Raw genomic sequence first — 57,446 nt, 5'->3', positions numbered from 1 at the left:
AGAATGCAGCAGATGGATTTATGTTGCAATTTCCATTATTACCTCGTGATTTAGAGGACTTTGTAGAAAAGGTTATCCCTATATTGCAGGAACGCGGCATCTATCGGAAAGATTATACAGGATCGACACTTCGTGAGCACTTAGGGCTGAAAAAGCCAGAAAATCGATTTGTGAAAAGTAAGGTGACACCGTAATGAGTGATGTATTTATTCGGAATAACCGTGAACAACAGCTTGTACAATATGCCCGTGACTTGGCAACGCAAATTGAAAAAACGGCAGCTAGTTATGATGAAAGTGGTGAATTTCCATTTGAGCATTTTAGGATTTTAGAAGACGCGGGCTATTTCCGCTTAACGGTGCCAAAAAAGTATGGAGGGGAGGAAATTTCGCTCTATGAAATGTTATTAGTGCAGGAGCAGTTAGCTAGAGGCGATGCTTCAACTGCCCTGTCTGTTGGGTGGCGTTTATTAACATTTTTAAATGTCCGTGAGGCTAGAACATGGCCCGAACCAGTATTTTCAGAACTGAGCCGGAAAGCTGTCGAGGAAGGATTACTATTGAATATTATCAATAGTGAACGAGGGAAGGGCAATATTTCACGTGGAAGTTTACCTGGGACGACTGCTAAAAAAGTGAATGGGGGCTATATGATTACAGGTGAAAAGGCCTTTGCTTCATTAGCGCCAATTTTAAAGCAATTTACGATTATCGCCTATTTAGAAGAAGAAAATTTATCTGCGGAGTTCCTCATTATGAAAAACGAACAAGTTGAAATTATTGATACGTGGGATGCGATGGGCATGCGTGCTACGGGTAGTCATGATATTATTTTCCATAACACTTTTGTGCCTGATGAAGCATTATTATACCGACATCGTCCAAATGAAGTGAATCGTTTTTTAGCAGATGGTCGGGTCTATTCACTAGAAATTCCAGCTGTTTATTTAGGCATTGCAGGGTCTGCAAGGGATTATGCAATTGACTTTGCAAAAAACACTTATTCATACAGTCTGGAAAATACGATTGCCCATGCAAGCCACGTGCAACAAAAAATTGGCGAAATTGAAGTGTTATATCAAACGGCCAGACGCACACTTTATAGCATTGCCTCTCAGGTAGAACAAAATCCAGCAATCAAGGAACGATTAGCGGACGATGTAAGTATTGCAAAGTATATGATTTGCAATAATGCTATTGAAATTGTGACAAAAGCCATGCAAATTGTTGGTGGGCGGAGCATTTCAAAATCAAATAAATTACAACGCCTATTTCGTGATGTACAGTGCAGCCGCTTCAATCCACCTGCTGACGATGTGGTCATTTCACAGCTTGCACAAGGCTTATTAGGGGAAGAAAAACAAGGCGCTTTTCAATTATAAAAAAATGAAATCTGCTGACAAAAGTGTTGGCAGATTTTTCTATATGTGCTAATTCTCCTGAATTGTCGATTTCTGTTTGTCGTAAAAGTTGATTTCTAGTATGATAATGGATAGTGATAGGGGGGAAACCCGTGGATAACGGTTCGAAAAAACAAGAAATGTTTTCAAAAATGCAGGAAAAAAAATCAGAGGTAAAAATTGTGAGAAAAATAGTAGCAATTATAGCAATCGTTTTTGTCCTAGTATTTGGGATTGTCGGTTTTATGAGCTATAACTACGTGAAGGGTGCACTAAAGCCAATGGATCCGGATGCGACAAAAACAATTGCCGTTGAGGTGCCGATTGGCTCAAGTTTAGGGTCTATTTCGGCTTTATTAGAAGACAAAGGCATTATTAAAGATGCACGCGTGTTTAAGTATTATGCCAAGTTTAAAAATGAATCACAATTCCAAGCTGGAAATTATGATTTAACAAAAGCGATGACATTGGACGAGCTTATCGAGAGTTTGAAAACTGGGAAAGTGTATCGTGTGCCAGTCTTTACAATGACAATTCCGGAAGGCTTAACACTTGAACAAATTGGTAATATTATTGAGAAGAAAACGCCGTATACACAAAAAGAATTTATGGATTTAGTGACAAGTGATACGTTTGTTCAGCAAATGATGGCCAACTATCCGGAACTTGTGACAGATGCAGTTCTAGCGGACAATATTCGCTATGATTTAGAGGGCTATTTATTCCCAGCGACGTATTCATACTTTGAAGAAAAACCTTCTTTAGAATCCATTGTAGAAGAAATGGTAGCGGCTATGAATAATGTTGTGAAAAATTACAGTGATGCTTTAGCTGAAAAACAAATGTCGGTGCATCAGCTCTTAACATTTGCCTCATTACTGGAGGAAGAAGCGACAGCGCAAACAGATCGTGAAACGATTGCGAGTGTATTCTTTAATCGTATTGATGAAGGAATGCCACTGCAAACAGACCCAACTGTTTTATATGCACTTGGTTCACATAAAGACCGTGTATTATTCGAGGATTTAGAAGTGGAAAATGCTTATAACACATACAAAAACAAAGGCTTACCACCTGGACCAATTGCTGGTGCTGGTAAAACATCGATTGAAGCTTCTTTAAATCCGAGCAAAACTGATTATTTCTATTTCTTAGCTGATAAAGAAGGTGTCAACCACTTCTCGAAAACTTATGATGAGCATTTACAAAAGGTAGAAAAATATTTGAAACAAGCTGAATAGCTACGTCTAACTAGAAAAAAGCATATTCAATAAGACGAATAGAAGGAAAGAAAAATAGCTTTCCTTCTATTTTCATGCTATTATAAATTGTGATTTTAACATTATTCAGCAAAATACCACCTTTAAAATTTGTGTGAAACAGCAGGTTTCGACTTGCATTATACAGGCGTATTATAAATGCCTGTTGAATAAAGTTAAAGCCTCCGGTGAATGTCATAGCTGTTTTTTACGTGAAAATGAAGCGTCAATAAAAGACTACTCTGCAAGTCTTGAATTGTGTGGACACAATTACGCTGAAGTGTAATTGATTCAATATATACGTGGTGGCAATTGTTTCGAACATATTCGAAAAAACAATTGCTCATTTTTGTATGGCAAAGTACCAAGACATCACGTTTGGTCTTTTTCTTTTTGTAGGTAAATGATGATGAATGAAGGATATGGTCAACGGGGCTCCCCTCGTTGTATGTAATTTATATCAGCAGGTCTTTTCATGTAACGAAAACATGCTTTAAGTGTGCAACAGCTACAGTATCCCTCTGCTTCCATAGGTAGGGGATGAATGCCAAAAAAATGTAATCGATTCAGTTGGGATTCAAGCCTCAGCTGAATCAAGTTAAAGCGCCCAGCGAAGGTCATTTAAGATGTTCGTTATAAATGCCAAGTCCTGTTCAGGTTACTGACATCGTCATCGACCTCGTGCATTGCTAAAGGCAATTCAAAATTGACGTATTGTTTATCTGCGAGAAAGCAGAGTAATAGTGAAGCGTCAGTGGCAATTTTGCTGTGGTGTGATTGATTGAGGTGTAAATAAAACAATGGAATTATCGGATGCGTATATACAATCATTTATTCAACCACGTAATGATTTGCTGTTAGAAATGGAGGCGTATGCGAAGGACAATCATGTACCGATTATGCAGCTTGCAGGCATAGACGCACTGAATCAGTTACTTCGTATTCAAAATCCGTCAAACATTCTAGAAATTGGTACGGCAATCGGTTATTCGGCGCTACGTATGGCAGAAGCTTTGCCAAATGTGCAAATCGTTACGATTGAGCGTGATGTAGACCGGGTTAAGAAAGCGAAGGATTATATTGCACGTTCCACTGATTCAAATCGTATTACTGTTATTGAGGGGGATGCCTTAGAAGTGGATGATAAGGCGATTCATACGACATTCGATGCAGTTTTTATTGATGCAGCAAAGGGACAATATCAACGTTTCTTTGAAAAATATGCCCCACTTGTGAAATCAGGTGGAGTCTTGTATATCGATAATATGTATATGCATGGTTTGTCAGATTTGGACTTAAAGGACGTGCCGCGTCGCAAGCGCACTATGATTCGAAATTTAAAAAACTTCACAGATTGGATTATGCACCATCCTGATTATACAAGTGCATTTTTACCAGTCGGTGATGGCTTATTATTATGTTTGAAGAGGTGACTACTATGAAAAAACCTGAATTGCTGGTAACACCGCAGACGGTGGACCATGTCAAAGCACTTATAGAAGCTGGAGCAGATGCTTTTATCATTGGTGAACAACAATTTGGCCTTCGTCTTGCTGGAGAATTTTCTGTCAGCGAAGTAGAAGAAGCAACAAAACTTATTCATGCAGCTGGTAAGAAAGTATATGTTGCAGTGAATGCGCTTTTCCATAATGAAAAACTAGATGCACTTGGCGACTATTTAAAAGAAATGCAGCGGATTGGTGTTGACCGATTAATTTACGGTGATCCTGCTGTTATCATCTTACGTCGTGAGCAAGGTGTAACAATTCCACTGCATTGGAGTCCAGAAACAACTGCGACAAACTGGTTTACGGCTAATTACTGGGGGAAACGTGGTGCAACTCGAGCAGTACTTGCACGTGAGCTTTCTTTAGATGAAGTAGTAGAAATTAAAGAAAATGTGGAGATGGAAATTGAAGTGCAAGTACATGGTATGACCTGTATGTTCCAATCGAAGCGTCCATTACTAGGTCATTATTTCTTATACCAAGAAAAAGTAATGGAAATTGAAAATCGCAAGGAAAATCGAAATATGTTCCTTCATGATGATGAGCGTAACAATAAATATCCGATTTATGAGGATGCAAATGGTACGCATATTTTCAGTCCAAATGATATGTGCATTATTGATGAACTCGGTGAATTATTCGAGGCCGGGATTGATGCACTAAAAATCGAAGGTGTACTGCAAACACCAGCATACGTTGAGACTGTAACGCAGGCTTACCGTAAAGCAATCGACACATATTTTGATGAATCAGAAGATGCCTATGAAGACATTAAAGATGATTTACTAGCAAAAATTGAAGACATTCAGCCAGCCATCAGACCTCTCGATACTGGGTTTATCTTCAAAGAAACAGTGTACTAGGAGGTGGCAAGAACATGGCATTAGCATTAGAACAAAATGACAAAATCCGTGGAATCGTGGATGGTAAGCGTGTCATTACAAAGAAACCTGAACTACTTGCCCCCGCAGGTAGCTTAGAAAAATTAAAAGTGGCAGTACATTACGGTGCAGATGCTGTATTTATTGGTGGTCGTGAATTCGGCCTTCGTTCAAATGCAGATAACTTTTCCATCGAGGAAATGCGTGAGGGTGTAGAATTCGCCAATAATTATGGTGCAAAGATCTATGTTACAACGAATATTTTTGCTCACAATGAAAATATGGATGGCTTAGAGCAGTATTTGCAGGATATCGAATCAGCAGGCGTAACAGGCATTATCGTAGCAGATCCGCTCATTATTGAAACATGCCGTACAGCTGCGCCAAAGCTTGAAATTCATCTTTCTACGCAACAATCTCTATCTAACTGGAAGGCAGTACAGTATTGGAAAGAAGAGGGCTTACACCGTGTAGTTTTAGCACGTGAAGTAGGTGGCGAAGAAATGAAGCTCATGAAGGAAAAAGTCGATATTGAAATCGAAGCGTTTGTTCATGGGGCAATGTGTATCGCTTATTCAGGTCGTTGTGTACTATCTAATCATATGACTGCACGTGACTCTAATCGTGGAGGATGCTGTCAATCTTGTCGCTGGGATTATGATTTGTATGAGGTAGAAGATGGTGCAGAAAAAGCATTATATGATGATAATCATGCATCGTTTGCCATGAGCCCAAAAGATTTAAAATTAATCGAAGCCATCCCTCATATGATTGAGCTTGGTATTGATTCATTAAAGGTTGAAGGCCGCATGAAATCAATACATTATGTTGCAACGGTTATTTCTGTTTATCGTAAAGTAATTGATGCTTATTGTGCAGACCCAGATAACTTCAACATTAAACGTGAATGGCTTGAAGAGCTAGATAAATGTGCAAATCGTGATACAGCAGAAGCATTCTTCCACGATGCGCCAGGCCACGAAGAGCAAATGTTTGGCGTACATGGTCGTAAAACGACATATGAATTTGCCGGATTAATTTTAGATCATGATTCAGACACAAAAATAGTGACAATGCAACAACGTAACTATTTTAAACCTGGAGATGAAGTAGAGTTCTTTGGTCCTGAAATCGAAAACTTCCGCTTCACAATGGGTGAAATTTGGGATGAGGATGGTAATAGCTTAGATGCGGCCCGTCATCCATTACAAATTGTTAAATTTAAATGTGATATGCCTTTAAAACCGCACAACATGATGCGAAAGGAGAATAAATAATGGCAACAAAGCGTCCAGTCGTCATCGGAATCGCTGGTGGATCGTGCTCGGGTAAAACGAGTGTGACACATGCTATTTATGATGTTTTCCGTGACCATTCGGTAGTTGTAATCGAACAAGATTATTACTATAAAGATCAGCGTCATTTAACATTTGAGGAGCGTTTACAGACAAACTATGACCATCCACTTGCGTTTGATAATGATCTGCTGATTGAGCATATTAACAAGCTCTTAATGCGTCAACCTATCGAAAAACCTGTATATGACTACGTGCAACATACAAGGGCGAAGGAAGTAATTCAAGTAGCTCCAGTAGATGTTATTATATTAGAAGGTATTTTAGTGTTAGAAGATGCTGGTTTACGTGATCTAATGGATATTAAATTATTTGTAGATACAGATTCTGATTTACGTATTATTCGTCGCATAATGCGTGATATTAAAGAGCGTGGACGTACAACGGATTCTGTGATTGACCAGTATCTATCTGCGGTTCGCCCAATGCATAATTTATTTATTGAACCGACAAAACGTTATGCTGATATTATTATTCCTGAAGGTGGGGATAATGAGGTGGCTATCGATTTGATGGTAACGAAAATTAAAACTATTCTTGAAACTGACCACGTATTGTAATAAGATAGAGTTGTATTGACAATATTTACATGCTTATCAATACATATTTTTGTAAAGCATGCATACTATTAGGTCAAAGAGCATTTTGAAATGGATTATAAATAAAAATTCGATTAAATGCATTCTTGCATGCATTTGGTCGAGTTTTATGTTTTTATATTGAAGAAATAAGGAGTGAAGAACTTTGTCAAATGAAAAACAGTACCCAATGACAGCTGAGGGTAAGAAAAAATTAGAAGAAGAATTAGTGAAATTAGAAACGGAAACACGTAAGGAAATCGTAGAACGTATAAAAATTGCACGTGACTTCGGGGATCTTTCTGAAAATGCTGAATATGATTCTGCTAAAGAAGAACAAGCCTTTTTAGAAGGACGAATCTCTACTTTAAAATCGATGATTCGTAACGCGGTTATTATCTCAGAAGATGTAACAGATAACAGTGTAGTTTCACTTGGGAAAACGGTTACATTTGTAGAGATTATTGATGGAAAACCATCAACAGATAAAGAATCATACACAATTGTTGGTTCAGCAGAAGCGGATCCAATGGAATTCAGAATCTCGAATGAATCACCAATTGCTAAAGGTCTACTAGGAAAAGCAGAAGGTGAAGAAGTAGCTGTACAAACACCTGCTGGCGAGATGAAAGTGAAAATTATTTCGATTAAATAATCGATGTGTACAAGCAGTTAGCTTTTCTTTCTTAAGAGGAGCTAGCTGTTTTTATTTTGCAAGTGGTGAGGAACTTGTTAAAATATTGGCTAGAGAGGGGGAGTTTTCGTGAGTGAACGACAAACGCGAAGCAGTCGTCATCTGCAGCCATCTCACAATAAAAAGTTAGATAAACTTTTAAATGTACTAATTGGCATTGTCTTTATACTAATTGTTATAACGGCAATATATGTGTTTAAATGGCAAGATGACTCAGAAGAAACAGTAAAAGAGGACCCAGTTCAGGAGCAAAAGAACGATGATGCGACGCAAGAGCATCCTAAAGAGGAAGACGTTGAAGCAGACGAGGAAGTATCTAAAGAAGAGCCTAAAGAGGAAGAGCCTAAAGAGGAATCAGGACAGTCTGAGCAGGACACAGTTGTTGAAACAACATCAGATGATCCAATCGTTGACCGTGCAGTGACAGATAATAGCTGGAAGCCTACACCTACAACACAAACAGGAGAGCATGTATCGTCCTATAATGTTAAATCTGTAGACTGGGCTGAAAAAATAGCGACCATTACAGCTGCCACAGGCATCGCCAATGACAATATGATAATTTGGCGTTTACAAAATAATGGTGGTGCTGATACAGCCATAGCTACGGTATCTACAAAAGACAAAGCAGAAATGTATCGAGTGAGCATGGAGTGGGTTAATAATGAAGGCTGGCTACCTGTTAAACTTGAGCAACTGAATACATTAGAAGGTGCCTATTGACGAAAGGTACTCTATTGATTATTTTTAATAGAGTTGGATAAAGAAGGGAAGTAACGTACACATGAAAATCGCAGTAATCGGTGCAATGGAAGAAGAAGTAGAACTATTACGTGCATCTTTAAAAAATGCAAATAGCACAACAATTGCAGGTAGTGAATATACAACTGGAACATATGAGGGCAATGAAGTTATTTTATTAAAGAGCGGAATTGGTAAAGTCAATGCAGCGATGTCAACAACAATTTTATTGCATGAATTTAAACCAGATGTAGTAATAAATACAGGTTCGGCTGGAGGCTATGACGAGGCATTAGAAGTAGGTGCAGTTGTGATTTCAGATGAAGTGCGCCATCATGACGTAGATGTGACGATTTTCGGTTATGAGATTGGTCAGATGGCTGGCATGCCTGCTGCATACAAGTCAGATGCCAAGCTTATGAAAGTCGCTGAAGAAGCTGTCAAGGCAGTGGGCGAACACCAATATGATATTGGTTTAATCTGTTCGGGTGATGCCTTTATGAATGACCCAGTTCGTGTGGAAGCGGTACGTCATCATTTCCCACAAATGAAAGCAGTCGAAATGGAAGCGGCAGCTGTTGCTCAAGTATGTTATCAATTTGGAACGCCTTTTGTTGTGATTCGTGCACTATCTGATATTGCAGGAAAAGAATCAAACATCAGCTTTGATGAATTCTTACCAATAGCAGCAAAGCATTCGACACAAGTGGTGTTAAAAGCGATTTCCTCGCTATAATCTACACAAAATGGTCAAAATGAGTGGCTGGTGAGTGAGAAAAATCACAGTTTTCTGTGCATACAAATGCTACACTGTCATTAATATAAAACTTTAATCGATGAAACTTTCGATGTACAGGACATGCTAAGCAAGCGATAATACAGAATATCCTGTCCTTAGTCTATCCAACGATTTTAGTTAGTCTCAAGCACGGGTCTCGCAACGTTGCTACAGAATGTAGTGAACTGAGTATGTGTTCATGAAACGTGTTCCTATTTGCCCTCTTAAATGTCTCTATTACTCTTCATTTGAAGTGGGCGTCTGAGCACCCATTAACATGGGATAAATTTCTCTTTACATTCGGATGGGAGGCATGAATGATGTTATTTTTGACAGTAGGTGTAGTCATTCTTACGACGTTAATTGGTTCACTTATTTCAGGTGAACTTTCTGAATCCACTCACTAATATTGTATAGAAAGCTCCTTTGAGGCTGCTAGAGCCACAAAGGAGCTTTTTCTTTCATGCCACACATGAACCTCACACTGAGAACTGCAGACGTTCTTTTCGAGAGCAGGCCACATCTATCCATGTAATTAGAAATATCGGACTTGTGTGATACCGTTTAAAAACAATACAAAATTCCACCACATTATTAAATGTTTAGCAGCGGGTGGTTTTTTGTCCGAAAGCGCACAAGTAGTACCGGAGAATTACGTTGAGATATATTCGATCTGTTGAATTTTTGTGCATAACAATTTACAATAAACTATTCAATAGACTTTTGATCCCGTTTGTAAAATTGATAGAGTTTAATGAGGGCTCGCTTTTCAATACGAGATACATAGCTACGAGAAATGTTCAAGCGGGCAGCAATTTCTTTTTGCGTGAGTGCATCTTGATGATTTAAGCCATAACGAAGTGTCACAATTTCAAGCTCTCGTTCATCAAGCATGTGTAAATAGCGATACAGCTGTGCAACGTGTTCCTTATGTTCGAGCTTTTCTGTTGCACTCTCTTCATCACATTGCAGGAGGTCACGAATCTGCAAAGCATTGCCATCTTTGTCTGTACCAATTGGTTCAAATAAGGATACATCCTTTTGAACTTTCTTTTGGGTACGCAAGTGCATTAAAATTTCATTTTCGATACAGCGTGCTGCGTACGTAGCTAACCGTGTTTTTTTGTCAGGGGTATAGCTTTCAACGGCCTTCATAAGACCAATCGTACCGATGGAAATATAGTCATCAAGCTGCTCATGCTTTGGATGGAATTTCTTTACGACATGTGCGACGAGCCTCATATTGCGTTCGATTAAATCTAGACGTGCTTGCTCATCACCACCTAAAAATCGTTCAATACAAGCAGCTTCCTCTTCCTTTGAAAAGGGCTTATGGAATGTTTGCCCCTTTAAGTAGCCTAATAATGCTGGAATTTCAAACCATAATTGAAGCATAGAAGTAAAAATTCCGCTCATTGAATGATTTCATCCTTTCCCCATTTTTCGACAGTATATGTTAAGAAACGGCGTTCAATGAAAAAAGTGCAACAGCAAGTTTGCTGTTACACTTTTTTTAACGTGAATGTACTAATCATTAATAACGCTAGTATTGGAAAAAGGAAAAGATAAAACGCAGGGTGGAACGTATATGATGCAAAATACGTTAATGTTAATAACGTACCTGCAGCTGTAATCGGTAACCCTGTGAAAAAGCCATTAGCTTCACTAATATTGAAGCGAGCTAATCGCATCGCACCGCAGACGATGTAAAGAACGGTCATCATCATACCGACAAAACCAAAGTCGACAAGGACAACTTCATACATTAATAATGCAGGTGCTACACCAAATGATATAATATCACTCATAGAATCTAATTGCTTACCTAACTCAGATTCTTGTCCGAGCGCGCGCGCTACTTTTCCATCGTAACGATCAAGAAGGGCTGCAATAAAGATAAACAGGACACTATAGCTATAATATTCATGTAAAGTGGCCATTATGGCCGCGCCACCAAAGGACATATTACTAATTGTAATGAAGTTTGCTGCGTGCGATTTCATTTTCTTAACCGTGGTATCCACCAACTTGTGATAAAAAAACAAGGGGGATCACTCCTTTGCACTTAAGATATTGTACCATTATACTTCGGATGCGAAAAAATTGACAGTCTAATTTAATCGATAGGAGTTTTGCTTTATGAAAGAAAAACTGTATCAACGCTTGATAGAATTAACAAACGGCAAACAGTCCTCCCATATTTTGCAAACTATTGCAAAAGCAAAGTGGAGTAGACGTATTATTCCAAGCTATATGAAATTATACGATATTAACCTTGAAGAAGTTTCAAAAAAACCACAACAATTTTCAAGTTTGCATGACTTTTTTACGAGGGAGCTTTTAGAAGAAGCACGACCAATCGTACAAAGTCCCGCAGTCTATGCAAGTCCAGTTGATGCGAAAGTGGAATCGTTTGGCCGTATCGAATGGGATATGACTTTTCTTGTGAAAGGTAAGCCCTATTCTTTACAGGATTTACTGGGAAATGTAGAGCGTGCAGCACAATATACAGACGGACATTACATCGTATTTTACTTAAGTCCAGCTGATTATCATCGTATACATAGCCCGATTGATGGCCATGTACTACGACAATACACACTAGGTCAAACATCTTACCCTGTCAATCAACTCGGTCTCACGTATGGTAAAAAACCGATTTCGCATAATTATCGCCTTGTAACGGAGTTGAAGATGGCGAATGACCAGCAAGTCGCATTCATTAAAGTAGGTGCTACCTTTGTAAACTCGATCGTGCTGACTAATACGACAGCGCATTGGCGTAAGGGCGAGGAAGTCGGCTATTTTTCATTTGGTTCAACAGTGGTTATGTTATTTGAAAAAGATGCAATTGCATTTACTGATAATGTAGTTCAGGGAAGCCCAATTCGAATGGGTGAAGCCTTCGCAAATATGCTATAATGTTCGAATAATACATTTAGATTAGGGGTCGCTATTTTGTATAATTTTTTATTACCAGATGAATTTGTGACGAGTATTTTTGAAGTTACGCCAGAAAAGCTACAAGAATTAGGCATTAAAGGTATTATTACGGATTTAGATAATACGCTTGTGGAATGGGACCGTGCAGATGCAACGGAAGAGCTCATTATTTGGCTACGTATTATGAAAGAGTCAGGCATCCGCGTGATCATCGCGTCGAATAACAACGAGGCACGTGTTAAGCATTTTGCTGAACCACTTGGGATTCCGTATATTCATAAAGCGAAAAAGCCATTCCGTAATGCCTTTTATAGTGCCATTATTCAACTTGGGTTACGTCCCAATGAAGTAGTAATGGTTGGAGATCAGCTATTAACAGACGTAATGGGGGCCAATCGGTTAGGTTTGCATACGGTTTTAGTAAAGCCAGTTGCACAATCTGATGGGCTCGTTACAAAATTTAATCGTTTCATTGAGCGCCGAGTGTTCAATGATTTAAAACGAAAAGGAATACTTACTTGGGAGGAAAAAGAATGAACGAAATGCCAAATTGTATTGGCTGTGGTACGACAATTCAAACAGAAGAGAAAACAGCAGTTGGGTATGCACCCCCATCATCATTAGAAAAAGACGTGGTCATATGCCAACGTTGCTTCCGTTTGAAAAATTACAATGAAATTCAACCAGTGTCATTAACAGATGACGACTTTTTACGTATTTTAAATGGTCTAGGAACACAGCAAGGCTTAATCGTAAAAATTGTTGATATTTTTGACTTCAATGGGAGCTGGCTGCCAGGGCTTCACCGCTTCGTTGGCAAGAATCCAGTGTTGTTAGTAGCAAATAAAGCCGATTTATTGCCTAAGTCTGTGAAGCCTAAAAAAGTGATTAATTGGTTAAAACGTGAAGCAAAGGCACTCGGTTTACAGCCAATTGATGTACTTTTAGTCAGTGCACATAAGGGCAAAGGGATGGCTGAAGCAATGGAGGCTATCGACGAATACCGGAATGGACAAAATGTTTATGTTGTAGGTTGTACAAATGTTGGGAAATCGACTTTCATTAATCGCATTATTAAACAAGCAACTGGTGAAGGAGAAGTAATTACAACATCTCATTTCCCGGGCACGACATTAGATATGATTGAAATTCCACTTGATGATGGTAGTGCATTATATGATACACCGGGAATTATTAATCACCATCAGATGGCACACCATATTGACGCAAGTGAATTGAAATATATTATGCCTAAAAAAGAAATAAAGCCAAAAGTATATCAGCAAAATGCGGGCCAAACTTTATTTATTGGGGCGCTTGCTCGCTTTGACTTTATCCAAGGGGATCGTTCAGCATTTACGGTACATGTGGCAAATGATTTGCCAATTCACCGAACGAAGCTCGACAAGGCGGATGCATTATATGCTGAGCATAAAGGGGAGTTACTTGCACCCCCAACTGCAGATTTTATAGACCAGTTACCAGAATTGGTACGTCACGAGTTTTCGATAAAAGAAGCGAAAACTGATGTTGTATTTTCTGGTCTTGGTTGGATTACGATACAGCATGCAAATGTTGTCGTTGCAGCACATGCGCCTAAAGGTGTACAAGTATCGATTCGTCCGTCACTCATTTAATTATCGGAAGAGAAGAGGCACTAGACAATGAAGAAATGGTTTGCAGTTATTGGTGATCCAATCGAGCATTCGAAATCACCAGCAATGCACAATGCCTGGTTTGAAGAGATGGCTATCGATGCGACTTATATACCAGTGCATGTGACATCACAAAATTTAGAGGCGGCAGTTAGTGGTTTTAAAACATTAGGTGCAAGTGGCTGGAACGTCACAATTCCACATAAAACTGCGATCATTCCTTATTTAGATGAGCTAGACCAGTTAGCCGAGAAAATGGGTGCAGTCAATACAGTTGTACGAACAAAAGAAGGCAAATTAAAAGGGTATAATACAGACGGAGATGGATTTGTTCGCTCACTTGAAGAAGCTGTTGGCAAATCGCATAAAAAAAAGCCAGTGCTTCTAATTGGAGCTGGTGGGGCAGCACGTGGGATTGCTTTTGCGATGCATCAGCAAGGTTATACTAATTTAACCATTGCAAATCGTACAGTAGCGAATGCACAGACTATTGTTGATGAAATGGGCACAGGTCGTGCCATTTCGTTGGTACAAGCAGAGAAAACATTGGCTGACTTCAGCATTTTAGTGCAAATGACGTCAGCTGGGCTTGCTACGGGCAATTTTTCAATGCCATTTTCACTAGATCGACTTGCAAAGGGCGCAATTGTGGCGGATATTGTGTATAATCCATTAATGACGCCTTTTTTACAAGTGGCTGAAGAAAAAGGGGCAACCGTCGTTACAGGTCTTGGGATGTTCGTGCATCAAGGAGCGATTGCTTTCAATTACTGGCTTGGCGAATACCCAAATACAAATTCAATGATTGCGCAATTGAAGGCGCGATTAGGAGGACAATAATTTTTATGTTAACAGGTAAACAAAAGCGTTTTTTACGTGCGGAAGCACATCATTTAACTCCAATTTTCCAAGTAGGAAAAGGCGGCGTTAATGACGAAATGACAAAGCAAATTCGAGAAGCATTAGAAGTACGTGAGCTTATTAAGGTACGTATTTTAGATAACTGTGAAGAAGACAAGCATGATGTGGCACAATCTCTTGCGAAAGGGGCACATGCGGAGCTTGTACAATTAATAGGTCTAACAGTTGTTTTATATAAAGAATCACGCAATAACAAAAAGATTGTATTACCAAAAGCAGCGAAATAAGGTGAGACAATGAAGAAAGTCGGTTTACTCGGAGGGACGTTTAATCCACCACATATCGGACATTTAATGATGGCAAATGAAGTACTTCATGCGTTAGAATTAGATGAAATTCGTTTTATGCCGAATGCATTACCACCGCATAAGCAGGCTTGTCATGATGCAAGTGATGCACATCGTCTTGAAATGGTAAAGCGTGCAATTCGTCCATATCCGCAATTTCGTGTGGAGTCGTATGAGGTAGTCAAAGGTGGCGTATCCTATTCGTATGAGACACTTGCTGCATTATGTGCGAGAGAGTCCGATGTACAGTTTTACTTTATCATTGGTGGAGATATGATTGATTCGCTTCATACGTGGTACTGTATCGACGAATTAGTAAAGCTTGTGCAATTTGTAGGTGTGAAACGTCCAAGTACGGAGGCACGAACAGAGTACCCTGTATTAATGGTGGAAGTGCCACAAATCGATTTATCGTCAACCTTGATTCGTGAACGCCTTGCTACTGGTGGAACGGTAACATTTTTACTGCCTGAAGCGGTAGAGACGTTCATACGAGAGGAAGGTCTATATGGAACGTGAACAGTATTTAGCGGCGATTAAGCCACGTATGCCTGAAAAGCGCTATATTCATACGATTGGTGTGATGGAAACAGCGATGGAGTTAGCGAAGGCGTATGGTGAGGACGAAAGAAAAGCTGAAACAGCGGCCATACTTCACGATATTGCGAAGTATGCAGATATCGATTGGATGGAGAAAATTGTTCACGACGAAAAACTAGATCAACGTCTTATTGGATGGGGTAGTGAATTACTACATGGACCCATTGGTGCGTATATTGCAGAACATGAATTTGGCATTGTTGATGAGGATGTATTAAATGCCATTCGGTTTCATACGACAGGGCGAGTAGGCATGAGCCATTTAGAGAAAATACTTTTTGTTGCAGATATGATTGAACCAAATCGCCATTTTGATGGTGTAGAACGTCTGCGCAAGAAGGCACAAAAGAATTTGGATAAGGCCGTGAGTGCTTGTGTGCGTCATACATTGGCGTTTTTAATCGATACGAAGCAAGCGATTTATCCACTATCAATAGAATGTTATAACGATTTGATGAAAAGAGAGGACAGTGAAGGATGACTTCAACTTTATTACAGGCAGCTTACAAAGCAATTGACGACAAACATGGTGAGGATATTGTCGTGTTAAATATGCAAGGTATTTCACTATTAGCAGATTACTTCATTATTGCTCATGGTAACTCAGACCGCCAAGTGCAAGCAATTGCACGTGAATTACAAGATGTGGCAGTGAAAGAGGGCCATGAGATTCGTCGGGTGGAAGGCTTCGATGGCGCACGTTGGATTCTTGTAGACCTTGGTGATGTTGTGGCACACGTATTCCACAAGGATGAGCGTGCTTATTATAATTTAGAGCGTCTTTGGGGCGATGCACCTCAACTAGACATTCCTGAAGCGTAAGTGAGTAGCTATGAGCGTTTTGCTCAGGTGTATGATGAGCTGCAAACTGACATTCCTTATAGTCACTATGTGGAATGGGTGATGCGGCATGCATCGAACAAACAATTTCCGAAACTTTTAGATATTGGCTGTGGCACAGGTGTACTTGGTCTAATGCTTGCAGATGCCGGCTACAAGGTAAGCGGTGTCGATTTATCTGAGGAGATGCTCGCTATTGCGGCGGAGCGTTTTGCAGATGTGGGCGTGCATGTACCACTTTACTGCATGTCAATGCATGAATTAGACGGATTTGCGGAACTTGATGTTGTCACAATTGCTATTGATTCACTCAATTATGTTGTTGAGGAAGAGGACGTATATGCAACATTAAAACATATTTTTGAGGCTTTACGAGATGGTGGGCAGCTCTTCTTTGATGTCCATTCATTATTTAAAATGGATGATATCTTTTTAGATGGTCCTTTTACGTATGATGACGGTGATATTAGTTATGTATGGCATACTGAGCCTGGTGACTTTGAGCATTCTGTTGTCCATCAAATGACGTTTTATGTGCGTGATGTGGCAAGTGACTTGTACGAGCGCTTCGACGAGGAGCATGTGCAACGTACATTCCCGATTGAACAATATATGACATGGCTTCGTACGATTGGTTTTACAGAGGTTGAGGTAACGGCTGATTTTACAGACGAAGCACCTGAATACGAAAGCGAACGCATTTTTATACGTGCGGTGAAATAATAGCTACAGCCCGGTTGAAGTTCTAAACTTTATCGGGCTGTTTTTTAAATTTAAAATGGTGATTGTTAGTTGTTTAGTCGTAGAAATGTGGCAAGAGTTGTGCAAGGTTATGTGCGAATCTAAAGATCATAACCGAAGATCAATAATAAATTGATAGAATACTTTTCAATTATAGGGGGATATTGTATGATAAAAGAAGCTCCATATGATGTGCCTTTTGCATAGAAAGGATGTTTTTAATGATCCAATCTTTATGGCAAAAGTATAGAAAAAGTGTGTTGCTCCCCGGCATGCTTGTTATCAGTGGACTTTGTTACTTCTATTTTTCGAGTTCTGACTCTTCACCTCCCCAAGAAGAGCTCATCGAAACAATCCAACTTACTGAACAAACTGCATCAATAGAGCCTGTCCAAGAAGCGGTCTCCCAACAGGTGATTGTTGATGTAAAAGGTGCTGTCTTACATCCAGGTGTTTATGAGCTTAAGCCAGAGCAGCGTATTATGGATGCAGTGCAGTTAGCCGGTGGCTATACACAGGATGCAGAAACGCAGTTTATTAATCATGCACAAAAAGTGTTAGATGAAATGATCATTTATATTCCTACGAAGGGTGAGCAACTAGATCAAGTAACTTCTAGTTTTATCGCTTTGCCTTCTTTTGAAACGTCTAAAGACAGTGAGGGCGTGAAAGACGGGAAGATTAATTTAAATAAGGCGGATGAGGCTACACTAACAACTTTATCAGGAATTGGAACGTCTAAGGCGCAAAGCATTATTGCCTATCGACAGGAAAACGGTAGCTTTCAATCGATAGAGGATTTAAAAAAGGTGACGGGCATTGGCGACAAGACGTTTGAAAAACTAAAAGATTCAATTACGGTAAAGTAAACTCTTCAATATTTTGTGATATTGACGTCTCTTTTCAAAAAGGGCTACACTATAGTAGAAAAGCGATCGTTGACAGTGAGTCGCGGTTGCCTAAAAACTTTTGGAGGTAGTCATATGGAGCGTATTACTTGGGATCAATTTTTCATGGCACAAAGCCATTTACTCGCTTTACGAAGCACTTGTACAAGACTAGCAGTAGGTGCAACGGTTGTACGTGATAAACGTATTATTGCTGGGGGTTATAACGGTTCGATTACTGGTGATGCACATTGTATCGAAGAAGGCTGCTATGTCGTTGATAATCATTGTGTCCGTACGATACATGCAGAAATGAATGCACTCCTACAATGTGCAAAGTACGGTACGCCGACAAAGGGTGCAGACCTTTACGTTACACATTTTCCCTGTCTGCCATGTACAAAATCAATAATCCAAGCTGGTATTGAGCGCGTGTATTATGCAACAGATTATAAAAATAACCCTTATGCACAGGAACTTTTTAAAAAAGCTGGAGTGGAAGTCTTACATGTCCCATTTGATGAACGTAAAATTGACTTCTTAAGCAATGAAAAATTAGCCTTGTACATAGACATGCTGCACGAGTTACGTGAGAGTGGCCTACCAGCGGAAAAATTACTCCCTTATGAACAGAAGGTGAGTGCATTATTTGGCAAAACACTGTAAAGCATAAATGGATTTATGTAGCACTGGCTGTACTTGTAGCATCATTAGCAGCACACAAGTCAACATGGCTACTAATCATTTTACTCCTATTAGCAATGTGGCTTATCTTTAAAGGAGAGTCACATGTGCATGCAGCGCTCGTTGTGGGCGCTGGACTTCTTTCATTTTTCTTCTTATCAATCGTTCAATTGACGGAGCCTTCCCCTTTACCGTCATCCTTTCAATTAACATGGACAAGTGAATATAAAATTAATGGTCAAAAACTACGTGGCTTTGCAAAAACAGAGACTGGTGAAAAATTATATGTTGTATATACCATGTCCTCAGAACACGAGAAAAATTTTTATGAAAATACATCGATTTCAGGCTATAGGTATCTTGTACATGGAGAGCTTGTAGCGCCGACGCCACCCGCCCATAAATACGCTTTCTCGATGCAAGATTATTTGGTGAGTAAAGGTGCAAATGGCATATTCGAAGTGACGAGCTGGAAATATGTATCCGCAGAGAAATCGATTCGAACACTTCTTGCGCAGCAAAGATTGCACTTAAAAAAGCATATTGAGGCTACGTTTCCACAGTCACTCGTTGCAGAGGCCCAGGCGCTTCTCATAGGCTTGCAGGATTATGTCGACGAGGAACTACAGCGGGCTTATCAAAAACTCGGCATTACCCATTTATTTGCGATTTCAGGTCTACACGTGGCACTTGTGTCATGGTTGTTTTACGAAGGCCTTTTGCGCGTAGGCGTACGTAAAGAAATGGCTAGGGTTGTTTTACTCATTATTTTACCTATCTACGGGATGTTGGCTGGCGGTGCCCCTTCGATATGGCGCGCAGTTTCCGTAGTTGAATTTGTCATGCTGATGCGTTATGTGAAGTGGCATGTACCCATTGATGATGCACTTGCCATTAGCTTTATTGGATTTGTTCTACTTGAACCTGGTGTCATTTTTCAGGTAGGTTTTCAATTGTCGTATTTAGCAACATTGAGCATTGTCTATTCAAGAGCAATTTTTAAACAATCAAAGGGTTGGTTGATGCAGTCATTTTTGATAACATTCGTTTGCCAACTTCTTGTGTATCCGCTATTGCTCCATCATTTTTATGAAGTTTCCATTTCCTCATTTTTAGCTAATATAATCTTCGTACCACTATTTTCATTTATCATTTTACCCGCTAATATTGTACTGCTTGTAATGACGTATACATCTATACCTGTGACAAAGTTAATGTTCTATGTATATGAGCCATTACGTGTTTGGCTGACGGAGGCAATACTTTATTTACAAGCATTACCGTATCAGCTTTGGACACCAGGTAAGCCTGTAATTTGGCTTGTTTGTATGGCATTTGTCAGTGTCTTAGCAGGTTTATATTTTTTAGAGGAAAGGCATTATGGTAAGTTCGTTTTTGTGCTCGTCGTTCCAGTTATTTGTATTCACGTTGCGCCAATGTTATATAACGACACAAAAATTTCGTTTTTAAATGTAGGACAGGGAGATTGCACGGTTATTGAATTGCCTTTTAGGCGAGCTGTGTATGTTGTTGATGCCGGTGGACTTCTTCGCTTTGAACAGGAGGCATGGAAGACGTCTAATAACCCATACGAGGTCGGTAAACAGGTTGTTGTGCCTTTTTTAAAGGGCAAGGGTATACGAGCAATAGATATTTTCTTAGTTACACATGCGGACGCTGACCATGTGGAGGGAGCAGAAGAAGTATTAGCGGAAATTCGCATGCTAGAAATTCATGTAACACCAGGCTCAATCGATAAACCTGTGATGCAAGATTTGTTAGTAGAAGCACAGCAACAAAAGGTGTCGGTTAAGGAAAAGATGCAAGGAACAGCATGGCGAGTGGGCGAGACAAGCTTTCACTATTTATGGCCCCGTGAGACGGATTATGAGGGTAATAATGATTCGATTGTGTTATATATGCAGCAAGGGGCGTTTAGAGCGCTGCTAACAGGTGATTTGGAGGAGGATGGGGAAAGATCGCTCATTAAGCTTTATGGCAACCAGATAGCGAATATGACGCTTTTAAAGGCAGGGCATCATGGCAGTAAAACGTCAAGTAGCGAGCCCTTTGTTGAGCTCTTACAGCCTGAAGTGACGATTTTTAGTGCAGGGCTTAATAATCGCTACAAACATCCACATGATATGGTTGTCGAGCGTTTTATAAAACGACAATTAATGACAAGGACCACCGCAGTAGATGGCTCAATTGAAATCCGCATTCAGGATCATAACTGGACGATGCATACAGAAAAAGACCTTGTCCAATAATGAACAAGGTCTTTTACACCTGTGTAAGAGGTAGGTTTACATTGCAGCATAGTCTACTATTATTGCGATGATGAACATAATAGCAAAGACTGCAAAAGATACGCCGAAACCAATGCCTGAGTCGATTGCATCGTTACGTCTGCATTGTATATTTTTACCTTCAAATGGATTCATTGTTATCCCTCCAATTCTGTTATTTATTATAAGACAACATTTTCATAAAAGCTATATCGAAAACGTGAATTAACCCGGTTGCAAGGAAACGACACAATTCAGTCAAAGTCACAAAAGGCTGTAAATCATGTATACTATTCGTATTGCTAGATGGAGGGGAAACAATGATTTCAAACGTTTGGAACAACATAAAAAAAGGTGAGCTTTCGCCGGTTTATTTGCTTATTGGGGAGGAAAGCTATTTTATAGATGAAACTGTAAAACGTTTAAAAGAAGCAATCGGCCCCGATGAAGAGATAGAAGTGAGTACATTTGATTTAGAAGAAATGCCCGTTGATGTAGTGATTGATGAAGCAGATACCATTCCTTTTTTCTCAGAACGTAAACTTATTATAGCCAAAAATGCTTCGTTTTTAAAAGCGACTGAAAAGGGCAAGGAAAAAATTGATCACGATGTGAAGCGGTTAGAAGCATGGCTTGCACACCCTTCAGATTTTTCTGTGACGGTTTTTATTGCACCATATGAAAAGCTTGATGAACGTAAAAAAGTAACGAAAATGATGAAAGAACATGCATTTTTAGTACAAGCGGAAACACCAAAAGAGCAAGACTTAGCTGTGTGGATGCAAGGGCTTGTGAAAGCAGAGGGAAATACGATTACACAAAATGCCATCGAGCAGCTTGTAACGATGGTTGGACCAAATATGCTTCAGTTACAAATGGAAATTGAAAAACTGGCATTATATTTAGGCGAGGGTGGGGAAATTACGACTGCTTTAGTGGAGGATTTAGTGGCAAAAACATTAGAGCAAGATGCCTTCAAAATGTTGAATGCATATTTTGCGAATGAGCCAGTTGCAGCGCTGTCTATTTACCACGATTTACTGCGCCAAAAGCAAGAACCAATCATGCTTGTAGGTCTTCTTGCGTCAAATGTACGCACAATGTCGAATGTTTTTTATTTATTGAAAAAGGGTTATCATCCGCAGCAAATTGCAAAAAATTTAAAAATCCATCCTTATCGCGTTAAGCTGATGGTCGAGCAGCGTAACCGTCCTTCTGAGGAAAGTTTATTAAAGGCTCTGTACCAGTTAGCTGATGTGGATCTACAGCTAAAAACCGCCGGTGGTAATCGTGAGCGTTACTTAGAACTGTTTTTACTACGACAACTGTAAAAATTTATTTTTTAGTTAGACATAAGTGGTTGTATACTGTCGTGGGGGGTTTTGAACATGCAAAAACGAATTCAGTATATGGACAGCTTACGAGCCCTAGCAATTTTAGGCGTGTTGTTATTACATGCTGCGACACCTTATGTCGTACTTTATGGCAAGATCAATGAAGTCGATTGGCAATTCGGCATAGTTTTTAACGCATTGTCTCGGTGGTGTGTACCAATTTTTTTAATGATTAGTGGAGCACTTTTACTTGGGCGAACGGAAGAATCACTAGGCGTCTTTTTCAAAAAACGTGCCAATAAAATATTACTGCCGTTTATTGCTTGGTCAGTTATCTATTATGCATGGGCAACGTATATGTGGAGCCCTGGCTATTCATGGAAAGAATTTTTTATAATGTTTTTCAATAATCAGATATATTACCATCTATGGTATTTTTATGCACTTATCGGTATTTATTTACTAGCACCGATGTTTAATGTTTTTATCAATCATGCATCTAGACAAATGATTGGCTATGTAATTGTTCTATGGATTTTATTTTATGGAGTCTTCCGCTATTATTCCTATATTGTGAGTAATGAATTTACACTGTTTTTCCCGCTGAGTGAATACATTGGTTTCTTTTTACTCGGCTATTATTTGGCGGCTTTTGAGTTAACGAGGAAATGGCGTATAGGAATATATGTCTTAGGGATGGTCGGTGCAATTGAAACGGTATTACGTACAAATGTTTTAACTGAGGAGCAGGGGCAATTTACAAGCTATGCTTTTTCGTACGCCAGTCCCAATGTTATTGTGATGAGTATTGCACTATTTGTCTTTGTGAAATATTGGGTTAATCGAAAGGTAGCACGTGGTACGTATGAGACAAGCGGAATTATCAAACTAATTGGGCAAACTAGTTTTGGTGTGTACTTAGTTCATGCAATGATTCTAGATAAAGTACGTCCTTACTTTTTTGAAGGCAACGAGCTCTTTTTTAAGCCGGTCATTGCAATTCCGTTGCAAGTATTCATTATTTTAGTGCTATCAACAATTATTGTGTGGATCATCCAAAAAATACCACTGTTAAAACGATTTGTCTAGATGTGGTATTTTATAAGAAATTAAAAAAGTTGTCCAAAATAAGTTTTGGGCAGCTTTTTTTGTTGAAGAATGAAAAAAGACCAGCTACTCCTGACAGAGTAATCTGATCCTTTATAAACATTTACGCTTTTTTAGCTAGGCGAGACTTTTTACGAGCCGCCGCGTTTTTGTGGATAAGTCCTTTTGAAGCTGCTTTATCTAAAGATTTGTAAGCTGCTTGTAAAAGTTCTTGTGCGTTTTCAGCGTTAACAGCAACAGCGCTTTCAGCTTTTTTCACTGTAGTACGCATTGCAGATTTAGCTTGAGAGTTAGCAGCGTTAGCTTTTGCGTTAACTTTTACGCGTTTAATCGCAGATTTAATGTTTGGCATATCTTTCACCTCCTAAAATAGGTACGAGATGATATCTTCTCATTGATTTCTTGTGTTAATACAACAAAAATCATTTTAACAAACACTAGGCTAAATTGCAATAGATAAATGCAAAGAATATTTACTTGACAGTTTGAACAAACTATCAATTGAGGTGAACTATATGCAAAATTTAAATTGGCAACGTACAGACTTAATTGATGAATCGGATGAGGTTGTTTTACATCAAACGAGGGAGCAGAAAGAAACACTAGAGCAGTCGAGTGGTGTTCAAGTGGAAGATCGAAATGCTGGCCGAGTGAAAATTACGGATGTGCAAGTCAATCCTGAAGGCGAAAAACAAATCGGTAAAAAGGAAGGGCAGTATATTACACTGTCTGTCCCAACCCTTACGTTAGAAGATAAGGATGGTTTTCAACAGCTTGAGGAGGCACTCCTTTCGAATTTTAAAAAATTACACGAGTCGATTTCCTGGAAAGATGATGACAAAATTTTAATCATAGGTTTAGGAAATCGCACAATTACACCTGATGCTATAGGACCTTACTTAATCGATCATTTGCATAGTCTTGAGCAAATCGATGACAAATTTGTGATGTACGCGCCAGGGGTAACAGGACAAACAGGCTATGAAACAGGTGAATTCGTCGCGGCATTGGCAGAACGTTTAAAACCAAAGTTAATTATCGTAGTAGATGCCCTCGCAACGAGAGCAAGTAGTCGTTTATGCAAAACAGTACAGCTTACAGATACGGGTATCCACCCTGGTTCTGGCGTAGGAAATCAACGCCAGGAAATTTCATTTGAAATGCTTGGTGTTCCTGTAACAGCAATTGGTGTCCCGACTGTGGTGGATGCACCCGTTTTAATCGCAGATGCAGTAGAGCAAATGTTACGCTCTATAGCGGCACGTGTCGCAGAACGTGGTAAACCTTCGTCCAAATTATCGCTATCTTCTTGGCAACCAGATATCAACAAAGAATTAGATATGTCACTGATAACACCAATTTTTGGGGAATGGGCTACATGGTCGAAGGAGGAGCGTCAGCAGTTGTTTGAAGAAACATTTGCGGCTTCTCATTCACAGCTAATGGTCACACCAAAAGAAGCTGATTATTGGATTGATAAGTATGCAACACTCATTTCATCTATGCTAATGAAGTGGGCAAGCGAACTATAATTTCATCGTTCTAAAAGACACATCCCCTCCATACGATAAGGGGAGGAGGGTGTGACTTTGCTAAAAAAACTACAATGGTCAACTGGTCTATTATTGTTCTTCTTCGTATTACCTGTCATTGCTGGGCAACTTCCGTTCAACAAGCAAGCATCGACTCCGTTAAAGCAACCAGAGGATAAACAAGTCGTGTTTGCCGCTACGAATTTAGCTGAACAAAGTGTGCTAGAGCAGACGAAAGATCCCTTTAAAGTTTTATTGTTATTTACCCATACACATGAAGCATATGAGCCAATGGTGCAAGCTGTCAGCGGAAAAGTAGCGACTTCTCATGAAACGACCAACATTTTTAGTTTGCAAGATATGATTGTCAATCATTTTAACGTAAATGGATTGCAAACAGAGGTTCTAGATGTAGATGTCATGAAAGAAATTAAACTAGAAGGCAGAGGTTATCATGAAGCTTACAATGTGATGAGACCACATTTGAGTAAAAATTTAGAAACAAATAAATATGATTTAATATTAGATTTACATCGAGATTCTTTAAAACACGATCGAACAACTTTAGCGTATAATGGTGAAAACTATGCGAAAATAGCCTTAGTTGTAGGAGCTGAGCATGCGAATTATCGATGGAACACTGCATATGCTGAAAGTTTATCGACAACATTAAATTCGATTGTTCCTAATATTTCTAAGGGCGTTATATCTAAAAGTGGCGATGGCGTCGATGGACGTTACAATCAAGATTTAGCAAAACAAATGATGATTGTAGAGGTTGGGGGAATTGGCAATAATGAAGATGAAATCAATCGAACAATTGCTGTTTTAGGGAAAGCTATTGCAAAAGCTTTTGCAACGGAAAAGAAATAACGTTTTTCGAATCGTTTTCGGCAAATCATTAAATTCATGCTAATCTTCGCAAACTAGCGTGAGCTTGCAATAATTTCCATTCGATGCGACTTAATAGCCCTTTATTTACCCAGGTCCTTTTACCAATTTCTGATACGGACACTTGTTATAGCATCAAAATACTTTTTAGCTTCATCCCAAAGGTTATTTAATGGAGATGAAGCTAAAAAGTTTTTTTGTTTTCCGAACCATTTCCCATTCAAAATATCTTTTCTAAACTTTTAAGGTATTTCAAGCGTCTTTTTTATAGAAAACTTGTGATTCGTTTCGAAGTGAAGGGGACGTTGTAAAGGATCATAAGAAGAATTATAAACATCTTAAAATATAATAAGAGGTTGTACAGATTATTGGAGGAATATTATGTTAGGCAAGACATTAAATCATCGTCATATCCCTGGATTAGATGGGATTAGAGCTATCGCAGTACTATCGGTTATTGCTTACCATTTTAACTTCAGTTGGGCCGGTGGAGGGTTCCTAGGGGTTGATATCTTTTTTGTACTATCGGGTTACTTAATTACCTCTACCATTTTACCGGTAAAAGGAACTGGGATAACGTTAAGTTTAGGCCAATTTTGGATTGCAAGGATTCGACGCCTACTTCCAGCTGCGTATGTAATGATTATTGTTACTTTTGTTTGGGTGATGTTATTTAACAAGGAACTGTTAAGTAATTTGCGCGGAGATACGGTTTCTTCTATTTTTTATACAAGTAATTGGTGGTTCATTTATCATGAACTCTCATACTTTGATAGTTTCGCAGCGCCCTCACCTTTGAAAAATTTATGGTCATTAGCCATTGAGGAACAATTTTATATTATTTGGCCCGTTTTATTGACTGTTGGGTTATTTATATTTAAAAAGCAAAGTAAATTATCGATATTCATCTTTATCAGTGCATTATGTTCAGCGATGTTAATGAGTATACTGTATCAGCCAGGAATGGATCCCAGTCGCGTTTATTATGGGACAGATACTCGTTCATTTGAATTACTTATTGGCTGTTGGCTAGCTCTAGTTTGGCCAATGAAAAGGCTTACGTCCAAAAAACTTTCTATTGAGCATGTCAATAAACTTAATATAACAAGTTTTATCGCTTTAGGTACCTTCATACTTTGTGTGATTTTTGTAGATGAATATCAAGGTTTTTTATACAGAGGAGGCATGTTTCTTGTTTGTATAAATGCAGCGATATTGATAGCTTGTGTTTGTCATCCAGTTAGTTTTTTGGGGAAATTACTTTCTTGGAAACCCCTTTGCTGGATAGGGTCAAGATCTTATGGGATTTATCTTTGGCATTACCCTATTATGGTGTTGGGTACTCCTGTTCATGAGATAGGGGACCCGGTATACTGGCGTGTCGGTTTGCAGATGGTCGTTATATTGAGTATTGCGGAACTATCCTATCGTTTTATTGAAACGCCAATTCGTAAACGTGGTTTCCGATCATATTATCGCCAATATCTTGTAATCGATTTGACAAAGTGGACAAGCGTTTCATTTGGTAGAAAAATAACAACGGTGCTTTTACCTCTAGTTCTTCTCGTGTTCTTTACAGGAATCACAGGGGTTGTTGGTGAAGAAAAGAAGGATTCAATGGAGTCCTATCCTACACACGTAAAAATAGATGGAGAACCACAGACTTCAAGTAGTAAAGACTTAGCTAACAATCTAGAAAGCACTACACTGGAGGAGAAATCACCGGATGATGGAGAAAGATCTGGAAATAGCGTCGTACAGAATAATGAAACGCCCCAAAAGGACAACAATAATCCAAGTGTAAAACCTTCTAGTGAAGCTTATAAAGGTATATTAGCCATTGGAGATTCAGTAATGATAGATATTGCTTCAAGCTTACATAAAATATACCCTACCATTACAATTGATGCGAAAATTGGGAGACAAGTTTCACAAGCTGTCAAATTGGTACCCAGTTACAGTAATTTCAATAATCAGGACAATGCAGTTATCATTCAACTAGGCACAAACGGTTATTTTACTAATGATCAAATAAATACGCTACTTGGCGCATTTTCAAACGCTCATCTTTATTTAATAAATGCCCGTGTACCACGTTCGTGGGAAAGTAAAGTGAATAATGCATTATCTAAAATAGCACAAGAACATGACAATATTACGTTGATTGATTGGCATTCTGTAGCTATTGACCATCCTGAATATTTTGCTGCTGACGGTGTTCATTTGGTACCAAAAGGAATTGAAACCTTAACAGACCTAATTAAGCAAACAATTATTAATAATACACATAAGTAGCAAATGTGATTTGCAGAAGTCTACACGGGTTTTTATTTTAGAGAAAGTCCATCTTCTACTATGATTAGAAGATGGACCTTAAACTGTTATAATTTGTCTTTGCGCATGCCTGAACACCTACGTTCCCCGTATTTTAAATGTCTTGAACCGTACTATCTTTAACTCCATTCAGTCCACATTAGGTACTTTCAAATGCACGGATTTGTAGAAAATAAGAACCATAAATAACAGTAACTATTGATTTAACAGCATTTATGCCGTTCTAATGTTGTGGTTTGTATGAAGTTCATAGTATAATTCATTATAGTTTAATTAGGAGTGGAAGATATGAACCGAGAAGCACGTTTAAAAAGACAAGAGAATATTCGAAATTTCTCTATTATCGCACATATTGACCACGGGAAATCTACGCTTGCTGACCGTATTTTAGAGCAAACGAAATCACTGACTTCCCGTGAAATGAAAGCACAGCTACTCGACTCAATGGATTTAGAGCGTGAGCGAGGCATTACCATTAAATTAAATGCAGTACAATTAAAATATGAAGCAAAAGACGGAGAAGTGTATACATTCCATTTAATCGATACACCTGGACACGTCGATTTCACATATGAAGTATCGCGTAGTTTAGCGGCTTGTGAAGGCGCTATTTTAGTCGTGGATGCAGCACAAGGTATCGAAGCGCAAACACTAGCGAACGTTTACTTAGCGCTTGATAATGACCTTGAAATTTTACCAGTCATCAATAAAATCGATTTACCAGCGGCAGACCCAGAGCGTGTACGTCAAGAGGTCGAGGATGTTATTGGTCTAGATGCTTCTGAAGCGGTTTTAGCTTCTGCTAAAGCAGGTATAGGTATTGAAGACATTTTAGAACAAATCGTAGAAAAAGTACCAGCGCCTACAGGTGATCCAGATGCGCCTTTACAAGCACTTATTTTCGACTCAGTGTATGATGCGTATAAAGGTGTTATCATCTCTATCCGTATCATGAATGGTACAGTAAAAGCTGGCGATAAAATCCGCATGATGGCCACTGGTGCAGAATTCGAAGTTATTGAAGTCGGTATTCATACACCGAAAATCACACCACAAGCAGAACTAACGGTTGGGGATGTTGGTTATTTAACAGCGTCAATTAAAAATGTAGGCGACACTCGCGTAGGGGATACAGTGACACTCGCGAAACGCCCAGCAACAGAAGCATTAGCTGGTTACCGTCGTTTAAATCCAATGGTATATTGCGGTTTATATCCTATAGACACAGCGAAATATAATGACTTACGTGATGCATTAGAAAAATTAGAGTTAAATGACTCTGCGCTTCAATATGAGCCTGAAACATCACAAGCACTTGGCTTCGGTTTCCGTTGTGGATTCTTAGGACTTTTACATATGGAAATCATTCAGGAACGTATCGAGCGTGAATTCAATATTGACCTAATTACAACGGCACCATCTGTAATTTACGATGTGCATATGACAGATGGCTCGTCAGTGAAGGTCGATAACCCGTCAATGATGCCAGATCCACAAAAAATTGACCGCGTAGAAGAACCATATGTCAAAGCGACGATTATGGTACCAAATGATTATGTTGGGGCTGTTATGGAGCTTTGCCAAATCAAACGCGGTAATTTCATGACGATGGATTACATCGATACTACACGTGTTTGCATCATTTATGAAATGCCATTATCAGAAATTGTCTATGATTTCTTCGATTACCTAAAATCGAACACAAAAGGTTATGCATCGTTTGACTATGAGTTAATTGGTTACAAACCATCGAAACTTGTAAAAATGGATATCCTCCTTAATAGTGAACAAGTCGATGCACTTAGCTTCATCGTTCACCGTGACTTTGCTTACGAGCGAGGTAAAGTGATCGTAGAAAAACTGAAAGAATTAATCCCACGTCAACAATTCGAAGTACCAATTCAAGCAGCAATTGGTCAAAAAATTGTAGCACGTTCAACAATTAAATCAATGGGTAAAAATGTACTTGCAAAATGTTACGGTGGTGACATTTCGCGTAAACGTAAATTACTTGAAAAACAAAAAGCGGGTAAGAAACGTATGAAACAAGTTGGTTCGGTCGAAGTTCCTCAAGAAGCCTTCATGGCGGTATTGAAGATGGATGATACGAAGTAACTGATATATCAATGGTTTGAGCGTATGGCAAAAAAGACCAATATTGAATTTGCCGACGCAATGAATTTTTCCTACTAAAAAAACTTGCCGACCAGCGACAACTGATCGGCAAGTTTTTATTTGATGTCATCCAATGCTCGTTCGAAAATATCGACTGATTCTTTTTGCATTTTTTCGGTAAGATGCGAATAAGTGTCTATGGTAATAGCAGATCGGCTATGACCTAATCGAGCTTGGATGTCTTTTATTTTAGCTCCATTTTCCATCAACATTGTTGCGTGTGTATGACGCAGCGAGTGAAAGTTGAATGGAATTTGGAGTTCTTTTTTTAATTTGTTAGTGTTATATTTCATGCTACTAGGGGTAATAGGTTCACCACTTTCTTTTACACAAACATGGTCACTATCTATATAGTGTGGTCCATAAAATAATTTATTTTTCTTAATCCAAAGGCGATGCTCTTTCAGCAATTTAATGATTGTTGGACCGAGCGGTATAGTTCGCTCACTGGATGCAGTCTTTGTTGAACTTAGTACCCATTCCCCTTTAGAATTTACCATTGCACGCTCGACCGAGAGTGTGCCTTCATCGAGATCAATATCTCGCCATAATAAGCCGCAAACCTCGCTCACACGTAATCCAGTATGTAAACCGATATGAAACGGCATATATAGTGGCATATCAGACTTTAAATATTCCATAATTCTAACGAGATCATCGCGCTTTATAATTTTAAAGTCTTCTTTAGATCCTTTTTTACGTTTGCTTTTTGGCATAGTTACATATTGCATAGGATTCTCCTTCAATAAACCCCACGGATAAACGGCATGTCGTAAAGCACTGTTAATGACGCAACGGAAAATTGACATAGATTTGTCGGAATATCCTTCGCGACGCTTATCGTTGATCCAAGTTTGCAATATCGTTGGTGTTAGATCGCGCAGCGCTATGTCACCTATTGGAGGGGCGCTATGTTTTTTAATAACCATGCGATAGTTTTCCTGTGTATTTTCTTTTAAATAGAATAATGTATATTCGGCAAACCAATACCACTTTAGGAAACCCATATTGCTTGCGTACCTCTTCGCGAGTCATTCCATGAACGAAACAGGTCGCTTTTTCGAATCTTCAAAACCGCCCCTGGAGGATTATATGCTGTCGTGTCTGTTGGAATCATGATCGTGAAACGTATTTAGATTCTACTGGACAGGATATTGGAGAATTTAAACCTATTCAGAAAGGGGAATAACAATGAAAAAATTTAAAGTATCGGTAAACGAAAGAAAAGCTAATATCGAAGGTGCGGATAAAGTGGTTGAATTTATTGATTCACATGTTCCTTTTGAAATTGAATGGGAATACACTTTGCAAGAAATTGAGGAAATGGAAAACAATACGACTTTACAAGTAGCAGAAGTAGCAACAGTAAAACGCATATTTTAGCTGCACAATCTGCTATTTCTTTTCATATTTTTTACTATCCCATGCCCAATTTAAAAAAACATAAACAAGTACTGCCCATAAAGAAAAGAAGAGATTATTAAGAAAATCCCAATTACCTTTTTTGAAATAATCCGAAACAGATAAAAGTAAAAAAAGTGTAACGAAGTAAACAATATTCAAGTATTTTCTGATAAATGTCATTAGAATCACCTTAATATGTATTTTGTGTAAATTATAACATAAAAAAGCCTTAGTGATTTTGTGGCTTAATTAGTTGTTAGTCAAGAATTCTTTACTGAACATTTTGAAGAAAGAAACTATAAAAGGGTCACCAGACTGGGAGCGACCCTTTGGTCATAATAGGAGAGTATAAGGCTAGTAGATTAGTATTACACTACTATTATGATAGCGGAGGAGGATAAGGAGATTATTGATTGTTGCCAATAATGAAGGCACTAACCTTCTATTCAGATTGTATATTAATAATTTTTTTACACTTAGAAATGTTAATACCCTTTATGCATGAAAGTAGCGCCGACAATAATTAGTAAAATGAACAGTACAACGATTAGAACGAAAGTTGAACCATTGTAATTGTTGCCACCGTCATAACCACAGCTATATCCCATGGAAATTCCCTCCTTTCTACAATCTATAATATGTATAGTTACTCAAAGGAGAGGTGTTATTCATCCAATCAATAGCTCTTTAGTGTATAGAATTATTATAAATAATTAATTAATCAGGTTATGTATTTTGAGGAATAAGACAAAAAGGATCACCTGGGATAAGAGTGACCCTTAGTAACGAATTTCGGAGGTGTAAGGCTAAATTAGCTTTACATAACTATTAATATGATGTGATAGCTATGTTTGTATAGTGAGTTGACCTTGAAATAGATTAAAAAATTATTAAAGCCGCAGTGTATGACGACGCTACAGCAAACTAATGAACAAAATGATGAAATAAGTCACATCTAAAAACACTTAGCATTATAGGCGGTGAGCCGATGGTGAGCAAAAAATCTGTTCAAAATTTATAGAACTAAGAGGATATGAAAAAAGACAACTCACTTTGAGTTGCCATAGTAATGATTGATATTAGTATTTTAATGTAAACCTACTTTTAATCCATATTCTGCAACTGATTTTTGCGTAGAAAGTTTGTAATATGCATCGAAAATTTCTGCAAGTGCTTTTGCTAGTTTTTCATCTTTTACATTATGTTTCTCTAGGATTTGATTAATTAGAAATTCCATTGGCTCTAACATGAACATCACCTACCTTTCTAGTTAGTAGGTTATCACTTCGAAATTAACAAATTCTGAACAATATAAGGAAAGTGGTGATTCAATGGCAACTGAATACGCACTGTATAAAGGTGATGAACTACTATCAATCGACTCTATCAGAAAGTTAGCAGAAGAATTTAAAGTTGGTGAAAGAACAATCAAGTTTTATATGACACCGACTTATAAAAAACGTACTAGTGAAAGCAAAGGCAGACGATTAGTGAAGTTAAGTGAGGATGAATGAAAGGAAAACGGTCACTCCTATTCAAAGTGACCGAGATGCGTACTTTAGTTTTATTTTGATTATTTAAAAACACTAGGGGATTATAATTATGTCTGTTTATTTAATAGTTAGGAAGCCTTTATATGTTGCAAAGTATAATTTTGCATCAGGCTCGTACGCATATTCAAAAAGTGTTAGTGTTCCTGTGTAAAGAAAATCTCCATCTCTATGGGTGAAATATTTTTGCCCTGGTGGGAACGATGAAGTTGTAGTGTATTTAGTGACATATATTTCTCTTATTGCGGCAGGACTAATATTTTCTTCACTAGTATTAGAGCTTTGGATAATATTCCCTTGTGTTGCCAAAGCATTACCAGATGGATAGATCAAAAAAGTAAGAAGTAAAGCTGATAGTAAACTATAAATAAAATTACGTCTATTAATCTTTTTTAACATTATTATTCCTCCATTCTAGTTAAATCCCCTAGTAGTTTAAGTTTTAACACAAATTACAGAATATTTCAATAGATGTAAAATATTCCTTTTGAAAATATTGGTAAAATAACAAACGAGGTAGGTGCTGCACATGTACGAATGGTTGAAGGATTATCAACGTCTAGAAGATGAAATTACCTATCTTGAACATAATTTAATTCGCTCGCAAAACGAATTAAAAAGATGGGTACACGGTGATTTAGAAAAGTACAAGCTTACTGCTGAATCAGATGGAGCTAGGCTCGAAGAACGAATCGAAGTTATTGAATATGAACTTGCCCATAAAATGAATGATTTGTATGATTTGAAAAAAATGATTCTAAAATTTAAAGGTATCGAACAAAAAATTATTTACGGTAAATACGTTGAAGATAAGACACTCGAACAAGTTGCGGAGGATTTAGATTATAGTGCACAATACATCTATGCCAAACATGCTCAAATAAAAAGATTACTTAGTTTTAATGCCATATGATTAATTTAGTATAAATTCACTCTATATTGTCTCTATTAAAACTATTGAAAAATCGTTATATGATAGTAGTATCAAAAAGCGTACGGAAATGCGTTAATCAAATTTCCTTACAATAATAAGCACGTTCACTTGTACGTGTGTTTCGAAAAACAAGCATAGGAGGCTATTCATATTTGGGTAGTCTCTTTTCTATGTGTCAGATTTGTATTATTGGCATAGCCATCCATTTATCCTATGATATATAGGTAGATGGGAGGGGATTAAAGTAGCACAATTAAGAACCAAAATGCTTGAAGCGAAGGATAATGGAATTCTTGAAAACATGATTAATAAATTTTTGTATGATTTACCTGAAGGAGATTTTATTGATATTAAGTTTTCTACGACTACTGTTACTTACATGACTGATCATTTTGTTTATACAGCTCTTATTATTTATAAGACTAATTAATGTATTAAGTCACACCTAACAAGGTGTGGCTTTTTATTATGCTTGAAGGTAGGTGTTTTACATGCATAAAACCATATCAAAAAGTGTACGTAGGTCTAGGAAGTACCGTTATAAAAGATTGCGGAAGCTTCGTAAAGCACGTGATATAGCTAGTAGGGACGCACTAATAATAAGGCGTCGTAAGAAAGAAATATGGAAATTAAAAGAAATAGTATCTCGTTTTGAACATAGGGAACCATATTTGTTTTTAGAAGATCTTGCAAAAAAATATTTGATGCAGATGGTTATTGGTTGCGAGTACCTAAACCACCGAGTAGAACAGTTGTTGCAAAGAAATAATTGTGAGGGATGGACAATGATTAACGAAGTACGCAAACAGGAACTAAACACACTCATCTTAAACGGTGAGTTTATGAAGTTTTATAAGTCTAAAGAGTGGATGCAATTAAGACTAAAAGCATTGAAGCGTGACAACTTCGAATGTCAATTATGTAAAGATGCTGGACGTTATCACAAAGCAGAGAACGTACATCACATGAAGGAAATTAAGACTCATCCACATCTATCGCTACCATTAAGCAATCTGCAATGTTTATGTGTCACATGTCACAACAAAGTGCATGATCGTCTGGAATCAATTAGAGTGCCTAAATTTATCAACGAGGAGAGGTGGTAGATTATGGGGAATGTAATTTATATTTGTATGAATGATGTGAATCATATCTTTATTGCTGCTGACAATAGAGATGGTTTACGTTGTCCTATATGTGAAGGTTTTATAAAGCGTGTAGGTGGTGTAGTGGAAGGAGGATTACCTACTTACGATGAATTAAGAAAACGGAATAAACCTGATTAGGATTGACACCAAGATTCATTTGGTTAGAAGAAAGATTGAATCAAATAGAAAAAGATAAGAACAGGCTTATTGTATCGATTCATCTTAACTCAGGTGGTGATGGTTCCAAAGCTATAGGCACTGAGGTTCTTTATTACGATCAAAAGGAATTGGCAGTTAGGATTGCCAAAACAATTAGTGATGCAACCAGTGGAGGCTTATTAAATCGAGGCGCTAAACAACGCAAGGATTTAGGTGTTTTAGCGAGGACGTATGAGCCGGCCATTTTAATCGAGATATGCTTTGTTAATTCAACAGTCGATGCAGCCATCTATAGACGAGATTTTGAAAAGATATGTCAAGCGATTGCGAAAGAGTTAGCGGCATATTTGGGTAAATCACCGCCTTCCACATTAACATCTGCGGAGGACAAAAAGGAGGGGATTAAAGTGACTCAAACATGGAATCCAGGCTCACCAGCTATGAAAACTGAAACAGAAAACTTTATTGCACAGGCTGTAAAGGATGGGATTATTCAGGAATCACATTTGAAGGATTTGCAGAATGGTACTATGATAACTGATCGTTTATTAGGTTTATATATTACTATTCAACAGCGACGTAGCTAATGATAAAAAATAGTTAAAATCAGTACAGTACTTGTTGGATTTAATCATAGAAATACTAAAGCCCAGGTACTCAATTAATTTTGAGCCTGGGCTATTTTTATTTAAATTTAAAAATTAATTTTACTTACACTCAAAAGAGTATTTGCTTGTGAGATTATTGTGAATTTTTAAAATGACTTCTCCGCCGTTTTCATAACATTGAGTGCTTGCTGAGTCCAGCTCTTTAGTATTGAAATAACTATACATATTTATTAATAAAGATACTCCCAGTAAAAAAATAAAAAATATCCCCAATGCCACATTAACATATTTGTTCTTAGTCATTCAAATATCCTCCTTTCATCTCTATATCTAAAATACCGGTAAGGATTACCCCAAACACAAATAATCTCAAAACCATTTTATTTCCCCTACATCCCAATATAATGCTTTATTTCTACATTTTATATAAATAAGAGCAAACAAATCACCTCACCTCACTTTTATCATTTAATTATACATTTATTTGGAAATAATGTATAATGGAACCAAATTAGGATAAATACTATAGATTTTTGTATTAAGAAACATATATAGTGTTACTATTCTCAATTTTTAAAAATAGATATGGAGGAGATTTATTGTTATGAAAAGGCTGAATTTTTTAATCTGGGGTTTAATATTTACTTTATTGGCGTCTACTGTATCCCCTAATTTTGTTAGCGCTAAAGAATTGGAGAGTAAAGAAAGTGTTTTATCAGAATCAATATTGTATAATTTTGATACTAAAAAACTTGAATTAGATGAGGAAACTGCTAAAGAAAAATATGATTTTACAAATGAAGAATTAAATTATTATAGTGAAACTTTAGAATCATTAACTCCAAAAGAGGTTGATGATACACTTTTAGATTTAGGAATAGATATGGAAAAATTTGATGGTGAAATAATTTATAAAGAAAATGAAAATGGGGAAATAACACCATATGCTGCGATGGCGATACTTGCTGGAATTGGACTTGTGACTATTATGGGATACTTCTTCTGGGATCGATATCTTACACATGTAGAGAAAATGAATTTTGCAAATCAATGTTATGCTAAAGATGGTTATCCAGTAGTAGATTCAAGAGATGATGCTGGCTTGAGTGGAATTACTGATGTAATGGAAGCACGTAAAATCGGTGGATTTAACTTTGCTTGTAAAAAACCATAATATGGATCAAAAAATAGATTGAAAGATAAACCAGACAGGATTATAGTTTATCATCCTGTCTGGTTTTAAATTTTATATATGAAGTTTGAGGTTTTTAATAAAACGAAGAAGTGGAAAAGAGCAACAATTTGTTGTTACTGCCTATTAAATAAGGTCTATCTAATAATGGCCCATTGCCCTGCAAACCAAGCCTTAAAAAACACAGATGGAGAGAATATTAATAAGCAAACAAACGAATAAATGACGAGGACTGGGTGCAGTTGAGCCTCGCTGCTCTTTTTATTAATGTACCTATTATCTCTACTGCCCATTTTTCCACCTCTTTTATATTACTAGATTTATTATTGTAGTCATATAAACATCAATAAAATACGTTTATGAATTAGGAAGCCTTCATAGGCGGTATTGAAGATGGATGATTCGAAGTAATTCAGTAATTTCAAAGGTTTAAGGGGTATTTAAAGGGAATGCTACAGCTTGGAAATTGGGCATTCCCCACCAATTCCCCACCATTTTAAAAATCCTCAGCAATGCTATCAATTATATCCGCTGCCTTTCTAGCCATTTTTTAGTTAGATGAACATAGCGATCCTCTGTGACAGCTGCTCCTAACGACATAATGAGAGAAAAGAATTGACACACTTTTAATACATGAAGCAACAGGGGCAGATGACTATATTTGAAATATCGCCTTTCACAAGTGACAACAAGCCTGTTGATAAAAAAGAAGAATGCTAAGCTAAAGGGATTCTTAAGGTTGGATATCTTGCGCGGAGATAAGGAAAAGAAAGGGGCTAAACCCGTAAATCATTTTTCAATGACTTTTAGAATAACCCCCAAATCCTTTATTTATTAATGCTGTGGAAGATAATCATGGCCGTTTATTGTGAGTTTAGAAGCAGAGATGAGTATTTCTTTATTTGCTTCAAAATATGGATCTAAAATATTATAAAATGCTTCCCATTTTTCTACAGCTTTTTCATCTTCACCTTGTTTCTCAAGAGCTAGAACTTCTTCATAAAGCTGTTTTAATTGTTTGCTATCTGTTTCACTGATTTTGAAATCTAAGTCAGACATATATTCTTCAAAGGACACTGGCTTGAAATATGTGCTAATTATTCCATAGAAATCATTCCATAATTTTTCAGACAACTCATCATTGCTATCGTTATCTGCTTTTTGAGCCTCTTCATAGATTGTTTTTAGTTTAGCTAAGTCTTCTTTTGTAATATCTAATTCCATATCTGACATATATTCTTCAAAGGTTTGTGGTGGATATAGCTCATCCAAATAAGGCTGTATAATTTCATAAAATTCATCAAATTTTTCCTGCGCTTTTTCTTCTTTTCCATCTTTTTTAAGTTTTATCCATTCTTCATAGACCACTTTCAGCTGCTCTTTATCCTTTTGTTGAATCGCTATATTTTTCTCACTAAATCCAAAATCTTCTAAGTACTCTTCCAAGGATCCAGGTTGCCAATTCGCTAATACATAAGGTTTTGTGATTTTTTCCATTTCAAGGTAGATTTTTTCTACCTCGTCATATTTCTCTTCTTTGTCTAACGTCTTCATTTCATTAAACAGTATTTCTAATTTTGTTAGTTCCTCTTTTGTTATCTCTTTCGGTAAGCTTTTTTTATATACTTCAAACGTGTAGAAATCTGAATAATCTTCAACTATGCTACCTTCTACAAAAATTTCCTGTCCTTCAACAAAGTTCATATTTTCTAATTGTTCTTCTGAAAATTTATGAAATCCTATATAATAATTTTTACCATCATTTCCTTTGATAGTTATTGTGTCTCCTTCAATGTATTTAATAGTTCCTTTAATTTGTTGTTCAATTTGAATAGTCACATCTTTTGTTGTTTCTGCTGATGTCGCCCCAGCTTGAAGTGGCATGTAGACAGCCATGCCTAATGTTAGTACTGAAGCAATCATCCAAGTCTTTTTAATCGGTTTTCTCATATCAATTTCTCCTTTTGTTTAATAAGTATTACCAATAATTAGACGTTCTTCCATCTAAAAAAGTTCATTAATGTAGAAATAACTTATTTTTAAAAATTAAAGAGGAGAATTGAATAACAAGAACTCCGTGATGGACTTACCCCAGTCAAGTAGTCATCTTATTGTATATGAAATTTTAAAAACAGGATTCATTGGTCAGAAAGCCAAAGAAAAGTTAATTTTAGTTTATCAAAATTCAATCTAAGAACATTTAAGCTGAAGAAGCAATGAGCCCTCCACAACTGTTGAGGGCTTTTATGATGCGAAAAAAGGAAGTGTTGTAATGGAGTCATGAAATGCAGACGTAAGTGGCATGTTCGGTCCGCACATAGCTGATTCTGTTGAGGGGCATGAAACCGGAATTGTACCGATGCCATGCCTATTAATGTTGTCTTAAGTCATTAAGAACTACCTAATTTAATTTTTCATTCTCTGGCTCCATGTGAATTAGAATGTGGGATTTATTAAAATGATGTTGAATTTTATTTTCTATACGGTCACAGAGTTCATGAACCGTCTTTATATCCTTATTTGAGGCTACAACTAAGTGAAAATCAATATACTCCTCAGCACCTGAGCGTCTCGTGCGAAAATCGTGATACTCAATATACTCTTCTTTATATAATTCAATAATTTGAATGATTTTTTCTTCCTCGTCGGCTGACAATCTTGCGTCAAGTAATGGGGGAAAAGATTCTTTCATTAATTTAAAAGCTTCCACCATAATAAAACATGCTAAGATAATACCGATGATAGGGTCTAAAATATACCAACCTGTTAAATGAACGATTAATAAACTAAAAGCGACTCCCAGCGAAGTATAGACGTCAGTTAGTAAGTGCAGAGCATTGGATTTCATGGCTACTGAATTGGTTCTCTTAGCAGTTCTATAGACAATTCTAGAAACGAAAATATTAATGATAGCGCCAAATACCATTACAAGAATACCTAAGAGCGGAAGTTTTATTGGAGAGGGTGCAATAATCTTATGAATGCATTCATAAATAATCCAAATACCAGCCACAAAAATTAAAAGGGTTTCGATCGTTCCAGAAATATTTTCGACTTTACCATGTCCATATGGATGTTCCCTATCCGCCGGTTTATTGGCTATGCGAACTGAGAAAAAAGTGATTAACGAGGCCATCAGATCCAAAAATGAATGAATAGCTTCCGATAAAATAGCAACCGAACCAGTAATGAGTCCGACAATAATTTTAAGTATAACGACAAGAGAATTGCTAATAACGGATAAAAAAGCAACCTTTGAAGAATTCATAATAATTCACTCCCTAAAAAATCTAAACCTATGATAACAGGTCAATATCGTGTAGGTCTATGGCAACGTTTTTGCCTGTTCGCTAGTAAATTAAGGAGGAGAAAAAGAGTTTCCCAAAGCAAAAATAAAAACCACTTAGAAAGTGGTTTCAAGTTCTCTAATAAGTGATTTCGCTGGCCTTTGCTTTACAGGTAGTATTTTTATGTAATGGTTTTGTAGCAACCTATTTTACTAGCACAAATATGTTGAAACAAAATTCACAGTTTTTATTAAAGCTACTATACCAATACATCGTTAACCCTGCTCATCAATAATTGAGTAGGGTTTTATTTGTATGTAAAATAATTTTTCTTAGGTAAATATTGGGGCATTTCTAAATCGTAGACTGACATAAAGGCAATGCAATTTTTTTGCTTGCCTAGAAAAAAGGGCTAATTGAAAAGCTATCACGTAGTAAAGAAAAATGATGTACAATTTTCTTGTTTATCAAAGAAGGTTGCATTAGTGTTGTTACTAACTATTTTTTGAAATGGTCTAATTCATCACGTTGATGGGTTGACATTGTTTCGGTTGTTAGTCATGGTCATCTCCTCCAAAGTAAATGATCTTAATTGCATCATATGCGTTTACTGTAGAAATGGAGCATAAAAAGAATCATTTTTTAGCAATAGAAATAACAACTGATGGCTTTTGTGCGTTAATAAAATAAAAGGAACGCAAACCTTTGCGCTCCTTACTACTAACGACGATGCTCGACAAGATCATTTGCACCTAATACTATATGGATCAAGCCAAATTCGAACATCGTGTTGGCAAACATTTTGTTAGAATCATGCTACTGTTTCAAAATGTACAAAATATCACTCGAATGGAGTTAAAAAAGCACATGGGAAAACATCTCAGTTATTTCTTTTTCCCAACATCTTAACAAGTAACCCAAATAGACCTATCCCGAGTGCAAAGCCTAGAGCAATCGACCATGAAAAATAATCAAACAGGATGTACACCATGAGTAGGGCGAATACATAGCCTAAAGAAATGCCCAGCAAAAATTTTTTAATGTCCATTTTGTCACTCCATTCTTGTTGTAACCTTTTAAAGCTTAGATAATCAATAAGCACCAATGTGAGCACTGGGCAAATAACTATTGGATAGAAAATAGCATTAATTAACGATGTAATTGGCACGAAATAAACAGTGTCCTTATTAAACACATCCTTAATAAATAGTTTAGTAAATTATTAAAACAATATCTATAATAATTGGAAATTATTTATAAAAGATTGTCGTTTTACATAAGTGTTCACTATAAAAAGATGGGGGAAACGGTCATGAAAATAAGTAAAAATAATGCAGAGCATTACATCTGGGGAGATCAATGTGATGGGTGGCATTTAGTGAAAAATAATGAATTAAGTGTGATTCATGAACGTATGCCAGCAAATACTGCTGAGATTAATCATTACCATCACCATGCTCGTCAATTTTTCTTTGTGTTAACTGGGACAGCAACAATAGAGATAGAAGGTGAAAGTATTTCTTTACAGGCAAAGGAAGGGATAGAAGTACCGCCACTTAAGTCTCACCAAATGCGAAATGATTCAAATCAAGATGTAGAATTTTTGGTAATTTCTCAACCCAATAGTAAAGGCGACCGTGCATTTATAGAGGACAACATAAGAATGTGAGAAAATTTCTAAAGCATAATAACTTCATCTTCATTCTTTTGCAGGAGGTACTATTGGAAATGGGGCAGTATAGTAGTTGATAGATATGGCAAAGGAGATGAGCTTATGAAGATTACTAAGGTAAAGCTATACGCATATGATTTACCCAAGATGAAGGAATTTTATTGTGAACAATTAGGTTTGTCATTGATAACGAGTAATACTCATTTTTTTGAAATAGCAGTTGGCGAAAGTATTGTTATTTTTGAGAAGATAGCTACTTCTATTCAAAAGCAATATCATTTCGCATTTAATATCCCTAGCAATTTATTTGTGCAAGCAAAGAATTGGGTAAAGGAGCGAGTTGATGTTTTGCTATTAGATGAACAAGATGAAGTATATTTTGAAACTATAAAGGCGCATTCTCTTTATTTTTATGATCCAGAGGAAAACGTGATAGAGCTTATTGCAAGAACTGAAGTAAACCCTCCTTATGATACCGATTCATTTTTACCAGTCCATTTACTAAATATAGGTGAAATGAATTTAACAACGGATTCTATACCTGAAGTCGCAGCGCGCTTAATGGAATATGGTATCCTACCTTGCTTTGGTGAAGAAATTCGTACAGACGCACTTACTTTCATGGGGAATTACGAGGATGGTACAAATATTTTATTAGGACCTAGTAGAAGGAATTGGTATTTTTCGAATAAAGATGCAATTGTCAGTCCGATTCACATTGAAGTGAATAACGCATTGCAACTAAGCATGAGCGAAGAGGGGGAATTTAAGATATTAAATCTATAATTTTTAAACAATGTCATTTCTTCACTCTTGCCTACACATAATTATTTCAGCAAATTTCCCAAAACCAGTAATTGAATTAATATTTGTTTTGGTGTATATTTATTCAAAAGATCTTGGGGGAGATACTATGAAGTTCGAATTATGTGAATCAAATCCTTCATTTGAGGATTATAAATCGTTGCATCAAACGATTGGCTGGAACGCAAAAGGACTCTATACATATGACCAATTGTATCAAGCTATTTGCAATAGCTGGTTTAGTGTTTCCATTTATGATGGCACAACTTTAGTAGGCTATGGAAGAATTATTTCAGATGGCATTTATCAAACTTTTATTTGTGATGTTATGGTACATCCTGATTATCAACGTAAAGGCATTGGCTCACAAGTGATGGAATTTTTATTGGCGCATTGCAAGCAAGAGAATATAAAATGGATTCAATTATTTTGTGCTAAAGGCAAACAACCATTTTATCAACAACTAGGGTTTGCTGAACGTGATCCAGATGCTTCAGGAATGATGCTGTTTTACGATTAACGAGGTGGTCGATCAACTGAACGTAAAAGCCCGATTGGTTCGGGGCAACAGATGTTTTATGTGCGAAAGCGAAGCGGCAGCGACAAGATGTTGGTCACACAAGCTTTTTCACAGGATGTGAAGATTTTAGCTTGTGTTCCTCTATTTATTGTGGAGATGAAGAAAAACCCCACTGATTGAAGTTTCACTTTATTGATTTGACGAGAACACTCGTGACCTCAGTTGTGAGAGGTTCAAATAAAGGGGTTAAATCGTTTTGAAGGCAAAATGTATTAAGTTTTATGAATTTGGTAGTCCTAGAAATGTGCTGAAATTTGAAAACAAAACCATCAAACCACTGCAAAATCATGATATCCTGGCCCGTATGAAAGCACGTCCCATAAATCCTTCTGACTTGATTCCCATTTGGGGTAAGTATGCTCATCGGATTGCTTTGCCGAATACTCCAGGCTATGAAGGGTTGGGGGTTGTAGAAGCTGTAGGCCCATTTGTTTCTCAAAACTTACTTGGGAAGCGCGTGTTACCATTACGTGGAGAAGGCACTTGGCAAGAGCTTGTTCAGACCAGAGCAGAATTTGCAGTACCCATACCTCATTCAATAGATGATTTTACAGCATTCATTTACGACATTGGAATAAACAGATTTCGACAGAAAAATGGCAAGACACGTTTCAACAGCTAATAACACTTGTAAATGAACAAAAATTAATGATGATGAAGAAGGATTCTCAATACGATTTACTGGACATTCACAAGGCTATAGAGGTAATTGAATCTTCTAAAACAACTGAGGGAAAAATATTTTTAACAAGTCAATAAGTTCTGTAGAAGGCGAAGGGAGCGAATTACTCCCTTCGTTTTATAATTTAAAATAAATCGGTTGATAAGTAGCGTAGTCCTGTATCAGGAAGGATAGCAACTATACGTTTCCCTTTATTCTCAGGGCGTTTAGCCAGTATCGTAGCAGCATATAAAGCAGCACCTGAGGAGGTACCAACTAAAATGCCATCTGTTTTCGCAACGGCCCGAGCTGCCTCGTAAGCTTGTGCAGTTTCTATTTCAAGCACTTCATCGATAATTTCCAGATGAACATTTGAAGGAACACGTGCTGCGTCAGCATCCGAGAAGCGATGGACACCTGTAATTTCCGCGATATCAGGATTATCAACCGTAGCGATGGAATTAACGGTTGGCTCTACACCAATGATTTGAATGGCTGGATTCTTGGATTTTAAGAATGCGCCTGCTCCACTAATCGTGCCACCTGTACCGATAGAAGCTACGAAAATATCAATTTGCCCAGCTGTATCTTCCCAAATTTCCGGTCCAGTTGTAAGTTTGTGAATGTTTGGGTTGACATCATTGTCAAGTTGATTTAGAAAGACAACATTTTCTTCTTGCTCCACGACGGTTTCCCTAAATACCTTGATGGTTTCAACAAAATCACCTTCTGTTTCCTCAAATGCAGCTACCATTTCTGGAACATCCGAAAATGGTACAACCTCAGTGCCATATGCTTTTACAACTTTAGTACGTTCTTCGCTCACACCATCCTGCATATAAATGCGCAATTTATAACCCTTTGCTGCTGCAATTGCTGCCAATCCAATACCTGTATTGCCGCTTGTCGTCTCAATAATTGTTTTGTCTTTCGTTAATAGACCACGAGCTTCAGCATCTTCAATCATCGCTTTTGCAATGCGATCCTTGACACTATTTGCGGGATTAAAGTACTCCAGTTTTACGATGATTTCTGCCTCAAGCTGTTGTTCTTTTTGGTATCGATTAAGCGCTAATAGTGGTGTATGGCCCACTAATTCTGTAATCGACTGCTTAATTTTATTGGCTACAATTTGACTCATCCAACCATCCCCTTTTTAATTCACTTACTTAACATACCTGTATAGTAAGATTTAAAAGTATCTTATCATTACAATTTTGTCTGAGCAAGGGAATCCGTGATAGAAAGAATGATAAGCCTGATAGAAAAAAATGATCGATACAAATTGAGCGCTTTTGATAGTCACAGGCATTTAGAGATTTCGTTATTTTTCGTGCACTAGAAGATGAGAACAAGATATATCAGTCAAAGACAAAAATTATTAATCGATTTATTATAAGTATCTTCGGTTTGGTAATTTTGGTAACAGTACTAATCAGTTATGATAGGAGTAGTTGAAGTGTATGTGGGGGATGAAATCAGATGAAGGAGACAATTGCTACAATAAATACCATAGCACAGTCTAAAATTAACATGATGAAGCAAAGACCAATCAATTATTTACTGCAAGCCATATTCGGAGGGCTCTTTATTGGCTTCGGAATTTTACTCATTGTAACAATCGGAGGATTATTTGATCCATCAGGTATGCCCAGCATGAAAGTTGTGCAGGGACTCGCATTTGGAGTGGCGCTTAGTATGGTCATGATGGCTGGAGCAAATTTGTTTACAGGTGATAATTTAGTATTGACGATTAGTACGTTAGAGAAAAAATCGTCACCATTAGAAATGATTAGTATTTGGACGTTTAGTTATCTAGGTAATTTTTTCGGTTCACTGTTCGCCGCGACTTTGTTCTTCTATGCGGGACTTGCGATTGGGGATACGGCTGCTTATATCGAAAAAATGGTGACTGCCAAGATGACTGCAGGATTTGTGGCGCTTTTATGCCGCGGAATTTTATGTAATCTGCTTGTATGTTTGGCAGTATGGTGCAACTATAAATTGAAAACAGAAATCGCCAAATTAGCGATGATATTTAGCTGTATTTTCCCATTTATTACGTCTGGATTTGAGCATAGTATTGCCAATATGACACTCTTTAGCCTTGCACTTATGGTGCCACATGGTGACCTTGTCTCGATGAGTGGCGCTGTAGCTAATTTAATACCCGTGACAATTGGCAATATCATTGGTGGTGCCATCATCGGCATCGTGTATTGGGTGAACACAAGAGAAACAACGTTGAATAGCTGATGTGGAGGGGATTAAAATGTTCGCTATGTTGCTGTGTATCTATATGGTATGCTATAAAATCTTGAAAAATAAAGAAAAAATAAAAAAGCTGTCGGTCAAGCAAATAGTCGCAATAGGAGTGCTTTATGCATTTATGTTTACTGTATGATTTATCCCGCATTAACGGTCAGTAAGACGCCCACCACAAGTTTAAAGATGTGAACGAGTTAACGAGGTGGGCAGTCAACTGACCGTAAAAGCCCGATTGGTTTAACTACCAATCAGAGGGGAATGAAGAAAACCCCCTCTGATTGATGTTTCACTTTATGTTGGAGGAAAACTGTTGAAACATTATGTGCAGTGGAAACTTTTAAAGTCTCTGCTTGCTTTTGCAATCATTATCGTTGCGCTGATGGCTAGCGGTAAATTATATGAAAAAATATACCTAAAACTATTAAATTCATAATTGAAATTGTAGGTATTTAAGAGAGGGAGTGAATGATTTGGAAAAAATGAATCAGTTAAAACAAGCCATAAAAGAATTGAATGAAGCGGATGCAAAATCAATGCTCTTTTTATTGTTGGTAAATAGTAGTTTGAATGAAGAAAAGTTACAAGATGTGCGGCAATCAATTTTAAAATTGGTGGAAAAGCCTAAAACGAAGAATGTGCAAACGATGCACATAGTATTTGGTGATTCGCCAGGTGGAAGTCTAAAAGCTGCTTTTCGCAATACAGACTATGACCAAACGGAAGATATAATTAATTTGCCCACTAACTTTTCCATTGGTCCATTGAAGGGTTTACATAACATATCGGGTATTGAGGCTCGATTTGAGTGGTTTCAAGAGCGCTATAACTCTGAAGATGATGGGCTACAACTTTATAGAAGTTTAATGTTCGAAGCTGTCGAAAAAATAAAAGATATTCCGCCGCATCAGGATATCGTTATTTGGACTTGTCAAAATGCCCATGAGCAAACGGGTTTACGTCTCGTTTTGGCGATGTTGGAAAATAAGCTAAATCGTGTATGTGTTATTGATACGTTTTTAGCATTTCATGAAATTTATACGTTGCCACAGTTAATAGAAGATAACTATCCAAGATCATCTGGTGAAGTTTCTTCAGAGAATTTGCTATGCTTTTACGAGCAGTATAAATTACGACCATTACAGCAGGAGAAACGACAGATATTATGTGCGGAAGGCTTGCGAATGCTTGCGGATGATAACTATTTAACTCGGTCATGGCAGCATCATGAACTATGGCAAAACATAAATGAGGATTGTGATGATGCTTTTATTATTGCATGTGCCAAGCGATTGGAGAAGGAAGATGGCAACAAGAAATTTCGAAAATCCGCCCGTTTAATTGGCGAGGTGATTGGTCATATGGAACAATATAGAGGAGACGAGTGGATTGAATATCGATTACGAAGCTTAATCGAGCAAGGTGTCTTTATGTATAAGGGAGATTTAAAGGCCATGCGATATTATGAAGTGCAATTGCAGGATGCTACTTGACAGATTCATTTTTTTGAAGTTTTGACTTCCCTAAAAATCATAGATAGAATGGGGAGTAGTGTTACTATTATTGAATGACTCAAGAGAGTTTGCTAAAGAAGGAACAATCAATCAATATATCAATGAATTTAAAGACAGTATAAATAGATTATCTGACAAATTTTCAAAGAAAGGAAGGTCGACTATGACACAAGAAGTCAATCAGAATGCTATACTTCAAGCAATTTTAGAGCTTTCTAAACAAGTACAAGGCATGAAAACAGAAATTCAACAACAACTTGAAACAATCGAAAATAACCTTGAAGGAAAACTCGAATCAGTAGAAAAAAGACTAGAGGTAAAAATGGAAGCGGTCGAAAAAAGCCTTGAACAAAAACTCGAATCAGTTGAACAACAGCTCGGTGTGAAAATTGATGGTGTAGATGCCAAGGTTCAAGTACTTTCACATGAATTACTAGAAACAAAGGCTGATGTATTAATGCTGAAGCAAGTAAGATAAAGTGAAACTCCAATCAGGCTTTTACGGTTAGTTGATCGCCCACCTCGTTGGCTCGTTTTCATCTTTCAACTTGAGGTGGGCGTCTTACTGACCGTTAATGCGGGATAAACAGTGTCGTTGGGTACAATTTTCGGATGTAATGTGCATGGATTTTCCAGAGAACATACTAAAAATTATAGCAAATTTTGTACACAGACAAACTGTGTACTTTTTTTTAGAGATAGGGAATGGTAACTGATGATGATGCTTTTGTTTTATTAATACGAGCTTAGCAGCATAAGCTCGTATCGATCCTAGCTATCGATACGAAATACTACATTTCGGAGGTAGCGAATATGGAAAAAATATGCTTGGAATTAGAAAATATTGAAGTGACTTTTTTCGAGAAAGAAATCATCATAATAGATGTAATAGATCGTTTATTACATCAATTTGATTGCATCGGTATTGTGGGCGATAATGGGGTCGGGAAAAGTACCTTAAATATGCAGTTTCAGCTAAGCGCTCAAAAGCTACAACGAGTGTAAGCATTAGTGTTACAATAAAAGGTGAGTCCATGTAATAGAAGGAGTGAAAATAATGTTAAAAACTGAGGTTTTCGAACAACTTAAAAAGGCGATGAAAGAAAAGGACGTATTGGCAAAAGGTGTCCTTACACTTGTAAAATCTGCACTGGATCTAACCGAGAAGGAAAAGGGTGAGCCTTTGACACACGACGAGGAAATCGCCATCATCAATCGTGAAGTGAAGCAAACCAATCAGGCATTGGAAGGCGCACAAAATGCTGGTCGTGCAGACTTAATTGAGAAAGAAGAAGCGAAACTAGTGTTATTAAAATCATTTCTTCCAAAACAATTAACTGAAGAGGAAATTGCTGAAAAACTAACAGCAGCGGGAGTTATATCAGGCATGAATATGGGAGAAGCGATGAAAATTGCTAAACCACTGTTAACGGGTCAAGCAGAAGGTGCTGTTATTTCAAAAGTTGTAAAAAGTTTAATCTAACAACTATATTGCTTCATCTTCAGGAAACGATAAAGTTTTACATTCAAACACAAGGGATAGCCAACGCTACACTAGCGGGCTATCCCTTCTTCTATCCATTCTAGAAAATCATATTCGGGGTTCTTCACTTTTAATACTGTTATAAAATCCGATACATTTTTTAATAGAACGTTTGGCTCAATCGTAAAATATACAGTATCATAATTTTTCAGCCATTGTACGCCTACTGTGTAAATATTCCCTTGTTTTCCGGCAAGTATATCAGCATCGCTATCACCAATAAAAAATGCTTCTGTATGATTGACATCTAATAAATCCAAAGTTTTCCGTAAACCCTCAGGATGTGGCTTAGGAATTTCTACATCGTCGCCATACTCTTTGAAAAGCAAAAAAACAAATTGGTAAAGTATCCGCTATAGTACCGTCAAAATCGAAAATAATGGCTTTTATCATACTATCCCTCGATTCATTTCATTGTCATTGATTTGTAAGTTATTAATTGCCAAATAAATGAGAAAGCACTATACTATTAATTAACCACTGGTCAGTTAGGGGAGGAAGTCATGTCACCACGTAAGCCTTCAGCACAAGAATTGACAAGAAAGATGATTGTAGACGAGGCACATAAGCAGTTTATTGCAAAGGATTTTCATCAGGTATCTATGCGTAGTATTGCAAAAGAACTCGGTTGTAGTCATGGTGCTATTTACTATCATTTCAAAAATAAAGCGGAATTATTTTATGTCATTATAGGTGGGTACTTTGCGGAATTAAATACAATCTTAGATGAGACTGTAAACAATGGAGCTGAAGATCATCAGACGAAACTTCATCATGTATTTACAGGCTTTATGGAATTTGGTTTAAACCATCAAAGCCAATATGAATTGATGTTTATGGTGAGAGACGTCGAAATCGATGGCTTATCACAAGAAGCTGCCAACCTTAGTTATGAAAAATTTGCGCAGGCTGTTCAAACATTATCGATGAAGCCATTATTGGTTTCAGATATACATTGTGCATTTATTGCGTTACACGGTTTTGTTGCACATTATCGTCATTATGTGAAGAATTATGAGGAAGCGAGAGAGTCAGTAAATGTACACGCTAAATTTCTCGTCAAAGCATTAACATAAGGAATGTAGGCTCTAGATTATATGAATCTGGAGCTTGCTTTTAGCATTATTTGACCAGTGGTTAATTAAAGGGGGATTTACTGTGAAGAAAGCATTAGTAGTAGGGGCGTCCGGTGGAATGGGCTATGCACTTGTTAACGAATTAGCTGCGAGAGGTATACAGGTTGTGGCTTTTTCTAGAGGGAAAGAGAAGTTGGTAGCTCTTTTTCAACATCAACCGAATGTGACAATTTATACAGGCGATGTCTTTAATGAAGAACAGTTACGGAAGGCTTCACACGGCGTAGATGTTATTTTTCATGCAATTAGCTTTCCCTATCAAGAATGGGAAGATAAGCATATAAGGTGTATAAATATCCTAATTAAGGTTGCGCAGGCGCAGCAGGCGAAAATCGCACTTGTAGACAATATATATGCATATGGAAGGCAATCTACAAACCTTGTAACAGAGGAGGCAAGGAAGATCCCGCATACGAAAAAAGGGAAAATTCGCTTAGCCATGGAAAACAATTTAATGGAAAGTAGTGTACCCTCATTAATTGTTCATCTGCCTGATTTATATGGACCAAACGCAGAAAATACAATTTTACATGGAACGTTAAAAAGTGTTGTCAAAGATAAAAAGGCAAATTATGTGGGGAACATGCAAGTGGCGAGGGAATTCCTTTATACATTTGATGGAGCTAAAGCTATGGTTGAGCTAGCGCTACAATCTGACACATATAATCAAAATTGGCATGTGCCAGCTGTTCACACTGTTACTGGGGAACAATTAGTGACGATTTTACGTGACATCACAGGCTATAAGAGGGAGGTTCGTACAGTCTCGAAAGCAATGATTGGACTGTTAGCCATCTTTTCACCATTTATGAAGGAAATGAAGGAAATGATGTATTTAACAGAACAGCCGGTTATTTTGAGTGGGGAAAAATATGAAAAAGCCATTGGAACATTACCACAAACTTCGTATAAGGAAGGTCTACATGAGACTTTGGTGTGGTTGAAGAAGAGGGAACAAGAACAAATCAATGGCCATTAGAAATAAATTGAAGACTATGATGAAGAACTTAAAACAAAATAAAAAATGACTTTGGCAGAGGTGCTCAAAGTCATTTTTATTTGCTATAGTTTAAATTTTTGTATGATATTGCGTAACTCTTGTGCCATTTCAGCTAAATTATTTGAAGAGGCAGTAATTTCTTCGATACTAGCTGACTGTTCCTCTGAAGCGGCAGCAACGCTTTGAATATTTCCAGATGCTTGAACAGCTACAACACCAACTTGCTCTACAGAACTAGCAATACTGCTAACCCCGCTATTTATATTGGAGATGATGTTGTTAACATGGTCCATATCTTGGGTAAGTGCTGTAATATGAGAAAAAATTTCTCCAAAGGCTTCGCCTGAAGCATTAAAGGAAGTAGAACTTTCTTCAAGATTACTGCTACTAATCGCCATGGATTTCACAGCTTGAGTAGACTCCTCTTTAATCGTATCAATCCGTGAGCGAATACTATTAGCAGCTTCTAGAGATTGGTCAGCTAGTTTACGGACTTCTTCAGCCACAACAGCAAAACCTTTACCGTGTTCACCAGCACGTGCTGCCTCTATCGATGCATTCAATGCAAGTAAATTCGTTTGGTCTGTAATTTGCGTAATTAATGTTACAATATCACCGATCTCATTCGTGTATGAACTTAAACGCTTCACAACATCTGAAGTCGCATGAATTGCATCGGATGTTTCATCCATCTTCTGTGTAGCACTTTGAATCGTTGTATTGCCCTTTTCTGCAATAGAGGATGCACTAAATGCCTTAGTCGTTACATCATTGACGCTGGATACAACCTCTGACATTTTTGTGGAGATGGCTGTAATATGATTTTCAACCTCTTCAATGGAAGTTGTTTGCACTTCTGAGCCACCTGCTACCTCCTGCATAGAAGAGGTAATTTGTTGAATGGATGCGCTTGTTTGCTCAGAGCTAGCAGATAATTCTTCTGACATTGCAGCTACCTGCTCAGCATTTTCACCAATTTGGTGGATAAGAGAACGTAAATCCTCTGTCATATTTTGAATACCGTTAGAAAGTTGTGCAATTTCATTTGAGCCACTGATTTGCAGAGGCTGAACAGACAAGTCTCCTTGTGCCACTTTACCAACATAACCCGTCATTTTTTTTATTGGTTTTGTAATACCGATGCTAATGAAATAAGCCACAATAACACCAAATATCACAAAAATAACTGTCATAATAATACATATCCAAAGAGTCTGTGTCTGAAGCTTAGAAATGAATGAGGCATCCATATCTAAACCGAAAAGGATATCCGTATTTTTAAATGGAATAAAGATCGATTTATGGGTACCGAATTCATCCTTATAAATATCACTGATTTGAACATTTCCATTGTCTAAAGATGCTTTCATTTTTTCATCGAAAACATAATCCTCTTTGTAACTATCTTTATTACTTAAAGCTATAATATGTTCATTACCATCTGCACGGGAAAGCACATAGGCATTTTCAATCTCATACTTTTTGAGTGTTCTATTCAATTCATCTAAGATTTTTTGATATTTTTCCTGACTGCCGTTATCCGCTGCGATGACATCCGTTTTTTCGATATCTTCAAAAATCGTGCCAGATACAACCTCTAAGGATGTCTCGAATTGTGTAATAACATAATTGTCGATGATTCGATAAGAAACAGCGAATAATACTACACTAAATATGACTGATATTATCGCGATTGGAATGGTAAAACTTGCAATATATTTATAGAGTAAGGAACTCTTTAATTTAGTGACTATATTCAATTTGTGAGGCCTCCAATACTTTTACTTTTTGTTGTAAAAAATGAATCATAGCGCTAATATGTTCCGTTTCAGTATAAGGAGAGATAGAAAAGAATTTTGCCGCAGCGACTGGAATTTGTTGTTGTGTATCCCTAGCGCTAACAGTGCAAACACGCGTTGTATCTCCGAAAAATACTTCATCGCGACCCTCTCCTAAAATTTCAAATAAAGAAGCGTTAATAGCATTAATATATTCAAGTTGATCTTGTGTATAGTTACCTGCTTGTTCAGAAGCCCAATTAAAGTCTTTAGGATACAAACGAAAGGCTGTTACTGGCCCGATATTTGACGCATTGATAACTTGTAACATTGGAATTTTTTCAGCTAGTTGAGCGCGGAATGCTAAATTTACACGTACATAATTGGCTAATAGTTGTTGGTAACCTTCTTTTCCGAATGCTTGCAATGCAGCGTAAATTGCAATCGAACTACCCATTCGAGAACACTCTAATGTATAGCCCGTATGATAAGAGCCATAGCCTCTATTACCTACATAAGGTGTGTCAAAGTCGTCGATGTCAAGCAACTGTAAATGTTTACCTTCTTTTATTAAGAATAAGCTTGTTAAATAAGGAGTTTGACCGAGCTTTTGGAAGTCAAAGCAAAGGCTATCTGCAATGGCTAGATGCTGCATACGCTCATGAATGTGTAGTAGACCTTGTAAGACCTCCTCTTCAAAATGTAGAGGATTTTGCTTGAAATCGTAATCATTGAAAAAGGCGTAAAAACCACCTAAAGCTGAATCAGCATGGATATGTATTGATTTTAAGTCGTACTTTTTCTCAAGGCTTGTCGTAACTTCTTTGATTGCTTGTACATCGTCAATGCCAAATTGGTCAGTAGCACCTGTTGTCGCTACTACATAAACCGGGATACCACCGTTTTCGATAACTTCTGTCATGCGAGCCTCCAGATCATGTACATCCATGGAATGATCTTTCCCAGCCTTCACACGAATTAAATGCTTGCTACCAATGCCAACGGCTTCAATCGACTTTAATAAGCTGTAGTGCGCATTTTCTGAAGCGAAGCAATATAAATTATTAGGTACACCCTCTTCTTTTGCATGAGGGAATTGTTTGGCAATAGCAAGTCGTAGCCCGCTGAATACTGCCCCTTGACCGCCCCAAGTTGTATAACCAAAGCTTTGTGTGAAGTCATAGCCTACTAACTTCGACATCATCGCTACAACCTTTACCTCACATTCTGCGGCAGCTGGTCCGTATACATCCCACAGATTGTTACCGTTAAGTAAGGCATTTGTAAATTGACCCAATACGCCAGGAATGCTAGCCATTGGTAAAACATTGGTTACAAAGTTGCGTGTATGGTAAGGATGTCCTTGCATCAGTTGTGTCAAATTATCGACAACCTGATCAAGACCTATACCTGATGTGGGTACTTGGTTATCTTGCATTAGATCTTGGTAAAAATTGGCAGAGCGCTCTTTCATCGGCCCAAGTGTTGTTTTATTTGGATTCTTTAAATCGTCTAATGAAGATACAATTTTCTCTAATAGTGAAAGAAAATTCTCTCTTTGTTCGATATTTCCATCTTCGCTTTGGAAAAGTTGTTGTATTTTTTTCATTTTTCATCTTCCTTTATAGTTCATATTTCACTATTGTTGCGTTAACAATAGGACATTTTTCTAAAATTATAATAACATATTATAATAGAAAATATATTAATATTTGCCTGGGATATTAATTTTTGACATTTCTTAATAATCTGACTTATTGAAATGGAATGATTGGGAGAGAGGATGATGATTTTATAATCACTTAGCATAAGTGGAAGAAAGGTTTTTTCTTTATTTCATAAGAGGAGAGGGGAAGAGGGTATCTCACAAAATACGTGAGAGTCCACTATTCTGAACAGAAGCTAAGCATCGGTCGTATAATTATCTACAATAATTATAGTCATGGTTATTACTATCGAAATAATGATTTTAATATTATCGCATTTATAGAGTTAAGGTTATTCTTTCTTTTAATTTTCTATGCGTTCTAAAGTTTTTAACTCATTAACAGTAACAAATGAATAGCCATCATTAGTCAGTGCTTGTAAAATACCCTCAATGGCTTGTAGTTCATTACCAGTGTCATCATACATGGGGTGCATTAAAATAATGGCACCTGGTTGGATATTATCTTTTACATATTTAATCATCTCTTCCGCTGACGAGTAGTACGTATCAGGCTCCAAATTCCACATGATGGTGTCCCGCTTGTGTTTATGTAAGTAATTAGGAAGCCCAATTAGTTTTTTGCCATAAGGTGGTCGAACAGCAATTACATCTGTATAGCCGATGCGTTGAATAAGTTGATCTGTTTTTTCAATTTCTTCTTTGATAAAGGCGTTACTTTTGAACACCATTCGCTGATGGGAGAAAGTGTGATTGCCAATTTGATGACCGTTTGTGCCAATTTTCTGTGCCTCTTCTAGATGTTCCTCTATCTCTTGACCAATAAGAAAGAATGTTGCCTTGGCATTGTACTGGTCTAATATTGGCAGAAGTTCATTGACTTTTTCTGTAGGACCATCATCAAATGTTAAAGCGATAACTTTTTCATCTGTCTCTACATGTGCAGTAATGTCACCAAACAGTTGATACGTTCTAGCGTTCATTAATTTGTATGTCCCAAATGTTAAAACGACCGTGCACAGCAATCCAATACTTATATAGTAGATTTTCTTTTTCATGAGCAAAACCAACCCCTCAAACGGTATTGTTATTTCTTATGCAGTGTGAAATATGTTTTATGACATTACAATTTGCTTACAATCTTTGTTCATTTACAAGTAGGAAGTGAGAATAATCAGGTTTTGAAAAAGTCACTCGCCTACAAACCAACTAGTCTCTTCTTTCTCTACACATCGTAAGGGGTCTAGCTGGCTCGTTCTTCCACAGGAATCTCGCTATTTTTTCCTCTCTATTCAGAATTAAGGTTGTGCAATGATGTCGAAAAACGGCTTGTTGCTGGCTTTTTTCTTTTTTTAGTATGTAAATTTTGTTGCAGGGGATGATTGGTTATATAATACCTCATTCGATATTACAATGAATCATAAGAATATATTGTAATTTGTGAAGAATGGAGGTGTTTATGTTGTCCAATGAGCATTGTTTGTCTGAAGACCAGCCAAGGAAAAATCGAGTACGTAAAAAATGGTTTATTGTAGCTTTGTGTCTACTGGCAGTGGGTTGTGTAATAATTATTAAATTACCTTTCACAGCATCTATTTTAGATAAATCTAAGGAGCCTGATTTTAGTACATACAAAACGATTATTGGTCAAACGATTGAAAATAACTTCGGGCGTTTGACATTAAATGAAGTGATGGTGGATGATAATCAAATTTTACTTAATGCAACATTCGAGCCAGTAAAGGACTTAGATTTCGATAATCAAATTTTTTTCTTGCCTCAAGTATTAGTGAACGGTAAAGATTATACAGTTAGAAATGGCGGTCAGACCATTGCGCAAACAGCATCAACCTATACGATATATAACAGCGTGAAGATGAGTAACCTACCGCAACATGAAAAGCTAAAGCTTGATATTCGTTATAACGATTGGAACTGGGAAAAAACGATTGATAAACCGTGGAGATTTAAAATAGAGGCTTCGCAAGAGCAACTGTTAGATGATAGGGAAATTATCCCTATAAATAAAGCAATAACGCTTAGTAATGGGCAAAAAATTGAGGTGGAAAAGGTTGTCTCTACACCGATTTCTACCACAATATACTTTCAGTCAACCGAAAGCTTAAAAGAAGC

At 37.3% G+C, this 57,446-nt stretch carries 65 protein-coding genes and 2 pseudogenes (2 of these 67 running past the window's edge); 48 read left to right on the top strand and 19 right to left on the bottom strand.

Annotated features, from left to right (window positions below; genetic code table 11):
* From ACQKII_RS05710 to mtnN, 10 genes are all read left to right on the top strand, one after another.
* A protein-coding gene (locus tag ACQKII_RS05710; protein ID WP_427457176.1) for an LLM class flavin-dependent oxidoreductase crosses the window boundary here: on the top strand, positions 1-194 show its 3' end. Its footprint begins 1,150 nt before the window's first position; the window shows 194 of its 1,344 coding nt (coding positions 1,151-1,344); its start codon lies beyond the left edge, outside the window; its stop codon occupies positions 192-194.
* Complete coding sequence (locus ACQKII_RS05705; RefSeq protein ID WP_427457174.1) at positions 194-1,381, top strand: acyl-CoA dehydrogenase family protein; 1,188 nt, start codon at positions 194-196, stop codon at positions 1,379-1,381. Before ACQKII_RS05710 ends, ACQKII_RS05705 begins: the two co-directional genes overlap by 1 nt.
* Before the next feature lie 131 nt (positions 1,382-1,512).
* On the top strand, positions 1,513-2,640 hold the full coding sequence (mltG, locus tag ACQKII_RS05700; RefSeq protein WP_427457172.1) for an endolytic transglycosylase MltG: 1,128 nt from the start codon (positions 1,513-1,515) through the stop codon (positions 2,638-2,640).
* 818 nt (positions 2,641-3,458) lie between these two features.
* Positions 3,459-4,091 carry an O-methyltransferase gene (locus ACQKII_RS05695; RefSeq protein ID WP_427457170.1) on the top strand — a complete coding sequence of 211 codons (633 nt, stop codon included), beginning with the start codon at positions 3,459-3,461 and terminating at the stop codon, positions 4,089-4,091.
* 5 nt (positions 4,092-4,096) lie between these two features.
* The gene (locus tag ACQKII_RS05690; RefSeq protein ID WP_427457168.1) at positions 4,097-5,029 is read left to right on the top strand and encodes a peptidase U32 family protein; all 933 of its coding nucleotides are present in this window, start codon (positions 4,097-4,099) and stop codon (positions 5,027-5,029) included.
* A 14-nt stretch (positions 5,030-5,043) separates the two neighbouring features.
* Positions 5,044-6,324, top strand: coding sequence for a peptidase U32 family protein (locus ACQKII_RS05685; RefSeq protein WP_427457166.1), 1,281 nt, complete (start codon positions 5,044-5,046; stop codon positions 6,322-6,324).
* Complete coding sequence (gene udk / locus ACQKII_RS05680; RefSeq protein WP_427457164.1) at positions 6,324-6,962, top strand: uridine kinase; 639 nt, start codon at positions 6,324-6,326, stop codon at positions 6,960-6,962. Before ACQKII_RS05685 ends, udk begins: the two co-directional genes overlap by 1 nt.
* Before the next feature lie 184 nt (positions 6,963-7,146).
* Positions 7,147-7,635: a transcription elongation factor GreA gene (gene greA, locus ACQKII_RS05675; protein WP_427457162.1), complete on the top strand. Its 489-nt coding sequence runs from the start codon at positions 7,147-7,149 to the stop codon at positions 7,633-7,635.
* Between the two features lie 108 nt (positions 7,636-7,743).
* On the top strand, positions 7,744-8,397 hold the full coding sequence (locus ACQKII_RS05670; protein ID WP_427457160.1) for a YrrS family protein: 654 nt from the start codon (positions 7,744-7,746) through the stop codon (positions 8,395-8,397).
* 61 nt (positions 8,398-8,458) lie between these two features.
* Entirely contained in the window at positions 8,459-9,151 is a 693-nt protein-coding gene (gene mtnN, locus ACQKII_RS05665) for a 5'-methylthioadenosine/S-adenosylhomocysteine nucleosidase (protein ID WP_427457158.1), read from the top strand.
* Between the two features lie 750 nt (positions 9,152-9,901).
* Here the strand turns inward: mtnN and sigK are convergent.
* Both sigK and pssA read right to left on the bottom strand, forming a co-directional pair.
* On the bottom strand, positions 9,902-10,609 hold the full coding sequence (gene sigK / locus ACQKII_RS05660; protein WP_427457156.1) for an RNA polymerase sporulation sigma factor SigK: 708 nt from the start codon (positions 10,607-10,609) through the stop codon (positions 9,902-9,904).
* 86 nt (positions 10,610-10,695) lie between these two features.
* Complete coding sequence (gene pssA, locus ACQKII_RS05655; RefSeq protein ID WP_427457465.1) at positions 10,696-11,196, bottom strand: CDP-diacylglycerol--serine O-phosphatidyltransferase; 501 nt, start codon at positions 11,194-11,196, stop codon at positions 10,696-10,698.
* Between the two features lie 136 nt (positions 11,197-11,332).
* On the opposite strand from pssA, the gene ACQKII_RS05650 reads away from it, so the two are divergent.
* The 12 genes from ACQKII_RS05650 to ACQKII_RS05595 all read left to right on the top strand — a co-directional run bounded on the left by ACQKII_RS05650 (position 11,333) and on the right by ACQKII_RS05595 (position 21,021).
* Positions 11,333-12,115 (top strand): phosphatidylserine decarboxylase, encoded by a 783-nt coding sequence (locus ACQKII_RS05650; protein WP_427457154.1) that lies wholly within the window; start codon positions 11,333-11,335, stop codon positions 12,113-12,115.
* A gap of 36 nt (positions 12,116-12,151) precedes the next feature.
* Positions 12,152-12,673 (top strand): YqeG family HAD IIIA-type phosphatase, encoded by a 522-nt coding sequence (locus ACQKII_RS05645; protein WP_427457152.1) that lies wholly within the window; start codon positions 12,152-12,154, stop codon positions 12,671-12,673.
* Positions 12,670-13,773 (top strand): ribosome biogenesis GTPase YqeH, encoded by a 1,104-nt coding sequence (yqeH, locus tag ACQKII_RS05640; protein ID WP_427457150.1) that lies wholly within the window; start codon positions 12,670-12,672, stop codon positions 13,771-13,773. Before ACQKII_RS05645 ends, yqeH begins: the two co-directional genes overlap by 4 nt.
* 27 nt (positions 13,774-13,800) lie before the next feature.
* Positions 13,801-14,631 (top strand): shikimate dehydrogenase, encoded by an 831-nt coding sequence (gene aroE / locus ACQKII_RS05635; RefSeq protein ID WP_427457148.1) that lies wholly within the window; start codon positions 13,801-13,803, stop codon positions 14,629-14,631.
* A gap of 5 nt (positions 14,632-14,636) precedes the next feature.
* A complete protein-coding gene (yhbY, locus tag ACQKII_RS05630) occupies positions 14,637-14,939 on the top strand; it encodes a ribosome assembly RNA-binding protein YhbY (protein WP_143995518.1) in 303 nt (100 codons plus the stop codon).
* 9 nt (positions 14,940-14,948) lie between these two features.
* Complete coding sequence (locus tag ACQKII_RS05625) at positions 14,949-15,518, top strand: nicotinate-nucleotide adenylyltransferase (RefSeq protein WP_427457146.1); 570 nt, start codon at positions 14,949-14,951, stop codon at positions 15,516-15,518.
* The gene (yqeK, locus tag ACQKII_RS05620) at positions 15,508-16,080 is read left to right on the top strand and encodes a bis(5'-nucleosyl)-tetraphosphatase (symmetrical) YqeK (protein ID WP_427457144.1); all 573 of its coding nucleotides are present in this window, start codon (positions 15,508-15,510) and stop codon (positions 16,078-16,080) included. Before ACQKII_RS05625 ends, yqeK begins: the two co-directional genes overlap by 11 nt.
* Positions 16,077-16,421 carry a ribosome silencing factor gene (rsfS, locus tag ACQKII_RS05615; protein ID WP_143995515.1) on the top strand — a complete coding sequence of 115 codons (345 nt, stop codon included), beginning with the start codon at positions 16,077-16,079 and terminating at the stop codon, positions 16,419-16,421. The genes yqeK and rsfS overlap by 4 nt, the downstream gene beginning before the upstream one ends.
* Entirely contained in the window at positions 16,422-17,162 is a 741-nt protein-coding gene (locus ACQKII_RS05610; protein WP_427457142.1) for a class I SAM-dependent DNA methyltransferase, read from the top strand.
* A gap of 239 nt (positions 17,163-17,401) precedes the next feature.
* Positions 17,402-18,049: a helix-hairpin-helix domain-containing protein gene (locus tag ACQKII_RS05605; protein ID WP_427457141.1), complete on the top strand. Its 648-nt coding sequence runs from the start codon at positions 17,402-17,404 to the stop codon at positions 18,047-18,049.
* Positions 18,050-18,163: 114 nt separating this feature from the next.
* Entirely contained in the window at positions 18,164-18,733 is a 570-nt protein-coding gene (locus ACQKII_RS05600; RefSeq protein WP_427457139.1) for a ComE operon protein 2, read from the top strand.
* 125 nt (positions 18,734-18,858) lie between these two features.
* A complete protein-coding gene (locus ACQKII_RS05595) occupies positions 18,859-21,021 on the top strand; it encodes a DNA internalization-related competence protein ComEC/Rec2 (RefSeq protein ID WP_427457137.1) in 2,163 nt (720 codons plus the stop codon).
* 36 nt (positions 21,022-21,057) lie between these two features.
* Here ACQKII_RS05595 and ACQKII_RS05590 read toward each other — a convergent pair whose 3' ends face one another.
* On the bottom strand, positions 21,058-21,195 hold the full coding sequence (locus ACQKII_RS05590) for a YqzM family protein (RefSeq protein WP_427457135.1): 138 nt from the start codon (positions 21,193-21,195) through the stop codon (positions 21,058-21,060).
* Positions 21,196-21,359: 164 nt separating this feature from the next.
* Between ACQKII_RS05590 and holA the strand changes: the two genes are divergently transcribed.
* Positions 21,360-22,370 (top strand): DNA polymerase III subunit delta, encoded by a 1,011-nt coding sequence (gene holA / locus ACQKII_RS05585; protein ID WP_427457133.1) that lies wholly within the window; start codon positions 21,360-21,362, stop codon positions 22,368-22,370.
* Between the two features lie 57 nt (positions 22,371-22,427).
* Complete coding sequence (locus tag ACQKII_RS05580) at positions 22,428-23,462, top strand: acyltransferase (protein WP_427457131.1); 1,035 nt, start codon at positions 22,428-22,430, stop codon at positions 23,460-23,462.
* Between the two features lie 121 nt (positions 23,463-23,583).
* Here ACQKII_RS05580 and rpsT read toward each other — a convergent pair whose 3' ends face one another.
* Entirely contained in the window at positions 23,584-23,832 is a 249-nt protein-coding gene (gene rpsT / locus ACQKII_RS05575) for a 30S ribosomal protein S20 (RefSeq protein ID WP_427457129.1), read from the bottom strand.
* A gap of 163 nt (positions 23,833-23,995) precedes the next feature.
* Between rpsT and gpr the strand changes: the two genes are divergently transcribed.
* The 4 genes from gpr to lepA all read left to right on the top strand — a co-directional run bounded on the left by gpr (position 23,996) and on the right by lepA (position 30,352).
* Complete coding sequence (gene gpr, locus ACQKII_RS05570) at positions 23,996-25,012, top strand: GPR endopeptidase (RefSeq protein ID WP_427457127.1); 1,017 nt, start codon at positions 23,996-23,998, stop codon at positions 25,010-25,012.
* A 51-nt stretch (positions 25,013-25,063) separates the two neighbouring features.
* Positions 25,064-25,885 carry a stage II sporulation protein P gene (gene spoIIP, locus ACQKII_RS05565; RefSeq protein ID WP_427457125.1) on the top strand — a complete coding sequence of 274 codons (822 nt, stop codon included), beginning with the start codon at positions 25,064-25,066 and terminating at the stop codon, positions 25,883-25,885.
* 399 nt (positions 25,886-26,284) lie between these two features.
* Positions 26,285-28,198: an acyltransferase family protein gene (locus ACQKII_RS05560; protein ID WP_427457123.1), complete on the top strand. Its 1,914-nt coding sequence runs from the start codon at positions 26,285-26,287 to the stop codon at positions 28,196-28,198.
* 327 nt (positions 28,199-28,525) lie between these two features.
* Positions 28,526-30,352 carry a translation elongation factor 4 gene (gene lepA / locus ACQKII_RS05555; protein WP_427457121.1) on the top strand — a complete coding sequence of 609 codons (1,827 nt, stop codon included), beginning with the start codon at positions 28,526-28,528 and terminating at the stop codon, positions 30,350-30,352.
* Between the two features lie 116 nt (positions 30,353-30,468).
* Here the strand turns inward: lepA and ACQKII_RS05550 are convergent, their stop codons facing one another.
* The gene (locus tag ACQKII_RS05550; RefSeq protein ID WP_427457119.1) at positions 30,469-31,419 is read right to left on the bottom strand and encodes a tyrosine-type recombinase/integrase; all 951 of its coding nucleotides are present in this window, start codon (positions 31,417-31,419) and stop codon (positions 30,469-30,471) included.
* A 184-nt stretch (positions 31,420-31,603) separates the two neighbouring features.
* On the opposite strand from ACQKII_RS05550, the gene ACQKII_RS05545 reads away from it, so the two are divergent.
* On the top strand, positions 31,604-31,795 hold the full coding sequence (locus ACQKII_RS05545) for a hypothetical protein (protein ID WP_427457117.1): 192 nt from the start codon (positions 31,604-31,606) through the stop codon (positions 31,793-31,795).
* 506 nt (positions 31,796-32,301) lie between these two features.
* On the opposite strand, the gene ACQKII_RS05540 is transcribed toward ACQKII_RS05545, so the two are convergent.
* Together ACQKII_RS05540 and ACQKII_RS05535 are read right to left on the bottom strand one after the other, a co-directional pair.
* Positions 32,302-32,424 carry a YjcZ family sporulation protein gene (locus ACQKII_RS05540; protein ID WP_143995399.1) on the bottom strand — a complete coding sequence of 41 codons (123 nt, stop codon included), beginning with the start codon at positions 32,422-32,424 and terminating at the stop codon, positions 32,302-32,304.
* 479 nt (positions 32,425-32,903) lie between these two features.
* Positions 32,904-33,065: a hypothetical protein gene (locus ACQKII_RS05535; protein WP_427457115.1), complete on the bottom strand. Its 162-nt coding sequence runs from the start codon at positions 33,063-33,065 to the stop codon at positions 32,904-32,906.
* Between the two features lie 82 nt (positions 33,066-33,147).
* On the opposite strand from ACQKII_RS05535, the gene ACQKII_RS05530 reads away from it, so the two are divergent.
* Positions 33,148-33,330 (top strand): hypothetical protein, encoded by a 183-nt coding sequence (locus ACQKII_RS05530; protein WP_427457114.1) that lies wholly within the window; start codon positions 33,148-33,150, stop codon positions 33,328-33,330.
* A gap of 96 nt (positions 33,331-33,426) precedes the next feature.
* Here ACQKII_RS05530 and ACQKII_RS05525 read toward each other — a convergent pair whose 3' ends face one another.
* On the bottom strand, positions 33,427-33,765 hold the full coding sequence (locus ACQKII_RS05525; RefSeq protein ID WP_427457112.1) for a hypothetical protein: 339 nt from the start codon (positions 33,763-33,765) through the stop codon (positions 33,427-33,429).
* A gap of 130 nt (positions 33,766-33,895) precedes the next feature.
* Here ACQKII_RS05525 and ACQKII_RS05520 point away from each other — a divergent pair, with 130 nt between their 5' ends.
* The 5 genes from ACQKII_RS05520 (at position 33,896) to ACQKII_RS05500 (ending at position 36,194) form a co-directional block, all read left to right on the top strand.
* The gene (locus tag ACQKII_RS05520) at positions 33,896-34,279 is read left to right on the top strand and encodes a hypothetical protein (RefSeq protein ID WP_427457110.1); all 384 of its coding nucleotides are present in this window, start codon (positions 33,896-33,898) and stop codon (positions 34,277-34,279) included.
* Between the two features lie 286 nt (positions 34,280-34,565).
* Entirely contained in the window at positions 34,566-34,730 is a 165-nt protein-coding gene (locus ACQKII_RS05515; protein WP_427457108.1) for a sporulation protein Cse60, read from the top strand.
* Positions 34,731-35,142: 412 nt separating this feature from the next.
* Positions 35,143-35,406 (top strand): HNH endonuclease, encoded by a 264-nt coding sequence (locus ACQKII_RS05510; RefSeq protein WP_427457463.1) that lies wholly within the window; start codon positions 35,143-35,145, stop codon positions 35,404-35,406.
* Positions 35,407-35,409: 3 nt separating this feature from the next.
* A complete protein-coding gene (locus ACQKII_RS05505; RefSeq protein WP_427457106.1) occupies positions 35,410-35,586 on the top strand; it encodes a hypothetical protein in 177 nt (58 codons plus the stop codon).
* A gap of 2 nt (positions 35,587-35,588) precedes the next feature.
* Entirely contained in the window at positions 35,589-36,194 is a 606-nt protein-coding gene (locus ACQKII_RS05500; RefSeq protein ID WP_427457104.1) for an N-acetylmuramoyl-L-alanine amidase, read from the top strand.
* A gap of 120 nt (positions 36,195-36,314) precedes the next feature.
* Here ACQKII_RS05500 and ACQKII_RS05495 read toward each other — a convergent pair whose 3' ends face one another.
* Complete coding sequence (locus tag ACQKII_RS05495; RefSeq protein WP_427457103.1) at positions 36,315-36,518, bottom strand: hypothetical protein; 204 nt, start codon at positions 36,516-36,518, stop codon at positions 36,315-36,317.
* 301 nt (positions 36,519-36,819) lie between these two features.
* Here ACQKII_RS05495 and ACQKII_RS05490 point away from each other — a divergent pair, with 301 nt between their 5' ends.
* Positions 36,820-37,389, top strand: a complete 570-nt coding sequence (locus tag ACQKII_RS05490) for a hypothetical protein (RefSeq protein ID WP_427457101.1) — start codon at positions 36,820-36,822, stop codon at positions 37,387-37,389.
* A gap of 852 nt (positions 37,390-38,241) precedes the next feature.
* On the opposite strand, the gene ACQKII_RS05485 is transcribed toward ACQKII_RS05490, so the two are convergent.
* The 4 genes and pseudogenes from ACQKII_RS05485 to ACQKII_RS05470 all read right to left on the bottom strand — a co-directional run bounded on the left by ACQKII_RS05485 (position 38,242) and on the right by ACQKII_RS05470 (position 41,742).
* Positions 38,242-39,357, bottom strand: a complete 1,116-nt coding sequence (locus ACQKII_RS05485) for a hypothetical protein (protein ID WP_427457099.1) — start codon at positions 39,355-39,357, stop codon at positions 38,242-38,244.
* 451 nt (positions 39,358-39,808) lie between these two features.
* Entirely contained in the window at positions 39,809-40,675 is an 867-nt protein-coding gene (locus ACQKII_RS05480; RefSeq protein WP_427457097.1) for a cation diffusion facilitator family transporter, read from the bottom strand.
* 739 nt (positions 40,676-41,414) lie between these two features.
* Positions 41,415-41,504 (bottom strand): annotated as a pseudogene (locus ACQKII_RS05475) (asparagine synthase); the annotation flags it as partial.
* Positions 41,505-41,574: 70 nt separating this feature from the next.
* Positions 41,575-41,742, bottom strand: a complete 168-nt coding sequence (locus ACQKII_RS05470) for a hypothetical protein (RefSeq protein ID WP_427457096.1) — start codon at positions 41,740-41,742, stop codon at positions 41,575-41,577.
* Positions 41,743-42,006: 264 nt separating this feature from the next.
* Between ACQKII_RS05470 and ACQKII_RS05465 the strand changes: the two genes are divergently transcribed.
* From ACQKII_RS05465 to ACQKII_RS05450, 4 genes and pseudogenes are all read left to right on the top strand, one after another.
* Positions 42,007-42,363: a cupin domain-containing protein gene (locus ACQKII_RS05465; RefSeq protein WP_427457094.1), complete on the top strand. Its 357-nt coding sequence runs from the start codon at positions 42,007-42,009 to the stop codon at positions 42,361-42,363.
* A 105-nt stretch (positions 42,364-42,468) separates the two neighbouring features.
* The gene (locus ACQKII_RS05460) at positions 42,469-43,152 is read left to right on the top strand and encodes a VOC family protein (RefSeq protein ID WP_427457092.1); all 684 of its coding nucleotides are present in this window, start codon (positions 42,469-42,471) and stop codon (positions 43,150-43,152) included.
* Positions 43,153-43,279: 127 nt separating this feature from the next.
* Positions 43,280-43,690, top strand: a complete 411-nt coding sequence (locus tag ACQKII_RS05455) for a GNAT family N-acetyltransferase (RefSeq protein ID WP_427457090.1) — start codon at positions 43,280-43,282, stop codon at positions 43,688-43,690.
* Between the two features lie 256 nt (positions 43,691-43,946).
* A pseudogene (locus ACQKII_RS05450) lies at positions 43,947-44,509 on the top strand (alcohol dehydrogenase catalytic domain-containing protein).
* Positions 44,510-44,556: 47 nt separating this feature from the next.
* Here ACQKII_RS05450 and ACQKII_RS05445 read toward each other — a convergent pair.
* On the bottom strand, positions 44,557-45,552 hold the full coding sequence (locus tag ACQKII_RS05445) for a PLP-dependent cysteine synthase family protein (RefSeq protein ID WP_427457088.1): 996 nt from the start codon (positions 45,550-45,552) through the stop codon (positions 44,557-44,559).
* A 341-nt stretch (positions 45,553-45,893) separates the two neighbouring features.
* On the opposite strand from ACQKII_RS05445, the gene ACQKII_RS05440 reads away from it, so the two are divergent.
* The 5 genes from ACQKII_RS05440 to ACQKII_RS05420 all read left to right on the top strand — a co-directional run bounded on the left by ACQKII_RS05440 (position 45,894) and on the right by ACQKII_RS05420 (position 49,673).
* Positions 45,894-46,667 carry a formate/nitrite transporter family protein gene (locus tag ACQKII_RS05440; RefSeq protein WP_427457086.1) on the top strand — a complete coding sequence of 258 codons (774 nt, stop codon included), beginning with the start codon at positions 45,894-45,896 and terminating at the stop codon, positions 46,665-46,667.
* Positions 46,668-47,158: 491 nt separating this feature from the next.
* Positions 47,159-48,169, top strand: coding sequence for a DUF1835 domain-containing protein (locus ACQKII_RS05435; RefSeq protein ID WP_427457461.1), 1,011 nt, complete (start codon positions 47,159-47,161; stop codon positions 48,167-48,169).
* Positions 48,170-48,353: 184 nt separating this feature from the next.
* Complete coding sequence (locus ACQKII_RS05430; protein ID WP_427457084.1) at positions 48,354-48,668, top strand: hypothetical protein; 315 nt, start codon at positions 48,354-48,356, stop codon at positions 48,666-48,668.
* A gap of 335 nt (positions 48,669-49,003) precedes the next feature.
* The gene (locus ACQKII_RS05425; RefSeq protein WP_427457082.1) at positions 49,004-49,195 is read left to right on the top strand and encodes a hypothetical protein; all 192 of its coding nucleotides are present in this window, start codon (positions 49,004-49,006) and stop codon (positions 49,193-49,195) included.
* A 52-nt stretch (positions 49,196-49,247) separates the two neighbouring features.
* Positions 49,248-49,673, top strand: coding sequence for a GatB/YqeY domain-containing protein (locus ACQKII_RS05420; protein WP_143995421.1), 426 nt, complete (start codon positions 49,248-49,250; stop codon positions 49,671-49,673).
* A 71-nt stretch (positions 49,674-49,744) separates the two neighbouring features.
* On the opposite strand, the gene ACQKII_RS05415 is transcribed toward ACQKII_RS05420, so the two are convergent.
* The gene (locus ACQKII_RS05415; RefSeq protein ID WP_427457080.1) at positions 49,745-49,993 is read right to left on the bottom strand and encodes a hypothetical protein; all 249 of its coding nucleotides are present in this window, start codon (positions 49,991-49,993) and stop codon (positions 49,745-49,747) included.
* A 28-nt stretch (positions 49,994-50,021) separates the two neighbouring features.
* Positions 50,022-50,126: an HAD hydrolase-like protein gene (locus ACQKII_RS05410; RefSeq protein ID WP_427457078.1), complete on the bottom strand. Its 105-nt coding sequence runs from the start codon at positions 50,124-50,126 to the stop codon at positions 50,022-50,024.
* Between the two features lie 110 nt (positions 50,127-50,236).
* Between ACQKII_RS05410 and ACQKII_RS05405 the strand changes: the two genes are divergently transcribed.
* A complete protein-coding gene (locus ACQKII_RS05405; RefSeq protein WP_427457076.1) occupies positions 50,237-50,809 on the top strand; it encodes a TetR/AcrR family transcriptional regulator in 573 nt (190 codons plus the stop codon).
* Between the two features lie 82 nt (positions 50,810-50,891).
* The gene (locus ACQKII_RS05400; protein ID WP_427457074.1) at positions 50,892-51,848 is read left to right on the top strand and encodes an SDR family NAD(P)-dependent oxidoreductase; all 957 of its coding nucleotides are present in this window, start codon (positions 50,892-50,894) and stop codon (positions 51,846-51,848) included.
* Positions 51,849-51,931: 83 nt separating this feature from the next.
* Here the strand turns inward: ACQKII_RS05400 and ACQKII_RS05395 are convergent, their stop codons facing one another.
* From ACQKII_RS05395 to ACQKII_RS05385, 3 genes are all read right to left on the bottom strand, one after another.
* The gene (locus ACQKII_RS05395) at positions 51,932-53,629 is read right to left on the bottom strand and encodes a methyl-accepting chemotaxis protein (RefSeq protein ID WP_427457072.1); all 1,698 of its coding nucleotides are present in this window, start codon (positions 53,627-53,629) and stop codon (positions 51,932-51,934) included.
* On the bottom strand, positions 53,613-55,256 hold the full coding sequence (locus ACQKII_RS05390) for a pyridoxal phosphate-dependent decarboxylase family protein (RefSeq protein ID WP_427457070.1): 1,644 nt from the start codon (positions 55,254-55,256) through the stop codon (positions 53,613-53,615). The genes ACQKII_RS05395 and ACQKII_RS05390 overlap by 17 nt, the downstream gene beginning before the upstream one ends.
* Positions 55,257-55,657: 401 nt before the next feature.
* On the bottom strand, positions 55,658-56,371 hold the full coding sequence (locus tag ACQKII_RS05385; RefSeq protein WP_427457068.1) for a polysaccharide deacetylase family protein: 714 nt from the start codon (positions 56,369-56,371) through the stop codon (positions 55,658-55,660).
* A gap of 401 nt (positions 56,372-56,772) precedes the next feature.
* Between ACQKII_RS05385 and ACQKII_RS05380 the strand changes: the two genes are divergently transcribed.
* Positions 56,773-57,446, top strand: partial view of a DUF4179 domain-containing protein gene (locus ACQKII_RS05380; RefSeq protein ID WP_427457066.1) — the 5' portion only. 193 nt of this gene lie beyond the right edge of the window; 674 of the gene's 867 nt are visible here — the first part of the coding sequence; its start codon is at positions 56,773-56,775; its stop codon lies beyond the right edge, outside the window.

The sequence above is a fragment of the Lysinibacillus sp. NPDC048646 genome (assembly GCF_050272295.1).
In the GTDB taxonomy this organism is placed as follows: domain Bacteria; phylum Bacillota; class Bacilli; order Bacillales_A; family Planococcaceae; genus Lysinibacillus.
This window is presented reverse-complemented; position numbering and strand designations above follow the sequence as displayed.

Bases quoted from the DNA above. Each gene is read 5' to 3' on its own strand.
- ACQKII_RS05705 (WP_427457174.1), top strand. From the start codon at position 194: ATGAGTGATGTATTTATTCGGAATAACCGTGAACAACAGCTTGTACAA.
- ACQKII_RS05695 (WP_427457170.1), top strand. From the start codon at position 3,459: ATGGAATTATCGGATGCGTATATACAATCATTTATTCAACCACGTAAT.
- ACQKII_RS05690 (WP_427457168.1), top strand. From the start codon at position 4,097: ATGAAAAAACCTGAATTGCTGGTAACACCGCAGACGGTGGACCATGTC.
- ACQKII_RS05685 (WP_427457166.1), top strand. From the start codon at position 5,044: ATGGCATTAGCATTAGAACAAAATGACAAAATCCGTGGAATCGTGGAT.
- udk (WP_427457164.1), top strand. From the start codon at position 6,324: ATGGCAACAAAGCGTCCAGTCGTCATCGGAATCGCTGGTGGATCGTGC.
- mtnN (WP_427457158.1), top strand. From the start codon at position 8,459: ATGAAAATCGCAGTAATCGGTGCAATGGAAGAAGAAGTAGAACTATTA.
- sigK (WP_427457156.1), bottom strand. From the start codon at position 10,609: ATGAGCGGAATTTTTACTTCTATGCTTCAATTATGGTTTGAAATTCCA.
- pssA (WP_427457465.1), bottom strand. From the start codon at position 11,196: ATGAAATCGCACGCAGCAAACTTCATTACAATTAGTAATATGTCCTTT.
- ACQKII_RS05650 (WP_427457154.1), top strand. From the start codon at position 11,333: ATGAAAGAAAAACTGTATCAACGCTTGATAGAATTAACAAACGGCAAA.
- yqeH (WP_427457150.1), top strand. From the start codon at position 12,670: ATGAACGAAATGCCAAATTGTATTGGCTGTGGTACGACAATTCAAACA.
- aroE (WP_427457148.1), top strand. From the start codon at position 13,801: ATGAAGAAATGGTTTGCAGTTATTGGTGATCCAATCGAGCATTCGAAA.
- yhbY (WP_143995518.1), top strand. From the start codon at position 14,637: ATGTTAACAGGTAAACAAAAGCGTTTTTTACGTGCGGAAGCACATCAT.
- ACQKII_RS05625 (WP_427457146.1), top strand. From the start codon at position 14,949: ATGAAGAAAGTCGGTTTACTCGGAGGGACGTTTAATCCACCACATATC.
- yqeK (WP_427457144.1), top strand. From the start codon at position 15,508: ATGGAACGTGAACAGTATTTAGCGGCGATTAAGCCACGTATGCCTGAA.
- rsfS (WP_143995515.1), top strand. From the start codon at position 16,077: ATGACTTCAACTTTATTACAGGCAGCTTACAAAGCAATTGACGACAAA.
- ACQKII_RS05605 (WP_427457141.1), top strand. From the start codon at position 17,402: ATGATCCAATCTTTATGGCAAAAGTATAGAAAAAGTGTGTTGCTCCCC.
- ACQKII_RS05600 (WP_427457139.1), top strand. From the start codon at position 18,164: ATGGAGCGTATTACTTGGGATCAATTTTTCATGGCACAAAGCCATTTA.
- ACQKII_RS05590 (WP_427457135.1), bottom strand. From the start codon at position 21,195: ATGAATCCATTTGAAGGTAAAAATATACAATGCAGACGTAACGATGCA.
- holA (WP_427457133.1), top strand. From the start codon at position 21,360: ATGATTTCAAACGTTTGGAACAACATAAAAAAAGGTGAGCTTTCGCCG.
- ACQKII_RS05580 (WP_427457131.1), top strand. From the start codon at position 22,428: ATGCAAAAACGAATTCAGTATATGGACAGCTTACGAGCCCTAGCAATT.
- rpsT (WP_427457129.1), bottom strand. From the start codon at position 23,832: ATGCCAAACATTAAATCTGCGATTAAACGCGTAAAAGTTAACGCAAAA.
- gpr (WP_427457127.1), top strand. From the start codon at position 23,996: ATGCAAAATTTAAATTGGCAACGTACAGACTTAATTGATGAATCGGAT.
- ACQKII_RS05560 (WP_427457123.1), top strand. From the start codon at position 26,285: ATGTTAGGCAAGACATTAAATCATCGTCATATCCCTGGATTAGATGGG.
- lepA (WP_427457121.1), top strand. From the start codon at position 28,526: ATGAACCGAGAAGCACGTTTAAAAAGACAAGAGAATATTCGAAATTTC.
- ACQKII_RS05550 (WP_427457119.1), bottom strand. From the start codon at position 31,419: ATGGGTTTCCTAAAGTGGTATTGGTTTGCCGAATATACATTATTCTAT.
- ACQKII_RS05545 (WP_427457117.1), top strand. From the start codon at position 31,604: ATGAAAAAATTTAAAGTATCGGTAAACGAAAGAAAAGCTAATATCGAA.
- ACQKII_RS05540 (WP_143995399.1), bottom strand. From the start codon at position 32,424: ATGGGATATAGCTGTGGTTATGACGGTGGCAACAATTACAATGGTTCA.
- ACQKII_RS05535 (WP_427457115.1), bottom strand. From the start codon at position 33,065: ATGTTAGAGCCAATGGAATTTCTAATTAATCAAATCCTAGAGAAACAT.
- ACQKII_RS05530 (WP_427457114.1), top strand. From the start codon at position 33,148: ATGGCAACTGAATACGCACTGTATAAAGGTGATGAACTACTATCAATC.
- ACQKII_RS05525 (WP_427457112.1), bottom strand. From the start codon at position 33,765: ATGTTAAAAAAGATTAATAGACGTAATTTTATTTATAGTTTACTATCA.
- ACQKII_RS05520 (WP_427457110.1), top strand. From the start codon at position 33,896: ATGTACGAATGGTTGAAGGATTATCAACGTCTAGAAGATGAAATTACC.
- ACQKII_RS05515 (WP_427457108.1), top strand. From the start codon at position 34,566: ATGCTTGAAGCGAAGGATAATGGAATTCTTGAAAACATGATTAATAAA.
- ACQKII_RS05510 (WP_427457463.1), top strand. From the start codon at position 35,143: ATGAAGTTTTATAAGTCTAAAGAGTGGATGCAATTAAGACTAAAAGCA.
- ACQKII_RS05505 (WP_427457106.1), top strand. From the start codon at position 35,410: ATGGGGAATGTAATTTATATTTGTATGAATGATGTGAATCATATCTTT.
- ACQKII_RS05495 (WP_427457103.1), bottom strand. From the start codon at position 36,518: ATGACTAAGAACAAATATGTTAATGTGGCATTGGGGATATTTTTTATT.
- ACQKII_RS05490 (WP_427457101.1), top strand. From the start codon at position 36,820: ATGAAAAGGCTGAATTTTTTAATCTGGGGTTTAATATTTACTTTATTG.
- ACQKII_RS05485 (WP_427457099.1), bottom strand. From the start codon at position 39,357: ATGAGAAAACCGATTAAAAAGACTTGGATGATTGCTTCAGTACTAACA.
- ACQKII_RS05480 (WP_427457097.1), bottom strand. From the start codon at position 40,675: ATGAATTCTTCAAAGGTTGCTTTTTTATCCGTTATTAGCAATTCTCTT.
- ACQKII_RS05470 (WP_427457096.1), bottom strand. From the start codon at position 41,742: ATGGACATTAAAAAATTTTTGCTGGGCATTTCTTTAGGCTATGTATTC.
- ACQKII_RS05465 (WP_427457094.1), top strand. From the start codon at position 42,007: ATGAAAATAAGTAAAAATAATGCAGAGCATTACATCTGGGGAGATCAA.
- ACQKII_RS05460 (WP_427457092.1), top strand. From the start codon at position 42,469: ATGAAGATTACTAAGGTAAAGCTATACGCATATGATTTACCCAAGATG.
- ACQKII_RS05455 (WP_427457090.1), top strand. From the start codon at position 43,280: ATGAAGTTCGAATTATGTGAATCAAATCCTTCATTTGAGGATTATAAA.
- ACQKII_RS05445 (WP_427457088.1), bottom strand. From the start codon at position 45,552: ATGAGTCAAATTGTAGCCAATAAAATTAAGCAGTCGATTACAGAATTA.
- ACQKII_RS05440 (WP_427457086.1), top strand. From the start codon at position 45,894: ATGAAGGAGACAATTGCTACAATAAATACCATAGCACAGTCTAAAATT.
- ACQKII_RS05435 (WP_427457461.1), top strand. From the start codon at position 47,159: ATGAATCAGTTAAAACAAGCCATAAAAGAATTGAATGAAGCGGATGCA.
- ACQKII_RS05430 (WP_427457084.1), top strand. From the start codon at position 48,354: ATGACACAAGAAGTCAATCAGAATGCTATACTTCAAGCAATTTTAGAG.
- ACQKII_RS05425 (WP_427457082.1), top strand. From the start codon at position 49,004: ATGGAAAAAATATGCTTGGAATTAGAAAATATTGAAGTGACTTTTTTC.
- ACQKII_RS05420 (WP_143995421.1), top strand. From the start codon at position 49,248: ATGTTAAAAACTGAGGTTTTCGAACAACTTAAAAAGGCGATGAAAGAA.
- ACQKII_RS05410 (WP_427457078.1), bottom strand. From the start codon at position 50,126: ATGATAAAAGCCATTATTTTCGATTTTGACGGTACTATAGCGGATACT.
- ACQKII_RS05405 (WP_427457076.1), top strand. From the start codon at position 50,237: ATGTCACCACGTAAGCCTTCAGCACAAGAATTGACAAGAAAGATGATT.
- ACQKII_RS05390 (WP_427457070.1), bottom strand. From the start codon at position 55,256: ATGAAAAAAATACAACAACTTTTCCAAAGCGAAGATGGAAATATCGAA.
- ACQKII_RS05385 (WP_427457068.1), bottom strand. From the start codon at position 56,371: ATGAAAAAGAAAATCTACTATATAAGTATTGGATTGCTGTGCACGGTC.